The following is a 57,671-nucleotide window of genomic DNA, read 5'->3' as shown; positions in this document are numbered from 1 at the left end:
TTCGGTTTTATACGTCCAGAGGATGGTGGTGAAGATATTTTTGCTCATTATTCAACGATTCAAATGGAAGGATACCGTACATTAAAAGCGGGTCAGGATGTAAATTACGAATTAAACGCAGGGCCAAAAGGTCATCATGCGGCGAGTATTACACCATCAGAATTAGAATCAGATAATTAATATAAAAAATAAGGTTCGATTAAAAACAAAAAACACAGCATTTTGGCTGTGTTTTTTTATGGCTAATAACTTACATTATCGTACTGAGTATTATACCAAGTTTATTAAGATTGTTCCCACTCAGAGCTTAGTAGAATGGGTATTACATATGGTCAATAATACAATCACCAAACTCAGAACAAGTAACCAAAGTAGCATCATCCATTAAGCGCTCAAAATCATAAGTTACTGTTTTTGCGTTAATGGCCCCAGACATGCCTTTTAAAAGTAAATTAGCAGCTTCAGCCCAGCCCATATGACGTAACATCATTTCAGCTGATAAAATTACTGAGCCCGGGTTGACCTTATTCAAGCCTGCATATTTAGGCGCTGTACCATGCGTTGCTTCAAAAATAGCAATATCATCATTTAAGTTAGCCCCAGGCGCTATACCGATACCACCCACTTGTGCCGCTAAAGCATCCGACAAATAATCACCATTTAAGTTTAATGTCGCAATAACACTGTATTCAGCCGGACGTAGCAATATTTGCTGTAACATAGCATCGGCAATAACATCTTTAATGATAATTTCTTTGCCTGTTTTAGGGTTTGTTAAGCTACACCAAGGACCACCGTTAAGTAAATCAGCACCAAATTCTTCACGGGCTAATTCATAGCCCCAATCTTTAAATGCCCCTTCAGTGAATTTCATGATGTTACCTTTATGAACTAAAGTAACCGACTCTCTGTCGTTGTCAATGGCGTATTGAATAGCTTGTCGAACAAGCCTTTGCGTGCCTTCTTTAGATACCGGTTTGATACCGATACCACAATTTTCTTGAAAACGAATTTTGGTGACACCCATTTCTTCGGTCAAAAATTTTATCATTTTCTTCGCTTGCTCAGTACCGGCTTGATATTCAATACCAGCATAAATATCCTCTGAGTTTTCACGGAAAATAACCATATCAACTTCACCTGGTTTTTTAACCGGACTCGGTACCCCCGTAAACCACTGCACTGGTCGTTGACAAACATATAAATCAAGTATTTGTCGCAAAGCAACATTCAAAGAACGCATACCTCCGCCAACCGGTGTTGTTAGTGGACCTTTAATGCCGACTTTATACTCTTTGAACATCGCTAATGTTTCATCCGGCAACCAAGTCTCTGAATCATAAATTTGTGTTGCTTTTTCACCGGCATAGACTTCCATCCAATGAATTTTTTTATCTCCGCCATAAGCTTTTTGTACAGCAGCATCGACAACTTTCATCATAGGCGGCGTAACGTCTACACCAATACCATCACCTTCAATGAAAGGAATAATGGGGTTGTTAGGTACCTTTAATATACCTTGTTCTGAAGTTATTTTAGTGCCAGCACTAGGAATATTTACATGGTTCGACATATGAACTCTCCCAAATTTACTAATAAAAATAGCCGTTTGCTAATTTCTTTCCCCTTAAACTAATAGAAAAAGAGCAATGAAACTAATACTTAAATCATGATAGTCAATATCACTACTATGAATAATTAAAACGCTTGTTTAAATTAATTGCAAATTTTTTATCAGAAATAATGTCCTCAATTATCAATTCATTCACACGTATATAGCGTAGTGTACTAAATTTTAAGTAAAAAAAAGCTAGGCAACAGCCTAGCTTTTTATAATTATTATACCTATGCGCTTAAAGTAAGCTCGACAAAATTGTATTTAATGTCGCACTTGGGCGCATCGCTTTTTCTGCTAAATCAGCATCAGCAAAATAATAACCGTTAATGTCAATACTTGGTCCTTGAGCAGCATTTAATTCTGCAACAATTTTTGCTTCTTGTTTAGTTAATGCTTGGGCAACAGCAACAAAACTTGATTTTAAGCTTTCATCACTCGTTTGCTCTGCAAGCGCTTGTGCCCAGTACATTGCTAAATAAAAGTGAGAGCCACGGTTATCTAGCTCACCAACACGACGTGATGGTGATTTATTTTCTTGTAAAAACTTCGCGGTAGCTTGATCAAGTGTGTCAGCTAAAACTTGTGCCTTGGCATTACCCGTAGTGACACTTAAGTGTTCAAGTGAAGCGGCTAATGCAAGAAATTCACCTAAAGAATCCCAACGTAAGTGGTTTTCTTTTTCGAACTGTTGTACATGCTTAGGCGCTGAACCACCAGCACCGGTTTCAAATAAGCCGCCACCATTCATCAATGGTACAATTGACAGCATTTTTGCACTAGTACCGAGCTCTAGAATTGGAAATAAGTCAGTGAGGTAGTCACGTAAAACGTTACCTGTTACAGAGATAGTGTCTTCACCTTTAGCAACACGTGCTAAAGTAAATTCACAGGCTCTAATCGGCTCCATAATTTGAATATCTAAACCCGTCGTATCATGATCGGCAAGATAAGTATTAACTTTCTTAATCATTTGCGCATCATGACCACGATTTTCATCTAACCAAAATACTGCAGGTGTGTTGCTCGCTTTAGCACGAGTTACCGCTAATTTAACCCAATCTTGAATGGGTGCGTCTTTAGCTTGACACATTCTCCAGATATCACCTTCAGCAACCAAATGCTCAATCAGTGTTTCGCCTTGATCATTAACAACACGTACACTACCTGCATCTGTCATTATAAAGGTTTTATCATGTGAACCATACTCTTCAGCTTTTTGCGCCATTAAACCAACATTAGGTACGGTACCCATAGTTGTTGGATTAAAAGCACCGTTTTCACGACAAAAATCTACAACAGCAGAAAAAACACCTGCGTAGTTACGATCAGGGATCATAAACTTAGTTTCTTTTTGTGTGCCATCTGGTGCCCACATCATACCTGAAGCACGTAATGCCGCAGGCATTGATGCATCGATAATCACATCACTAGGTACATGTAAATTGGTAATACCTTTATCAGAATCTACCATAGCTAATTCAGGGCGTGTTACATATACAGCTTGAATATCGGCTTCAATTTCAGCTTTTTTCTCAGCTGACAAACGACCAATTTTAGCGTAAACATCACCAATACCGTTATCGGCATCAACACCAAGTTGATCAAAGGTAGCACCATGCTTAGCAAAAACATCTTTATAAAACACTTTAACAGCATAACCAAACATCACTGGATCAGAGACTTTCATCATAGTTGCTTTAAGGTGTAACGATAATAAAACGTTTTCAGATTTAGCTTTTTCAGTTTCAGTAGCAAAAAAGTCAACCAGTGCCGCTTTACTCATAACAGATGCATCAATAATTTCTTGATCTAATAACGCTAAATGCTCTTTTAGTAACGTGACATCGCCATTTTCGGCGATATATTCAATTTTAACGTTGGTTGCACCGTTAATGGTGACTGATTTTTCACTACCGTAAAAATCACCTGATTGCATATGTGCAACATGAGATTTCGTTGTTGGAGACCATGCGCCCATTGAATGCGGGTTAGTTCGCGCATATTGCTTAACAGAACCTGGTGCACGACGATCTGAATTACCTTCACGTAATACTGGGTTTACCGCTGAGCCTAACACTTTTGCATAAGTCAATTTAATTGACTCTTCCGCTTCATTTTGTGGTTCTTCTGGGTAATTTGGTAAATTATAACCTTTTGCTTGTAACTCTTTAATTACCGCTTGTAACTGCGGAATAGATGCAGAAATGTTAGGTAACTTAATGATGTTAGCTTCAGGAGTTTTGGCTAATTCGCCTAACTCAGCCAAAGCATCATCCATTCTTTGCTCTGCAGTAAGATATTTCGGAAAATTAGCGATGATTCGACCAGCCAATGAAATATCGCGTGTTTCAACATCAATAGCAGAAGATGCTGTGAACGCTTTAACAATGGGTAAAAAAGAATGCGTAGCTAAAGCTGGCGCTTCATCGGTAATAGTATAAATAATTTTTGATGTATCTGTGGTCATTTAAAATCCTTTGCTGATTTGCCATTAATCGATAAAATGAATAATCATTCATTATATCAATCGGACTAATGCATTGCACATTTAGCAAGCTCAAAGCTTTAGTAACAAATTATTGATGATGAGAATAATGAATCCCCTATCAAAAATATAACGCTGCATAGACTTTGTAAACTTGCTATTTAACACCTTATTCGTCATATAAACAATCGCACTAAATGTATGAAAATATAGCTTACATTTACTCAATTATTGACCCGCTAACCAGGCGCTAAGTTATACAATTAATCAATTCGTTTGATATAGTGTAAATAACTATTCATTTTATCGATAAAAAAAATTTTCGCGCGCATAGTATCGGAATTCAAAGCGTATTAAAATAGGTGAATTAATGCTAGCTCATTTTCCACAAGGCAAAAATCAGTGACAATTAAACAAAATCAATTATTTACAGGTAAAAACAGGCATAAAGCCTCAAAGGTACGACCAGTTAATTTCAAAGCAGAAATAGTACTTTTTAATAAACCCTTTGATGTTTTAAGCCAATTTACTGATGATCAAAATCGACAAACCTTAAAAGATTTTATTGATATAAAAGACGTTTATGCTGCCGGACGCTTAGACCGAGATAGTGAAGGACTCTTACTATTAACTAATGATGGTAAACTACAACATAAATTGGCTAACCCAAGTCAAAAAACCGATAAAACCTATTGGGCACAAGTTGAAGGTACCGCCACCGATATCGCTATTAATGCACTTTGCCAAGGGGTGGAATTAAAAGATGGTTTGACCAAGCCAGCAACAGTTCGCATTATTGATGAACCTAAAGTATGGCCGCGTACTCCACCTATCCGTGAACGTGCAGCAATTCCCACAACTTGGTTAGAAATTACAATTCAAGAAGGCAGAAATCGACAAGTTAGGCGTATGACCGCACATGTTGGACTTCCAACGCTTAGGTTAATTCGTTACCGTATCGGAAAATGGACTATCGATGGAATAGATAATGGTGACTATAAACGGTTAAGTCATGTCTAAAATAACAATTAAACCAAATAACAACATTTCACGAGTATATGATGAAACCCCAACTGAACCACACGGGAGTGAGCAATTCAAACCCAATACCACCGTGGCCGCTATTGTCTGTTATCAAGATAAGTTTTTATTAGTCGAAGAGTTGGAACATGGTGCTACTGTCTATAACCAACCTGCGGGTCATTTAGAAAGCAATGAAAATTTAGTCCATGCAATAGAACGAGAGCTAAAAGAAGAAACTGGGCTCTCGTTATCACCAGAGTATCTCTGCGGCATTTACTATTATTATCGAGCATCAATAAACCTCTACTATTTAAGATTTTGTTTCGTTATTGAACTTGATGACTTTTTACCAACACAACCACAAGATGAGGAAATTATCGCTTGTCACTGGTTAACCTTGGCTGAAATTAAAGCAAAGTCAGTACAATTGCGTAGTCCATTGGTATTAGAATGTATAGAAGATTACCTTAGTGGAAAAAAAATCCCGTTAAGTCACCTAAAATCTAATCTTTAATCTATCATCACGCTAAATGACCATGCTATAATTTTGCGCCTTTTTCCATTGAAATGTAGTTGTAATGACCTCGAGCGAACATGTAAATTTAAACTCAATAGAGCCAAACGAAAAATTACCACAAGATACGAAAGTGATTGTTGGTATGTCGGGTGGTGTTGATTCTTCTGTTTCTGCCTATTTATTACAAGAGCAAGGCTATCAAGTCGAAGGCTTGTTCATGAAAAATTGGGAAGAAGATGACAATGATGAGTACTGTGCCGCAGCTGAAGACTTAGCTGATGCGCAAAATGTTTGTGACAAATTGGGCATTACACTCCATACCATCAACTTTGCCACTGAATACTGGGATAATGTCTTTGAATACTTTCTTGCTGAGTACAAAGCTGGCAGAACACCTAATCCTGATATTATGTGTAATAAGGAAATTAAATTTAAAGCTTTTCTAGAATTTGCTTGTGAAGACTTAGGTGCTGATTACATTGCCACCGGTCATTATGTACAACGTAAGTTTGCCGATGGTAAATGGCAAATGCACCGAGGCTTAGACAGTAATAAAGATCAAAGCTACTTTCTTTATACCCTAAGTCATGAACAAGTGGGTAAAACACTTTTTCCGGTTGGTGATATTGAAAAACCAGCAGTCAGAGCAATTGCTGAAAAAGCCGACTTAGTTACTCATAACAAAAAAGATAGTACCGGTATTTGTTTTATTGGCGAACGCAAATTTAAAGACTTTCTGGGGAAGTATTTACCAGCACAACCGGGCGTTATTGAAACCCCAGAAGGTGAAGCCATTGGTGAACATGATGGTTTGATGTACCACACCTTAGGTCAACGCAAAGGCTTGCGTATTGGTGGCCTTGCTAATGCCGGTGAAGCGCCATGGTATGTGGTTGACAAAGACCTGACGCGTAACGTGTTAATTGTTGGTCAAGGCCATGACCATCCTCGCTTATTTTCTAAGGGTTTAGTAGCAAATCAATTACATTTAGTTGCTCGAGTTGAGCTTACAAGCCCAATAGCTTGTACGGTTAAAACCCGTTATCGACAAGAAGATGTCACTTGTAATTTATCACCCATGGCCAACGGTGAATATTTAGTGATGTTCACCGAGCCGCAAAGCTCAGTTACGCCCGGACAATCAGTGGTGTTTTATCAAGATAATATTTGCCTAGGTGGCGGTATTATCAATTCCCTTATTCGCTAACATAAGGCATACATGAATAATTTAGAAAAACAAACCATTACCATGGCTGCGGTTTGTCAAGCTGCAGCTTTAGTACAAAAAATTGCCCGTACGGGCTCAATAGATGAGTCCGATCTTGCTGTGATGCTAAAGAGTATTATGGTCACTTCGCCTGAGAGTATTTTAGAGGTTTATAGCAATGAACTTGCGCATCTAAAGTTAGGGTTGGAAGCGTTAATCGAACAATTAGGCAGTCAAACCAAAGCAAAAGATCCAGAATTAACCCGTTATGTGGTTAGTTTATTGGGTCTTGAACGTCGCTTAGCGAGTAAGAAAAACCAATTATCACAATTAGGTGAGCGTATTGAACAAAGCCAACGCCAGCTTGCCCATTACGATATTACCAGTGACACCCTTATTGCTAGCTTGGCAAGCATTTACAGTGACTTACTCAGCCCTATTGGCACGCCTATCCAAGTTGCCGGTGAACCGGCTTTACTTAAGCAGCAAGGTAATCAACATAAAATTCGTGCTTTGCTATTAGCCGGTATTCGTTCAAGCGTACTATGGCGACAAGTTGGCGGCAAACGTAGAAATATTTTATTTGGACGCGCAAAAATAGTCGCGTGTGCTCAACAATTACTTAAAGAAATTTAAATATAACTTCAGGAAATTACTATGGAACTTTCAGCATTAACTGCAATATCGCCGGTTGACGGCCGTTACGGCAGTAAAGTTAAATCATTGCGCCCTATTTTCAGCGAATTTGGCTTAATTAAATACCGTGTAACGGTTGAAGTACGTTGGTTACAAAAATTAGCCGCCACTGCCGAAATTAACGAAGTTCCAGCGTTTTCTTCGCAAGCTAATGTTTTATTAGATGCGATAGTTGCTGATTTTTCTGAAGCTGATGCACAAGCAATTAAAGATATTGAAGCAACAACTAACCATGATGTTAAAGCCGTTGAGTACTTTCTAAAGAAAAAAATTGCTGATAATGCCGAGTTAAATGCTATTACCGAGTTCATTCATTTTGCTTGTACCTCTGAAGACATTAACAACCTTTCTCACGGCTTAATGTTATCTGATTGTCGTGAAAAAGTGCTTATGCCAATGATTGATGACATTCTGAACGACATTAAAGCCTTAGCCGTTGAATATCAAAATATCCCTATGATGTGTCGTACTCATGGCCAACCGGCTTCTCCAAGTACGCTTGGTAAAGAAATGGCGAATGTATACATTCGTTTAAAACGTCAACGTGAGCAAATTGCACAAGTTGAAATGTTGGGTAAAATCAATGGCGCTGTTGGTAACTACAATGCACATTTATCTGCATATCCTGAAGTTGACTGGCACAATTTTGCGAATGAGTTCGTCAACTCATTAGGTTTAAGCTTTAACGCATTTACCACGCAAATTGAACCACATGATTATATTGCTGAACTATTTGATGCCATTGCGCGTTTCAACACCATTTTAATTGATTTTGATCGTGATGTTTGGGGCTATATTGCTCTAGGTCACTTTAAACAAAAAACCATTGCTGGTGAAATTGGCTCTTCTACTATGCCACATAAAGTTAACCCAATTGATTTTGAAAATTCTGAAGGTAACTTAGGTATTGCTAATGCCCTATTCACGCATTTAGCACAAAAACTACCTATTTCTCGCTGGCAGCGTGATTTGACTGACTCTACGGTTTTACGTAACTTAGGTGTTGGCTTTGCTCACGCTATGATAGCTTACCAAGCAACACGTAAAGGTATCAGCAAGTTACAAGTTAACGAAGCTAACTTAGCTGCTGAGCTTGACTCAAACTGGGAAGTGCTTGCTGAGCCTATTCAAACCGTTATGCGTCGTTACGGTATCGAGAAGCCATACGAAAAATTAAAAGAGCTAACACGTGGCAAACGTGTTAATGGCGACTCAATGCGTGAGTTCATCATGACTTTGGAATTACCAGAAGCCGCAAAAACGCAACTTTGTGAAATGACACCCGCTTCTTATATTGGTCGCGCGGTATCATTCATTAATGAACTAGACTAGTTATTGGTTAGCAGCTCAGTTTTATAATGCTTAAAAAGGGATCCGTAATGGCTCCCTTTTTTGCTTTTTAACTAAGCGCTAGCTGAATTATAATCACCAACTATTAGTCGTATCGCCAACAAACAAGTTGCCACACGACAAGGCAAAAATATGAATATAGCAACATTAAATTGGGGTGACTTAAGCCCTGAAAAATTTCTTGCACAATATTGGCAAAAAAAACCACTATTAATTAAGCAAGCCTTTAAGAACTTCAAAGATACCATTCCCGCTGACGAGCTTGCAGGTTTAGCGATGGAAGCAGAAATAGAGTCACGTATTGTTAGCGTAAATAACCATGGCAATTGGCAAGTAGATCATGGACCCTTTGAGGATTTTTCTCAATATGGTGAAGCAAACTGGACTTTACTGGTACAAGCAGTAAATAACTGGTCGCGCCCTACTAATGCTTTGTTAACACCATTTGCCTTTATTCCCCGTTGGCGCATTGATGATGTTATGGTGAGCTTTTCAACGCCTAATGGCGGGGTTGGTGCACATTTAGATCAATACGATGTATTTATTATTCAAGGCAGTGGCAAAAGAAGATGGCAGGTTGGCGCACCTAATAATGACTTATCAACCTTACTACCACACCCAGATCTAAAGCAGGTATCGGCATTTGAACCTTTGATTGATGAAATCACGGAAGCGGGTGATTTACTTTATATTCCACCCAATCATCCACACAATGGTGTATCACTAGAGAACTCAGTTAATTTTTCAATTGGTTTTCAAGCACCTTCAAGCCAAGAGTTATGGTCAAGCTTTGCTGATAAGTTGATTGATAATAACCTAGGTGAGCAACGCTTCGGTGACGCTACACGTAAAGTAGCAAGCTCGAGCACATTAATTAGTAATAGCGATCAACAGCAATTAAAAATCTTTATGCTAGAGCAACTAGAAAATACTGAATTGTTTGAGCAGTTTATTGGACAATATCTAACACAAAGTCATCATGCGTTAGAATTGCTGATGCCGGTCAACGATATCGATGAAGAAAAACTTGCTGATATTTTATCTGAACCAGAAATACTCTTTATGCCAGTTTCAGGCCTAAAAGCAGCCATTATTACCGAGTCACAAACAACATTATTCCTAAATGGTGATAGTTTTCCTATAGATAATCAAAGCTTACCTTTAGCTCAGTTGTTAGCCGGGCAAACGCCTTTGACTACTAGCCAAGTAAAAAGTTTCAATAGTTGTTTGAAAAACACGCAATTATTGACTAGTGTTTTAAATAAGGGTTATTGGTATATTGAATAAAATAGATGTCTTACACGGTCAGTCGAGTAAAATGGGAGCAAGCAGCTCCCTTACTTAAAAATATCAGAGAACAGGTTTTTGTTTGTGAATGGCGCATTCCAAAGCATATTGAGTTTGATCGAAAAGATCACTTTGCTTGTCATGTTTTAGCTTGTCATGATAAAACACAAGAGCCAATAGGTACTGGCCGCATTCTCTCTAGTGGTGAAATTAGCCGTATAGCGGTGCTAAAGTTTTGCCGTAAAGATCAGGTAGATAAAGCTATCTTACAAGCGCTTCTTAAAATAGCACGTGAAATGGCTTTAAAAGAAATTTTTATTTATAGCCCTTTAGAAGCTATTGAGTATTTTCGAAAGTTTAATTTTAATAGCTCTGGTGCGGTCTTTATGGAAGCGGGCATGCCAAAACAAAAAATGACTTGCCCGTTAAATGAAGCCGGTGTGGCAAAGTATTATTTAAGCCACTAAATAACCCAATTCAAATTAAATGCTTTTACTTAGCCTCTTGCCAAAGTTCATCTTTATCATAAAGCTGATAAAGACCATCTGCTCGACCAATTAAAAACTCAGCAAACTGCTTTTGTTCTTTATCATCTAAACGCAAAAGATTTTCTGCTTGTAGCTGCCATTTAAAAGAAAAGTGCCTAACCACATCGCGTGCTGACTCGCCTTTGTCTAAAGCAATATGATCTGTTGGTAAGTCACCCGATACCACCCAAACCTTAGTTTTATCCAACAAGTTTATTTTCCATAAAGCCATAACTGGTACTAAATAGCGACTTTCCGTTTCAGCAACACTCTCTGTGACTAAGCCTTTCTCCGCGAGGTATTTAGTTGCTTTGAGGTACTGCTCGCGTATCCATATTTGTTTTTGTTCTTCCGTCATTTCTAGTTTATCAGTCATATTTATGGTCTTTTTGTTAATGATTGTAATGGGATGTTAACAATGGAAAGTTTGTATGAATTAATTCACAGCAAAATTCAAATTTATTTATAGCTTCACTAGCGAAGCCCTGACCTAAATGGTATTGTGCGCAGCGAATTATTACAACCTTAGTTCAAGAATAATTTATCATTGAACTAATTCTAAAATCATTGGAGATTACGATAGTGTCCGTTTTCGATTTAGTAGATTTTGACAACCACGAGCAAGTTGTTTATTGCAGTGACGATGCTTCAGGGCTAAAAGCCATCATCGCGGTGCACAGCACAGCATTAGGTCCAGCAGCTGGCGGATGTCGCTTTTGGGATTATGTAAGTGATGAAGCAGCTTTAAAAGATGTTTTACGTTTATCAAAAGGCATGACTTACAAAAATGCCATGGCGGGTTTAAAGCTAGGTGGTGGTAAAGGCGTAATTATTGGCGATCCTAAAAAGCTAAAATCAGAAGTGCTATTTAAAGCTTTTGGTCAGGCTGTTAATAATTTAAATGGTCGCTATTACACCGCAGAAGATGTCAATATCACCACAGCAGATATGGCCATTGTTAATCAAAGCACAGCCTTTGTTTCTGGTCTTGAAGGAAAAAGTGGCAACCCTGGACCATTTACTGCGTTAGGTACGTTTCTAGGTATTAAAGCTGCTGTTAAATTTAAGCTAAAGAAAGATGACTTATCAGGTATTAAAGTTGCTGTGCAAGGTCTAGGTAGTGTGGGTTATTCTCTTTGTGAAAAACTTCATGCTGCTGGCGCTGAGTTATTCGTCACAGATATTAACCAAGCTACGTTGGATAAAGCCGCAGCTGAGCTTAATGCAACGGTAGTAGGTTTAGACGAAATATATGCTCAAGATGTAGATGTATTCTCACCATGTGCCCTAGGTGCAGCGATTAATGATGATACAATTCCTCAATTAAAAGCAACTATTGTTGCCGGTTGTGCAAATAATCAATTAGCGGAAGCTCGACATGATAAAGTGCTATTAGAAAAAGGCATATTATACGCGCCAGACTACGTAATTAACGCCGGTGGCATTATTAACGTCGCGTTAGAGATTTATCCAGAACCTTATTGTGCTGAAAGTGCAACTAAGCTGGTCGAAAATATCTACAATACCTTAATCACTGTTTTTGAAACAGCCGCAGCTAATAATATGCCTACTGGTTTTATTGCTGACGAAATGGCACGTAATATTATCGCTAAAGGTGCTTAAGCATACGCTTAATGTAACATCACTGACACTTAAGTGATGATATTACCTAATAAAAAAGCACCTAAGGTGTAATGCCGATCAGTTAAGATAACGATCGGTTGACCGATCCAAAAGATCATGCAAAATCCGTAGTTAGGTAACTAACTACGGATTTTTTTGTGAATATTGAACAAGCACTACAGACGACACTTGAAGAAAGTAACCGATACCATACCTTCGAAAAACTATCAGAAATCCTTTCTCCTGAAATCATTGAACAAGGCTTTGAAAAGGCTGGCATTGCTACGGTTCGCAAACGTAGGCTACCACTGGAAGCGGTTTTATGGTCAGTGATTGGTATGGCTTTATTTAGAAAAGAGTCTGTTTGGAATATTGCCACTAAGTTAGACATCATGTTACCTGGCAAGAGTCAGCTTGTTGCTCCCAGTGCTATGGTTCAAGCCAGACAACGCTTAGGCGATGATTCGGTTAAACAAGTCTTCAATAAATCTGCACAAGCAATGTATAAACAACACGAATTTGAAACATGGAATGGTTTGAACCTATTGGCTGTGGACGGTGTGGTCTGGCGAACACCTGACACCCCAGATAATCGTAAAGCATTTTCTTCTGGCAGCAACCAATATGGTGACACAGCCTTTCCACAAATCCGTATGGTCTGCCATATGGAGCTTACCAGTCATCAACTACTCAGTAGTGAGTTTGATAATTACAAAACGAATGAAATGAAGCTAGCTGAGCGTTTGATTGAACGCACACCTGATAACTCTCTTACTATGTTTGATAAAGGATATTATTCACTTGGGATGCTTAATCGTTGGCACCAAACGGGGAGTGATCGACATTGGTTGATCCCAGCAAGACCGGACTTACAGTATGAAATTATCACATCGGTTGGTAAAAATGACCATATCATTGCATTGAAAACAACAAAGCATGCACAAAAGAATTTTCCAGATGTACCTGAAATCATTAACGCCAGATTAATCAGTAAAACAATAAAGGGTAAAAGCTATCGCATATTAACGTCAATGACAGATAGATTGCGGTTTCCTGGCAACGAAATTGTTGAGTTATACTGCCATCGATGGGAGATAGAACTCGGGTTTAGGGAAATAAAACAAACGATGCTTAATAGTGCATACCATTTGAGAAGTAAGCGTCCTGATATGGTTCGCCAGGAGCTATGGGGCGTATTACTCGCCTATAATTTAATACGAAGAATTATGACGATGGCGGCGAAAGAAACAGGTATATGGCCAAATCAGCTGAGTTTCTCGAGTAGTTCGATGGCAGTGGTTCAGTATTTTTCGTCAATATCAATAATGAGCCCCGGTAATATTCCTATGCATTGGGATCATTTACTTAAAACCCTGCTCTTATTCAAACTTCCGACGAGGCGGGAAGATAGAAAATATCCCCGCTGGGTGAAACCCAAACCATCTAAATACCCTCATAAAAAGAAAAATGCCAGTTAGCTTAACTGACTGGCATTAACCTAAGGTGCTTTTTTATTATTAACAATTATCTCTGCACAATTTTTAATCGTATGCCATCAACTATATCGCGTTCAATAACGCTTGAACTGGATGTAGGGTTACTTTGTTATCTAAGCGTTTAATTTGGCTTCGACAAGAATAGCCAGTAACCAATATTTGCTCTGTTGCTAAATTAGCCACTTTATCTTGCCAGCTCATTTGATAAAGTGCTTTAGAATTATCTAAATTAACTTTTTCATGACCATACGTGCCCGCCATCCCACAACAACCAACAGCGACACATGATAGCGATAATCCAAAGTGTTGGAATATACGTTGCCACTGTCCTTCACTACCCGCTAAAGCTGTTTTTTCCGTGCAATGGGCAAAGAGTTTATAATCAATAATATTTTCGCGTTTAGCCGCGTTAGCAACCGTGCTGTTATTTTGATGATCGATAATCGTTATCAACCATTCATGCGCTAACTGCACTTCAAATTCGCCACGATTATCGCCTAGCACTTGCTTATATTCGTCTCTAAAGCATAACGCCAGTGATGCATCTAAACCCACCATAGGCATATTTAATTGATATACTTGATTCAAAAAATCAGCCGTTGACTTCGCGGTTTTAGCAAATTTAGCTAAAAAACCCTTCACATGCTGAGGCTTACCATTGGGCTTAAAAGGTAACAATATAGGTTGAAATCCAAGCTTGCTGACTAATAGCATAAAATCTTCAACCACTTTTGCGTCATAAAATGAAGTAAATGGGTCTTGAACAATTAGCAGTGATTTGGCACGTTCATCACTAGGCATAGCTTTCAGTTGAGATAAATCAAATGTAGAAAATTGATGTACAGTTGTTCTCTGTTCTAATGTCGGAATAGATAATAGCGGTGTATCGACATAACCAATACTTGCCCGTGATAATTTATCGTAGATATTTGATGATAAAACGCCATTAACTATTTTCGGTGCTTTTGCCATGATAGGTGTCATCGACTCAACATTTGCCACCAAGTGATCTTTTAACGGTCTAAAATATCGTGAGTGATAAAGGTTAATAAAACGCGCTCTAAAATCTGGTACATCGACTTTAATCGGGCATTGACTTGCACAAGCTTTACAGGCTAAACAACCTTGCATTGCTTCCATGACTTCATGAGAAAAGTCATCATCTTGCTTAACATTAAATTGACTGTTAAAACGGTTTTTTACTTTATCTAATAAACGTTTAACTGACCAATTTTGTATGTTTTGCTCGAGCGCTAATACATCAACACCTTTAGCCTCTACTAAGCGCAACCACTCGCGCATCAAGCCAGCTCGACCTTTCGGCGAATGTCGGCGGTCACGCGTAACCTTGCTTGAGGGACACATAGGACTGTTTACATCATAATTAAAACATAAACCATTGCCGTTACAATCAAGTGCAGAGTTAAAAGATTTTTTTACCGTTATTGGAATTTGTCGATCATAAAAACCGCGTTTTTTATCATCAACAGAAACTAACTTTTCAGTCGAATGATAAGGTGTACATATTTTTCCAGGATTCATTTTATTAAGAGGGTCAAAAGCGGCTTTAATCTTTCTTAATTCAGTAAATAACGTCGCACCAAAAAATTCTGGGCCATATTCACTGCGATAACCTTTACCGTGTTCCCCCCACATTAAACCGCCATATTTTGCCGTTAGTGCCACCACCTTATCTGAAATTTTTCTTAGCAAAATTTCCTGCTCAGGATCGCACATATCTAATGCTGGGCGAACATGTAAGACACCTGCATCAACATGACCAAACATACCGTAATGCAAACCATGCCCATCAAGTAATGCTCTAAACTCAACAATAAAATCGGCTAAGTTTTCTGGTGGTACTGCCGTATCTTCAGCAAATGCTAACGGCTTTTGACTGCCCTTAGTATTACCCAGTAAACCTACCGCTTTTTTACGCATAGTATACAACTTGCCGATACTCGCTAAATCAGAGGTAACTTGATAACCAATGACGCCGGTTTTATTGGCAATATCTTTATCAAGCTCGGCACATAACGCTGTTACTTGTTTTGCAACACTTGCAACACTATCACCGTTGTATTCCACCATATTGATACCATCCATGGTGGCACCATCAACGTCTTGCAACATATCGCTAACTAATTGCCAAACAATATCTTGCTTGGCTAAATTTAAAACTTTGCTGTCAATGGTTTCAACTGATGTTGCTTTAGCTTCGACTAAACGCGGTGAGTGTCGCAGTGCGGAATCAAAACTGTCATATTTAATATTAATCAGGGTTTTAGCATTAGCAATTGCGGTTAAATTTAACTTTGCTTCACAAACAAAGGCCAATGAGCCCTCAGAGCCAGTAATTATACGGCTTAAGTCAACAATAGATAAATCATCATTAAAAACGTTTTCTAAGTCATAACCAGTCAAAAAGCGATTTAAACGCGGAAATTTTTCCAAGATCAGTGCTCGATTATCATGACAAGAACTTAACACTTGCTGCATTAATTTTGCAACGGTTGTTGTTTGTTTTGCTAATTCTTGTGCTGCCGCCATTGGCATAGGCGATGTTGCGAGTAACTCACCATTTGCTAAGACACTTTCAAGCCCTAAAACATGATCAGAGGTTTTGCCATAAACTAAAGAGCCTTGCCCAGATGCATCGGTGTTGATCATGCCACCTATGGTAGCGCGGTTACTTGTTGATAAATCAGGTGAAAAGAAAAAACCATAAGGCTTTAAATAATCGTTTAATTGATCCTTTATTACCCCTGCTTCAACTCGAACCCAATTTTCTGCAACATTTATCTCTAAGATACGATTCATGTATTTTGATAAATCAACCACAATGCCGGGGGTCAAACTTTGGCCATTAGTACCGGTACCGCCACCTCGCGCGCTAAACTTTATTTCGTTAAATTGCGCTTCACTACCTAAAGTGCTAATAATTTGAATATCTTGTTTACTACGAGGATGCAGCACTAATTGTGGTAGCTGCTGGTAAATACTATTGTCAGTTGCATGTGCTAAACGCGCACCATATTGGAAATTAATATCACCGGTAAAACTTTTTGTCGCCAAAATTTTGGCAAACTCTTGATATAAAGGAGAAACTAACTCTTGAGGGCTTAAGCGAGGTAACATGAATAACAATTCTTTAACAACATAATGTGAGCAATATTATATACCCAAACTACTCCAAGATGCGAGTTTCAGTACGCTTAAGCAAGCATAAATTAACGCTTATTTTTATCCGCTGTTATGCAATTAACATAAAAGCTTTTTACTCAGATATGGTCAATAGAACCCGCTTAGATGACACTTGGCAAAAAATAGACCTAGATTATGTGTTGGGCATAAAAAAGCCTAGGTCGTTTATATCGTTTTGATAATAAAGTCCTAGGCTGCTTTGTTGTTGCAACTAATCTAAATTAGAAATTAATTTTTACCGTGTTGCTCGGCTAAATATAACCACGTTGGTAATACGGTATCAGGATTAAGTGACAGGCTTTCAATGCCCTTCTCAACTAACCATGCGGCAAAATCGGCATGATCAGATGGGCCTTGACCACAAATACCGACATATTTTCCACGCGCTTTACAGGCTTTAATCGCCATTTCTAGTAATATTTTAATCGCTGGGTCACGTTCATCAAATAAATGTGCAACTAAGCCCGAATCACGATCTAAACCTAAGGTTAATTGTGTTAAGTCATTAGAGCCAATTGAAAAACCATCAAAATAGTCAAGGAACTGATCGGCTAATAAAGCATTTGATGGAAGCTCACACATCATAATAACACGCAAGCCATTCTCACCACGTTTCAAGCCATTTTCAGCCAGAATATCAATAACCTGAGATGCTTCATCAAGTGTACGAACAAATGGGATCATGATTTCAACATGGGTCATACCCATATCATTACGCACGCGTTTAATTGCTTCACATTCAAGGGCAAAACAATCTCTGAAATCTTTAGAGATATAGCGTGATGCACCACGATAGCCAATCATTGGGTTTTCTTCTTCCGGCTCAAAGTGTTCACCCCCCACTAAATTGGCATATTCGTTTGATTTGAAATCAGACATACGCACAATAACTTTTTCTGGAGCATAAGCTGCCGCTAATGTAGAAATACCTTCGGTGAGCTTGGCAATATAAAACTCAACTGGACTGTCATAACCGGCAATAATATCGCGAATTTCATCTTGAAGATCAGCGGATTGCTCAGCAAAATTTAATAATGCTTTCGGATGAACGCCGATCATTTTGTTAATAATAAACTCAAGGCGTGCTAAACCAATCCCCGCATGCGGTAAACGCGCAAAAGCAAAGGCGCGATCAGGATTACCGACATTCATCATTATTTTTAAAGGTAAATCAGGCATTGAAGATACCTCAGAAGTCGTCACCGTAAAATCTAGTTTGCCTTGATAGATAAAACCAGTATCACCTTCGGCACAAGAAACAGTCACTTCATCACCGGTGGCAATTTTACTGGTAGCATCACCACAACCAACAACGGCAGGAATACCCATTTCACGGGCAATAATAGCGGCATGACATGTACGGCCACCACGATTAGTAACAATGGCTGATGCACGCTTCATGATAGGCTCCCAATCAGGGTCTGTCATGTCAGTCACTAAGACATCACCGGGTAAAATCTTATCCATTTCCGCTAAGGATGATAAAACTTTTGCTTCACCACTACCAATTTTATGACCAATTGAGCGACCTTCACAAATAACATCGGCTGTTGTTTGTAATTGAAATTGCTCCATCACATTGGCATTTTCACGACTTTTAACTGTTTCTGGGCGTGCTTGAACGATGTAAAGTTTGCCATCTAGGCCATCTTTAGCCCATTCAATGTCCATCGCACGGCCGTAGTGTTTTTCAATCACAACTGCTTGCTTTGCTAACTCTTCCACTTCTTTATCGGTAAGCGAGAAAGTATCAGACTGTGCTTGTTCAATATCGACAATTTCAACTTGCTTACCATGCTCTTGCTTGGTTTCAGGACATTGAGCGTAAATCATTTTAATGGCTTTACTGCCAATATTTCGACGTACAACCGCAGGTTTGCCACTTGCCAAGGTTGGCTTGTGTACATAGAATTCATCTGGGTTTACCGCACCCTGTACGACCATTTCACCTAAACCATAACTAGAGGTAATAAAAACAACATCTTCAAAGCCTGATTCTGTATCAATAGAGAACATCACACCACTAGCAGAAATATCACTACGAACCATACGTTGTATGCCTGCTGAGAGCGCGACGCCACGATGGTCATAACCTTGATGGACGCGATAAGAAATAGCTCGGTCGTTAAATAATGAAGCAAAAACATGCTTAATCGCGATCATCACCGCGTCTAAACCACGGACATTAAGGAAGGTTTCTTGTTGACCAGCAAAAGAAGCGTCTGGCATATCTTCTGCCGTTGCAGATGAACGAACAGCAAATGAAGCGTCATCAGCAAAGCCGCCTGCAAGTTTTGCGTAAGCTTGCTCAATATCTTTTTGCATGTCAGGCAAGAATGGCGTATCAATAACCCACTGACGAATTTTACTACCGCATTCAGCTAAGGCATTAACATCACTAACATCTAAGTTATCTAATAACTGATAAATTTTATCGTTCAGACCACTTTGCTCTAGAAATTCATTAAAAGCAAATGAGGTAGTTGCAAAGCCACCTGGTACTTGCACACCGACATTTGAAAGGTTTGAAATCATTTCACCCAATGATGCATTTTTACCGCCTACGCGATCAACATCATTCATTCCTAAATCTTCATACCAAAGTACGTATTCTTGCACGACAACATCTCCACTGGACACAATAAAATTTAAGAAAACTATTTCAATATTAGTCGCCTAAAGCGAACTAAAAAATATCTTTCTTAAGGCTTTTATCAGACAAGTTTCATTAAACAGTGTATTTCATGCTACAGACATTTTACACTGCTAACTTTGAAACTAAAGCACTATTTATAAGTTTTCATTCAACTACAAAATAAAATAATAGGTTTATCATGCGAGCAGCTTTTTATATTTCTGATGGTACAGCGATCACTTCTGAAGTTTTTGGTCATGCATTATTATCACTTTTCCCGATAGAATTTGAACACGATACGATCTCCTTTGTCGAAACCAAAGAAAAAGCTCTTGAAGCATGTGCGCGCATTAATAAAGCCGCAAAACGCACGGGGGTACCACCGCTAGTGTTTCATACCTTCGTCAATCCTGATATTCGAGAAATCATTGATAGTTGTGACGGTATTATTTATAACTTTCTTGAGCATTTTGTTGCACCGCTTGAAGAAAAACTCGGTATTGAAGCTAAACCTAAAGCCCATAGAACCCACAGTATTCATGAAAATAGCTATGATTACCGAATTGACGCAGTTAATTACTCATTAGCCAATGATGATGGTTCTAATGTCACTAACTATGAACATGCCGATGTAATACTTGTTGGCGTATCACGCTCAGGTAAAACCCCAACATCACTTTATTTAGCACTACAATACGGTATAAAGGCGGCCAATTACCCTTTTACAGATGACGATATGGATGAACTTAAGTTACCGTCATTTTTAAGAATGCATAAAAAGAAAATATTTGGTCTCACCATTGATGCTGAGCGCTTAGTTGATATACGTGACGGTAGAATGGCTAATACAAAATACTCTTCTGCTCGACAATGTCGCATGGAAGTACGGGAAGTTGAAAAGTTATATAAACAAGAGAAAATTCCTTTTCTCAATACCACTAAGCTTTCTGTTGAAGAAATAACCGCAAAAATACTATCGGAAACCGGTCTTCAGCGCTATAAATATTAACTTATAACAAATAAGTTACATAAAAACTTAGAAAGCGGTTCACTTAACTGGCTATATTCGTTATGTTAGCGCGATATTATTATTGCGCTGCACTTAGATATGCAGGCTAACAAGTATTTGATAGCACATGACCATAAAAACTGATGAATTTAGAACCACGTTAATTGAAAACTTAGTTTCTCCTGCTGAACTTGCCCAGCAAATTCCACTTGATGATAAAACCGCTAATTTTATTATCCAAAGCCGCAAAGATATTGAAGCCATTATTAAAGGCGATGATAAACGCTTACTGGTTATTATCGGCCCTTGCTCTATCCATGATACCGAAGCAGCAATTGATTACGCCAAAAAACTAAAAACTTTGCATGAAAAATATGCAGATGAGCTATTGATCGTGATGCGTGTTTACTTTGAAAAGCCACGTACAACCGTCGGTTGGAAAGGCTTAATAAGTGATCCTGATTTAGATAAATCATTCCGTGTGGCTAAGGGATTAAACTTAGCGCGTAACTTGTTGATGGAAATAAATAAATTAGGTTTAGCTGCCGGTACTGAGTTTTTAGATATGGTGACTGGACAATATATTTCTGATTTGATCAGCTGGGGTGCAATTGGTGCTCGTACCACTGAAAGCCAAGTGCACAGAGAGCTTGCTTCAGCCCTTTCATGCCCGGTTGGCTTTAAAAATGGTACCGATGGTAATGTTCAAATCGCGGTTGATGCGATTAAAGCTTCTAGTGTGCCTCATGTGCTTTACTCTCCCGATAAAAGTGGTCAAATGTGTATCTATCAAACACATGGTAACCCTTTTGCTCACGTTATTTTACGTGGCGGGAAAGAGCCAAATTACCACGAAGACGATATAACTGCTACCGGTAAAACCTTAACTAAAGCTGGTATAGTTGAAAAGATTATGATCGACTGCAGTCACGGCAATAGTTATAAAGATCATAATAAACAAATTGACGTTGCTCGTTCACTTGCTGAGCAAATTCAACAAGGTAATCAATCTGTCTTTGGTGTCATGGTTGAAAGTTTTCTGGTCGATGGCAATCAGAAAGTTGTTGAAAAACAACCTTTAGTATACGGCCAAAGTATTACTGATGCTTGTATTAACTTAGATACCAGTGAAGAGATATTAGCTGTTTTAGCGAACGCCGTTAAAACAAGAATCTCATAGTTTATACAAGATAGTAGACGGAACATAATAAGCGTTAAGGCAAAAGAAAAGCCGGTTATCAATTTGATAACCGGCTTTTTAATATCAACTTTTTGAGTTATTGCTTAATAGAAGTTAGCTTTAAACTCAACACCCCAGAAACGAGGTTCGTTAACAAAACCCGTTAAGTTATTAAAGTCGATTGCACCGGTAAGTTGTTCTTCATCGGTAATATTACGACCAAACAATGCCACTTCGTATTCTGCACCATCGGTATACCATTCGTAACCAACACGAACACCACCTTCTAATAATGCATCGCCTTTAAACTCGACAGATTCATATAAGAAAAAGTTAACTTCGCTGCGATAAGACCAATCAGTATATACATACAATTCACCATCACCGATTTCTTTAGTCCAGCGTGCACTGATGTTGCTGATCCACTCAGGTGATTGTGGTAAAGAATTACCATCAATAAGCGCTAAACCATCTGAATTTAATGGGTCAGTTACTGTACAGCCACCGCCACAACCTGGCACAGCAACAGTACTATCTTTTAACTCTGTATGGTTATAACTTACGCTAGCTGCAACAACAAAGTCAGCGGTAACAAAATACTCTGAATCAAGCTCAAAACCATAACCAACAGATTTATCTGCGTTAATTAAACTTGCAACATTACCTGCACCGCCAACCGCCGTTAATTGTTGATCACTGACTTTAAAGTAATAAACTGAGCCATCTATTCGTGCAGTGTTGTCAGCAAATACCGATTTAAAACCCGTTTCAATAGAGTCAACTGTTTCCGAGTCTGCTGTAGTAGAACTTTCAGAGAATAATAAACTACGGCCCTGAATACTCGGCGAACGATAACCACGAGCAATACGCGCATAGATGTTTGTTTCATCGTTAAGAACGTATGACACACTAAAATCACCACTCACCTGTGAATCTTCAACATCATTACTTTCTTTAAAGCTAGGAGCACCAAACGGAGATTGAACTAATTCACCGTCCCATTGACGCTCGTCGTCTGAATAACGTAAACCACCGTTAATACTTAACTTTTCTGATATTTCATAGTCAAGTGAAGCAAAAATTGCCCACGCTGTCGTTTCCATTTTTTGAATGGCCATACCATTGGGAGCGCCATTAGCTAACGTATCGAAACTTAAGTTATTAATGGTTAAGTCTTCATCAAACAAGAAAAAACCAAATTGGTAATCAAAAGCGCCTAAATCGTTACTTGCAATGCGAATCTCTTGTGTTGATTGCGCATGATCAGGCATTCTAGCGCCAGTTTCAGATGTAAAAGGTATAAACCCTGGGCCCATACTTGTTGGATCACAACCTGAAATAGCAGTCACACCACAACCATAACCACCATCGATATCACCTACTGAGAACATTTCAGCTGACTCATGGCCGGTAATAGACGTTAAGGTATAGTCACCAAAATTATATTCAATTTTCAGGCTTGCCCCTTTCATATCAACCGTTTGGTTGTTACGAGAAGCAGCATCATGATAAATAGTTTCACGATCAAAATCGGCAACTAAATCATTAGTGCCTGGCTTGATAATATTAGCTCTAAATACTCGGGCATCGGCTTCGGCATCTCTAAAATGGTAATTAAATAACGCTGAAAAATCGTCATTTGGTTCCCACAATAATTGCAAACGACCCGCTGTTTCGCTGTAGCCGCCTAATTGATCTTTCTGTTCAAAACCTGGGGCTTTGTTGTCAATCCAATCATCACGGTCTTGTTGTAATAAGGCAACTCGCGCTGATACGGTATCAGTTAAACCACCGCCAACAGCAAGACGAAAATCAGTTGAACCAAAACTACCATATGAACCAGAAATGCTGGCATCATAGTCTTGTGTTGGTTTTTTCGATTGTACTTTAACAATACCTGCAGGGGTATTACGACCAAATAATGTCCCTTGAGGGCCACGTAAAACTTCTACGCGTTCTATATCAAACATTGGCATACCTTTAGTTAAGGCATTTTCTAAAACTACATCATCATAGATAAGTGAAACAGGCTGTGATGCTAGTAGATCAAAATCGGTATTACCTAAACCACGAATATAAAAACGTGGAAATGTTCGACCAAAAGAAGATTCAATCAATAGACTTGGAACTTTTGCAGATAAAGACCTTACATCCATACCTGATGAACCTAATACTTCTAATTTTTTCGGTGTTAATGCAGAAACTGAAATAGGCACATCTTTGACATTCTCTGTACGTTTCCGTGCAGTAACTTCGATAACTTCAATGCCAACCACTTTATCAGCATTTTCTTCTGCCATTACTGAGCCTGAAATGCCAGCAATAGAGGCAAAAATTGCCGCATTAACACTAAGTGCAAGCGACGTTTTTTTAAAAACATTCATTAAGTACTCTCCCAAGAACTGTTTATGTTTTGTGTTGAAACTGTTTAACTTCATTAAATTAATGCACATTTATGCCTTACATTAATTTGTTGGTTGTTTTTCTCTTTATAGGTCAAGATCTTTAAGGAAGCTGGTGCCGTAAGGCATTTTTTCCAGTTCAAATAAATCTGCAATAGTTTGACCGATATCTGCGAAGGTATTTCGTTCGCCAATATTAACAGAACGCGCCTGTTTATGAAACGCAACAACGGGTACATATTCTCTTGTATGATCATTACCATGCCAAGTTGGATCACAGCCATGATCAGCGGTTAAGAACAAAACGTCATCGTCATTCATTGCGGCAACAACTTCAGGTAAGCGTTGGTCGAAATTCTCTAATGCTAATGCATAGCCCACCGGGTCACGACGATGTCCGTAATCTTGGTCAAAGTTCACCAAGTTAGTAAATATAAGACTATTATCTTGTGCGCTATTAATATGTGAAATCGTTGCATCCAATAACGCATCTATGCCCGTCGCTTTGGTTTTCTCACTGATACCTTGATGCGCATAGATGTCAGCAATTTTACCGACACTAATGACATGACCGCCCGCTTGCGTAAAAAAGTCTAATACTGTTGGTGCTGGAGGTAAAATAGAATAGTCACGACGATTGCCAGTACGGGTAAAGTCTTCAGGACTTTCACCAATAAAAGGTCTTGCAATAACCCGACCGATATTCATGTCGCCAAGCAATTCTCGTACAGTTTCACAATATTTATAAAGATTATCTAAGCCGAAATGTTCTTCATGAGCAGCAACCTGAAAAACACTATCAGCAGAGGTATAACAAATAGGTAAACCGGTTTTAATGTGCTCTTGGCCAAGCTTATTGATAATATCCGTACCTGAGGCATGGCAATTACCGAGAATACCGTCGAAGCCTGTTGCTTGATTAATTTTTTCAATCAACGACGCTGGGAAAGCATTACCCTGTTTTGGAAAGTAGCCCCAATCAAAAAGTACCGGTACGCCCATCATTTCCCAATGGCCACTTGGTGTATCTTTACCTGTGCTAATTTCAGCAGCATAGCCATAGGCACCTTGCTCTGGTGCTTGATTTACAATCGGAAAACTTGCCTTACCCGCTTCAAATGCCGCTTGTACTAAGCCCATTTTCGCCAAATTAGTTAAATTAATTTCACGTTTTTCATGCTGATAGAAATGTTTTGCCAAATTAGCAAAAGTATTGGCACTGATATCGCCAAAGTCTGCTGCATCAGGTGCGTGGCCAATGCCAAAACCGTCGATTACTAAAACTATTACTCTTGCCATTTTTATATCCTGTATTTATATCAATGCATTTTAACAAATTTTTCAAATTTATCCTCGTTTATAATGATAAATTTCATGACCAAATGGTCAACATGTGGTACTTTACCAAGCAATTAATTATAGACAACTGATATTTTGTAAATATTTAAGGTAGATAAAGTCATTTTGTCTAAATTTTAATGAATTTCAGATTAATTAGTCCATAATATGAGCGCGATAATGTCGCTATAATAATTATCTAACCCTTTTGTTAATCATATTTTTAAGGCTCTCTGTTTTGCAAACCAATAAACCGACGATTATTGCGGTAACCGGTGCTTCTGCATCTGGCAAATCACTTTTTGCGCAAACTATTTATGACGAACTGCTACCTGAACTTGGGGCAAGCGGTATTGTCATTATCAAAGAAGATTCATACTACAAGAGTCAATCCCATCTATCGATGGAAGAACGCATTAAAACCAATTACGATCACCCGAGTGCATTTGAACATAGTTTGTTATCAGAGCATTTAACGCAATTAAGCGCGGGTAATGAAGTCGACATTCCCACTTACTGTTACAAAACCCATACCCGTTTGAATGAGACCCAACATTTATCACCGACACCGATAATTTTGGTTGAAGGCATTCTATTATTTTCGAATAAAGAATTACGCGATAAATTCGATATTAAAATTTATATCGATACTCCGCTCGATATTTGCCTTGTCCGCAGAATTAATCGCGACACAATAGAGCGCTCTCGTAGCGTCGAGTCAATTACCGAACAATATTTAACTACCGTTAGACCTATGTATCACCAATACATTGAACCCAATAAAGCATTCGCTGATATTGTAGTAACGCGTGGTGGTAAGAACAGAATGGCCATTGAGATGTTAAAAGCAAAAATTCGTCAACTAATGCACAGACGTGTTTAGTGCTAATCAAAAATAGAGCTAAATATATAACTAAATCAAGATAATAAAAATAATAACGATAACAAGTAAATTATGAGGTAAATATGGAATTAGGTGCACTTCGAGGTGTCATTGGCATTTTCGCGCTATTAGCATTGGCGTTCTTTCTATCAAAAGATCGCAAAGCAATAAATTGGCGAACCGTAGGGTTTGCATTTTCACTACAAATTTTACTGGGTGCATTTGTACTTTATGTGCCTTTTGGTAAAGATGTATTGGGCTCAGTAACCAATGGTGTTCAACAGGTTATTGACAGTGCACAAGCTGGTATTAACTTCTTATTTGGTGGTTTAGGTACTGATGCCATGTTTGAAAATGGTGTGGGTTTCGTTTTTGCTATCCGAGTTTTACCGGTGATTATTTTCTTTTCATCCCTTATTGCTGTGCTTTATTATTTAGGCATAATGCAGTGGGTTGTGAGGATTATTGGTGGTGGCTTACAAAAGTTATTAAAAACCTCAAAACCTGAGTCCCTATCAGCAACGGCTAATATCTTTGTTGGTCAAACAGAAGCTCCGTTAGTTATTCGTCCTTATATTGCAAAAATGAGTCAATCTGAACTTTTTGCCATTATGGTGGGTGGCTTAGCATCCGTAGCAGGTTCAATACTTGCCGGCTATGCAGGTTTAGGTGTGAAACTTGAGTACTTAATTGCCGCATCATTTATGGCTGCACCAGGTGGCTTGTTAATGGCAAAGTTACTACTACCTGAAACTGAAACAATTAATGATGACTACACTGATGTAGAAATGGAGCAAGGTGACAAGCCTGCTAATGTGATTGACGCTGCCGCTACAGGTGCTGCATCAGGTTTAAAATTGGCAGTTAATGTGGGTGCTATGCTACTCGCTTTTATCGCCATTATCGCTTTACTCAATTCGATGGTGTCCGGCGTGGGTAATTTATTGGGCTATGAAGGCATCACTATCGAATGGATGCTTGGCTACATTTTTGCTCCTTTTGCCTTTCTTATTGGCGTACCTTTTGAAGAAATGTTGCAAGCCGGCAGCTTTATTGGCCAAAAAATTGTCGTCAATGAATTCTTTGCCTATGTCAACTTTGTTGAAATAAAAGATACCTTATCTCCTGCGACACAAGCTATTATCACCTTTGCTTTGTGTGGTTTTGCTAACTTATCTTCAATAGCAATTTTACTGGGCGGTATCGGCTCAATGGCCCCTAATCGTCGCCCTGATATTGCACGTTTGGGTATGAAAGCTATGATGGCTGCAACTATGGCCAACTTAATGAGTGCCGCTATTGCTGGCGTATTTGTTAGCTTGTAACGCAAAGCTCATTCTAACTATCTAAAAGCCTAGTCATCCGCACTGGGCTATTTTTTAAATTTTTTTAAATAGCATTTTTAAATTTACGAGGCATATCATGAGTACCTTAGAAAACTACGCACAACGTGCACTTCATATGATGGACTTAACCAGCTTAACCGACACTGAAAGTGCCGAAGACATCATTCAACTGTGCTCAAATGCTAAATCACCTTGCGGTAATACCGCTGCTATCTGTATTTTTCCGCGTTTCGTACCGCTAGCGAAAAAAACCTTGGCTGCACAAGGTACGCCTGAGATAAAGATTGCTACCGTCACGAACTTTCCTCACGGTAACGATGACATCGATATTGCCGTTGCCGAAACCAAAGCGGCTGTTGCTTACGGCGCTGATGAAGTTGATGTGGTATTCCCTTATAAAGCCTTAATCAATGGTAATGAAGAAGTTGGCTTTGAATTAGTAAAGGCCTGCAAACAAGCCTGTGGAAATAGCGTACAACTAAAAGTTATTATTGAAACGGGTGAACTTAAAACTGATCAACTGATCACCCAAGCCAGTGAAATTTGTATTGCCGCAGGTGCAGATTTCATCAAAACCTCAACCGGTAAAGTGGCGGTAAATGCAACGCCAAAATCTGCTGAATTAATGTTGAAAGTTATTAAAGATAAAAACACTAATATTGGTTTTAAACCCGCTGGTGGTGTTAAAAACGCTGAAGACGCCAAGGTTTATCTTGATTTAGCAAGTGATATCTTAGGCATTGATTGGGCGACTAAAGCCAATTTTAGGTTTGGTGCCAGTAGCCTACTAACAAACTTATTAAACACCTTAGGTGCAACAAATAAAACCGCAGATCCAACAAGCTATTAATCAAAATCAACGGTTTCCAGTAACTATAACTAGGGTATAAAATTAGCGATGGCACAATTATATTTTTATTATTCCACCATGAATGCCGGTAAATCGACCCATTTATTACAGTCTTCATATAACTATCGTGAACGCGGTTTAGAAACGTTGTTGTTTACCGCACATATTGACGATAGGTTTGCTAAAGGTAAAGTATCATCCCGATTGGGTATCGATGCTGATGCACACCTATTTGATGACAACACCAATATTTTTAATGAAGTAACACAACAAGTTAAAGACGGAAAAATCGCTTGTATACTGATTGACGAAGCTCAGTTTTTAACTAAAGAGCAAGTTAGGCAGTTAACTGATATTGTCGATGAATTAAAAATTCCCGTACTGGCTTATGGTATTAGAACAGATTTTCTCGGTGAAACCTTTGGTGGTAGTGCTGCCCTGCTCGCTTGGGCCGATAAATTAGTCGAATTAAAAACCATTTGTCATTGTGGCAAAAAAGCCAACTTTGTTATGCGCTGTGATGAGCATGGCAATGCCGTTAAAGGTGGCGAACAAATCGAAGTCGGCGGTAACGAGCGTTATGAGTCATTATGCCGCAAGCACTTTAAAGCGCTGGTTTGGAATTAGCACTAAATAAATTTAAGTACAACGAGTGAATTTTTAATAACGTGTGATAAATAAAAAAGGAATACTATAATATTCCTTTTTTTGTATCGTACTGTTCACGCCTAGTTATTAAAACCTAAGCTGAAATGGTTTGATAAATAACTGGCGGCTCTTCACTTTGTTGTTCACTAATTGCAAGTGCGCTAAGGTATTGTTGACCGGCATTTAATGCCGAAGTTTTGTCTCTAGCATGGACACGTGCCACAATATCACCACGATTAACCCGGGTGCCTGTTGGTAAAATGCGATCGAAACCAACACTGTGATCTATTTGTTGACCATTAGCAGTTCGTCCACCTTTTAAGCCGACAACGGCCATACCAATATCACGGGTTTGCATACCGTTAATATAGCCATGCTCTTGTGCAAGGACATCAACGATAACATCGCCACGCTGCATTGAACGCCATGGATCTTCCATAAAATCACTTGGCCCACCTAGCGCATGGATCATCTTACCAAAAAGCTCTGCTGCAGCGCCTGAAGCTAAAACGTTATTGATTTTTTTCAATGCTTCATCTTCATTTGCCGCGACTTTTGCACTCACCAGCATAGCTTTAGCGAGTGAAACCACAACCGCATGTAAACGAGGTTCTCGCAAGCTGCCATTTAAATACTTCACCGTTTCAGCCATCTCTAAGGCATTACCTGCTGTAGCGCCAAGCACTTGGTTCATATCTGTAATAATGGCTTGTGTCGGTACACCGGCACCATTTGCAACACTAACGATGCTTTGTGCTAATGCCCTAGCATCATCAATATTTGACATCATAGCGCCATTACCCACTTTGACATCCATAACTAATGAATCAAGTCCTGCGGCTAATTTTTTAGACAAAATAGACGCGGTGATCAACGGAATAGATTCAACCGTTGCGGTAATGTCGCGAATACCATAAAGGCGTTTATCTGCGGGGGCTAAGTTATCGGTTTGAGAAATAATCGCCATACCTAAATCTTTCACGATACGCTTAAATTCACCAATACTGGGTTGCACATTAAAGCCAGCGATACTTTCTAACTTATCAGATGTACCACCGGTATGGCCTAAACCACGACCTGAGATCATAGGTACATAAGCACCACAGGCTGAAACAATGGCTGCTAACATAAAGCTAACTTTGTCACCAACTCCACCCGTTGAATGTTTATCAACCACTGGGCCGTCTAATTCTGGCCAAGATAGCACATCACCTGAATTTTTCATCGCCATGGTAAAATCAATAATTTCACGCGTTTCCATGCCTTTTAGAAAAATAGCCATTGCCATCGAACCTGCTTGAGCATCATTAAAATTTAATGTTACTAAACCATCAACAAAATATTGTATTTGTTCTTGGGAGAGTGAACCACCATTGCGTTTGGTGCGAATTATTTCTTGTGGTAATAACATTAATTTTAATCCTTATTTTTCAAGTAAATCTTTTGGCGTAAAAGCATCAGGTAATAATTCATTAACTGTCCATTGCTTTCTATCGTTGTTATGGTTAACAGCCATCACCAATGCCTCAGGTGCTAAAAACTCAACAATAACTTGTCGACAAGCACCACAAGGCGGTGTTAGCTTTTCTTGATTGGTATAAATAACTATCGCAGAAAACGCTTGCTCGCCTGAAATCACACCTTGTGCTAAACAGTTGCGTTCGGCACAAACTGTTAAACCATAGGAGGCATTTTCAACATTACAGCCTTTGACAATGTTGCCATTAACGGTTAACGCAGCGGCACCAACATGAAAATTACTGTAAGGTGCATATGCTTTTGTGAAACCATCTTTTGCGGCAGTAATAAGCGCTGAGATTTCGTTATCTTCAATATTTGACATTATCAAACCCTTTAACTGACCAAGTGGTCAACTTATTTCTTATCCTAATAAAATAGTCTGTAAAAAGCAACTTAAGAATGATGATTTTCAATACTTTTATTCGGGTAACACTTCAACAAAATGGATGTTACGCATTGAATTTAGAGTAAAAAAAACCGCACTATAAAGTGCGGTTTTAAAAAAGTGTCAGTTTAGATCACTAATTAATCATCTTTGATTAGAAAGTGTATCTAACACCTACTTTAATGTACCAAACTGAATCTTCGCCTTCAATATCATATGAGCTATTATCTGAACCAATTGGTCCAATACTGCTACGACTGTTCGGGCTATAAACGATTTGGCCATCATCATTCCACTCAGCGTTAGCAAATTCTTTATTGAAATCGCCATCTGTTGGGCTATAGACATGACCCCAGTCTTTATTGATTAAGTTAGCTAAGTTTTGTACAGTAAAAGTTAACGTACCTTTATGTCCCTTCATTAAGCCTGGAATATCTTGTTGAATTGATAAATCCATGGTCGTTAACCAAGGACGTTTTGATGAGTTTTTATCAACAAAACCACCAGCATAACCAGCCAAACCTGCAGGGTTCACATAATCAGCCATAAGATCAGCATAAGTCATACCATTCTTATAAGCTACGTTTGGATCATCAGCACCTGATGGGATATAAGGCGTTTTAGCGTTATACTTAGATAAGTAATCTTGATCACCCAAATCACCCTTTCTATATGTACCTAATACCCAACCAAAAGGTCGACCTGAACGACGTTCAAAGAATAAGTTAACACGGGTATTATAGCCTTCGAAGAATTCTTTCGTATAACCTAAAGTTATTTTTAAACTATGCTCTATTTCATAGTTACCTGTACCTAAAGCATCAACATTACGGCCTTCACTATAAACATTATACTTATAGTTAGAAGCTGCTTGTGAACTCGTACCGGTATTACCATCAACAACATCTTGATTAGTATAAGAAATATTCATATCCAAACCGTTTTCCCAACTTTTGTACAAGCTAGTTGAAATAACATTCGAATAACCATCTCTATCAGCATTAGTTAACAAGATATCGTAATTATCTGGGCTAGTTGCATCGAATGGTTCATAAATAATACGACCATCTTTAGTTACTTCACCACTTGGCTGACGATTTAAGTCACGCCATGCTAATGAGTCTTGCTTATCAACATAAATGTATTCACCTGACCAAGTCCAGTTATCACCTAAAAGTTCACTATCGAAGTTATAATCGAAACCAATACTATAACGCCACTCAGATGGTGTTTCAAAGTCAGAATCAATAACGTTAGTTTCACCATCAGGGGTAACATTAGCTAATGAGTCCTTGATATCTTGAGGCACAGCAAGTGAAGTTAAATCGGTATAATCTTGAGTATTCGTTACGTAATTAATACCTGTTTTACTGTAAGAGTTAGATATCCATACATTTGGCTTACCGCCACTGAATAGACCAAAGCCACCACGAACCGTTAGATCATCACTTGCATACCAGGTCATGCCAACACGTGGTAACCAGATATCTGTACCATCAAGATTTTCTTGGTTGCCATAACCGTAACGATCATAGAACTTTGCGTTAAACGAAGGTGTGTCGTCAGAAAAAATTCTTTCGTAACGTAAACCAAATGATACGTCAATATCGGAATTAAATGCCCAGTCATCTTGCACATAAAACGAGTAAGTACCCATCACTAATGACGCAGCAGTATCAGCTTGATTATTAGTCGGTGCATTACCGTAATAAAGCTCAGCGTTACCGGCAGCAAAATCATCAATACTATCAAAAGTCCATGTACCTAGGGTCGCTTCAGCAAACATGTTGAAAATGTCATTTCTTTCATATTGAACACCAAAACCCAATTTATGATCGCCAACTAAGTATTCGGCATCAAAGTTTGCACGCCAAGTTTTAGTTTCTAACGCATTAGCATGACGGTAGTTATCTGGACCAAAATCAATTGCTCTATCAATGCTAACTTTACCATAATCACGTGTTGCCACGCCTGAGATAGATTCAACATCTTTATAAGATACAGCAAATTCTGTCGTTAAATCAGAATTCCAATCAGAATAAAGGTGTAAAGCATAAGAATTCATATTCTGCTGATAGTCATACCAGTTAGTCGAAGTATTTAGCGTACTACTTCCATCAGTAACATTACGAATACTGTTGCTTTCATCTTGATTGAATGTAAACGCAGCACGATGATCATCATTAATATTCCAATCTAGTTTGATTAGAATTTTATCATCGACTTCTTTTGGGTTACCTTCCCAACCACCAATATCAGCAATACCGTATCTTTCACTAGCGATTGCAGCAATTTGATTATATTCATCCAACGTTAAATTGGTTGAAAGTGGTTTACCACTACCTTCTGGACCATAGTCAGAAACAGTAGGTTTTTCAAAACTTTCATAGTTAGCAAAGAAGAACAATTTATCTTCAATCAGTGCTCCACCTAAGTGAGCACCCCAAGTGTCACTTTTAACACCTTCAACTTCATTACCTTTTGAATTGTTGGTATCGTAATCGCCAGCCCAACTATCTGATGTTTTCTCATAGAAAACACCACCATGTAATTCATTAGTACCTGATTTAGTTACCGCATTGATACGCGCACCACTAAAACCACCAAACTTTGCATTATAAGGATTAGTGTCAATTGAAATTTGCTCGATAGCATCTAATGAAATAGGAGAACGTTGAGTAGGATAGCCATTACCATTCAAACCAAAGTCATCATTAAGGCCTACACCATCGACATTTAAGCTATTAAAGCGAGGGTTAGAGCCCGCAACTGAAAAACCATTGTCATTACCACCTAAAGAAGTAGCTAATGGGTTTTGTCTTAAAATGTCTTTTAAATCACGGTTAAATGAAGGTGAGTTTTCAATAGCATCTGAACCAAAGAAACTTGAGCTACCCGCATTACTAGTAAATGATGTTTGACTACCAGTAACCGTAATTGTTTCAATATTTTGTGCTGCGTTTAATTGTTCATTCAAACGCAGAGTTTGTCCTAACAGAAGAAAAATATCGTTTTTGGCCACATCTTGAAACTTATCTGAATCGATAACAATCTGATATGGACCACCAACGCGTAAGCCACCTGCATTGAAGGCACCTGTTTCGTTTGTAACAACTTCAGTAACCGTACCTGAAGGCTGATGGATAAGCATAATCTTAGTGTTAGGCGCAGCTTGACCGTTAGGCCCTACTATTGTACCCCTTACAGAAGACGTAGTATCAGCAGCCATAGCTGATGTTGACAATCCTAGTGCAAGTACAACTGCGCCAGTAATACGTGAGAGACGATGATTTTTCATCATATTATTCCTTGGTAATAGTTAAATTTTGTTATGTAAAATGTTTAATTAATTTTCACTTAGCTAATTTTTAATCTATTTATTATTTTTTTAAGTGTATTTCGGGTGAAATTAAAACAGAGTTTTCTTACATTTTCATTACAAAAATTTACAAAGCTGTTTTCAATTATTAATATTTTTTAAAAAAAATATTAAACAAAACAGAGCAAAGACAATTAATAACATAATTAACAATGAGTTACACATAAGATTTAAACGTAAATCAAAAACACTTATAACGTTAATTATATAAAAGCAAAAAACATATAACAAAAAATCATAAAAACAAACCATCTGGTCAAGATAAAATAAAGTATGATTTTAATGAAGTTTACAAAGGGCTGCGTTAATAAAAATAAATTAACCATCAGAACAGATCATTTATAAATATCGTATTTGCACTATTTATATAGTAGAAAACGTATTAAAACAGTGTCTTAAACAATAAATCAAATTAAACTAGCTAATTTCTAGCAAAAATCCATTGATTTAATGTCGTAACCGCTAGTGTTAACTTGTAAGATCACTTGAAATTTTCAATATGTAAAAGCGCTTTTTTATCATAATGAAATAAGTCCAGTAAAATGTAACATCAATGTAATAGACTAGCGTTAATTAAAGTAGCTAATATAAATAGAAAGGTTATTCATGTGAGCAACAATACCACAAATGAAAAGCAAGGAAGCATTCGGGCAAGAAGTGAAGCTATTATTTTAGCTTCGGCCCAAAAAGAGTTTATCTTGCAAGGATATAAAGGCGCAACAGTTCAATCTATTGCCGACACCGCAGGTCTACCGAAAGCAAATGTACTGTACTACTTCAAAAATAAAGAAAACATTTATCATGCGGTATTACAATTAACCCTAGATACTTGGGATCAAGGTATTGGTGATATAGATAGTAGCGATGGTCCGGTTGTGGCTATTGAAAAATTTATTGCTGCAAAAGTAAAAATGTCTTTTGAGCATCCCCAAGCTTCAAAAATCTATGCCATGGAAATTATTCAAGGTGCACTGCATTTGAAGGAGTTTGCCCGTACTTATTTGCGTCAATGGGTACGAGAAAAAGCAAAATTATTCCAAGTGTGGATTGATAATGGTGAAATGGTCAATGTAGATCCCGTAAAATTGATTTTTCTAATTTGGTCTTCAACGCAACATTATGCTGACTTTGAACAACAAATATTAACCATAATGAATCGTGCTGATTATGAAGAAGACGATATTACCCAAGTTACCGAATTTTTGACGGATTTTATATTGCGCGGTTGCGGTTTAAAATAAGGATTCACCTGTATGAAAATTATAACAAATATATTAACAACAACGTTGTTAATATATTCGGGGATGGTCATGTCAGAAACAAGCGAGCAATCTTCATCAAAGCTACGTATTGCCACTTTTAATGTCAGTATGGAAGCCTTAAATTACTTACCATCAACACCAGATAAAACAGTCGATGTTAAAGGTAATGAACTTGCCTTGGCTCTTGCTCAAGATCATCAGCAAATAAGAAATATTGCTGAAATTATTCAGCGTGTTAATCCCGATATTATTTTATTGAATGAATTCGATGGTAATGATGCAAAGCATCAATCATTAAAACTTTTCTTATCGCAATACTTAGCCAAGAGCCAACAAGGTAACGCCGCGGTAAACTACCCTTATTTTTATCAAGGGCCGGTTAATACTGGTGTTGCTACGGGATATGATTTAAATAACGATGGTAAAATAGGTAAATTGCCTGGCGATGCCTACGGTTATGGTCATTTTTCAGGCCATTTTTCGATGGCACTGTTATCCAAGTATCCGATTGATGTTGATAAAATTAGAACATTTCAATTATTTAAATGGCGTGATATGCCTAACGCGTTGATGCCTGTAGAGCAAAAAACTCAGCGACCTTGGTATAGCGCGCAAGCATGGAATAATTTTCGCTTGTCATCAAAATCTCACTGGGATATTCCGCTTAACGTTAATGGCAATGAGCTACACATATTAGCAAGTCACCCTACTCCGCCAGTTTTCGACGGGCCTGAAGATAGAAACGGCAAAAGAAATTTTGATGAAATACGGTTTTGGACTGATTACTTGACTCCTAGCGCTGCTAGTTATATTTATGACGATAATAATAACTTTGGTGGTTTAGCTAAAGACAAAGCCTTCGTTATTCTAGGTGATTTAAATGCTGATGCTATCGATGGTAATGCGATAAAAACAGGTATCCAGCGTTTAACACATCACCCTCGCATTATCGATCCTAAACCAAGTAGCGACGGTGGTAAAATGCATCGAAAAGACAACCCAAATGCGCAACATCATACCGCATTTTGGGGCATGCGCGCCGACTACGTTTTACCGGCTAAAGCGCAATTGAACGTACTCGACGCGGGTATTTTTTGGCCGCAAGTCAACGAGCCAGAATTTCGCTTAGTTAAAGACCGTGCAGCATCGTCTGATCACCGACTTGTGTGGGTAGATCTGACATTTAAAAATTCACCTAGCAAATAGCAACTTAAGCTTAAGCTTAAAACGAAGCTGAGCGGTTATATTTATCTCAAACATTTAGTGGAAAAAAGATGAAAAAATTCATTCCAACATTATTAACTAGCCTATTGGTCATGTCATGTAGCCAATTACAAGCTGACACGAGTTCTCAAGCAAGTGCTGTTATTGCAGATGCCGCAGCCGTTAATGCGCCAAAAAATATTATTATGATTGTTGGTGACGGTATGGGACCTGCTTATACCAGTGCCTATCGCTATTTTCATGATGACCCTAACACCGATACTATCGAAGAAACGGTATTTGATCGTCACCTCGTTGGCAGTAGCAGCACATACCCTGCGCGTATTTCTGGCTACGTAACTGATTCAGCAGCCGGTGCAACCGCACTTGCTACGGCAACAAAATCTTATAATGGTGCCATTGCTGTCGATGTAAATAAAAACCCTGTTGAATCTGTGCTTGTTTGGGCAAAAAAACAAGGTAAGAAAACTGGCATGGTGGTTACATCACAAATCAACCATGCTACGCCAGCGTCTTATTTGGCACATAACGAAAGTCGTAATAATTACAATGAAATAGCAGACAGCTTCTTAGAATCCGCTGACAATATTGATGTCATGTTAGGTGGTGGCTGGCAGTATTTCCTTCGCAAGGATGTCAACCTTGTCGATGGTTTTAAAAATAAAGGTTTCCAATATATTGATAACTACGGGCAACTCAACCAATTAACACCACAAAAGAAAGTATTGGGCTTATTTGCTGATAAAGGCTTGCCATGGGCGCTTGATGACAGCAATAAACACCGTTTGTCAGCAATGACTAAAGCGGCCATTTCACAGTTAGAAAATGAGCAAGGTTATTTCATGCTCGTTGAAGCAAGCCAAGTTGATTGGGGCGGTCATAGCAATGATATTGCTTCTGCGATGGCTGAAATGGATGATTTAGCAAAAACACTCGAATATTTAGAAGCTTATATTGCGAAAAACCCAAATACTTTAGTGGTGCTAACCGCAGATCACAGTACCGGTGGTTTCACTATTGGTAAAGATGGCGATTACTTATGGCAGCCAGACGTATTGCGCAGCATGATCATGTCGGCAGAGACGATTGGTAAAATCTTAGCAAAAGAGCAAATAATTAAAGCTAACGTTAGTAAAATGCTTAACTTCACCATTACCGATGCTGAATTTCAGGCGCTAAAAGCAGCAAAAGCTAACGCTAAAAAATCGCTTGCTGACTATAATAATGCTAGTGCTGCCGTAAAAAAACAGACCCGTAAGCCAACGATTAAACGTGCCATGCACTTAAGTGTTAACAACCTTATAGATCAACGTTCTATAACAGGTTGGACAACGTTTGGTCACACGGGTGTTGATGTGCCAGTATTTGCGATGGGCAAACAAAAAGAGCTTTTCCAAGGTTTAAGCGATAATACAGAAATTGCAAGTAAGATATTTCAGTTATTAGGCAAAAAATAGACGATAACACGCTCTCTTTTGCCAACTAAACAAAAACGCCGAGTAAGTACATTTACTCGGCGTTTTTATTGATACTTTATAACCCGCTACTTTTCATTATTATCTTGTTCAAGCACCTGATTAAAGCGGGCAAAACCTTGTTCGAGATCGTTAATCAGATCATCAACATTTTCTAAGCCGACATGTAAACGGATCAGCGGAAATTGATATGGCCATTTCGTTGCGCTACGCATATTTTTAACGCTGGAAATGCCTAAAATTAAACTTTCAAACCCGCCCCACGAATAACCCATTTTAAAATGTTCCATACCATCTAATAAGGCAGTTAGCGCGGCTTGGTTACCTTGGTTTAAAACAAAAGAAAACAAACCGTTCGAGCCAGTAAAGTCACGCTTAAAAAATTCATGACCTGGGCACGATGGTAAAGCGGGATGTAAAATCGTTTCAACCTCAGCACGCGTTGCTAGCCAATCGGCTATTTTAAGTGCACTGGTTTGATGTTGCTGCAAACGCACGCTCAAGGTTCTAATACCGCGCATGGCTAAATATAAATCATCCGGCGAAGTACATTGCCCCATAATATAACTACTTTCGCGTAACTGAGGCCAATGTTCTGCGGTTGCCGTTGCTGTGCCTAACATGACGTCTGAATGGCCAACAATATATTTTGTTGCCGCTTGAATTGAGACATCAACACCGTAATCAAACGGTTGAAAATTCACTCCTGCTGACCAAGTATTATCTAACATCACGATACAATCATGACGATGAGCAACCTCAGCAATCGTCGGCACGTCTTGCACTTCCATGGTAATAGAGCCAGGTGATTCTAGAAAAACCAGTCGTGTATTCGGTTTAATGAGTGCTTCAATACCTTTACCGATAAGGGGATCATAGTAAGTTGTTTCAATGCCCAATTTAACCAGTATTTTATCGCAATAATCACGCGTCGGTTCATAGGCGGTATCTACCATTAAAATATGATCGCCTGTTTTAACGAAAGCTAAGATGGCATTGGTTATTGCTGCAGTACCTGATGGATAGAGCGCACAACCTGCTCCGCCCTCAAGCTCGGTCATAGCATCGCTAAAAGCAAACGAAGTGGACGTTCCTCGTCGACCGTAAAACAATACCTGATTAGTTTTATTTGCTGTGGCATGTTTCATTTCTTTGACAGAATTAAAGACTACCGTCGAGGCACGCTCTACCGGTGGATTAACCACACCACGTGTCCATTGGCTTTTACGGCCGGCATTAATGAGTTTCGTTTCTTTTTTCATGTCTAGGTTACATCCCACAGTAAATATTAAATCATGGCTATCTAGCCATCTATAATATATATAACGTGAATTACCTTAAGAAGCACGATTTATTTTGACATATCATAGTCATGATATTTATTGATGGCTAAATTGATGGAAAAATAAGGGAATAATACTGGACATCAAACGTTAGCGATCAAATAAACTCATTTGACTATTGGTGATTTCATCAAAGCTGGTATTAATAAAAGGTAGAATGGCATCGGCAACTGCCATTAACTGTCGGTCGATATACAATTGATAATCTAATGCCGCGCTTTGACAACCTCTAGCTTGCGGGCCATTAATCGTCATCACATATTCAATCCAGCCTTTATTTTGATACTTAAGCGGCTTACCTTGCTGCTGATATATCTCATCAGCTAACCTCGCCGCTCTGACATGGGGTGGAACATTCTTAACGTACAGGTCGAGCTTACGACGTAAACGTTTACGATAATACAGCAAATCATCGTGCTTGCCCGCTAATGTGTCAGCAACCATTTGTTTAATATATTCGGCGACAGGTTGGCGATTAAATACTTTTAAATACAAAGCGCGTTGAAATTGTTTCGCCAGTTCAGTCCAATCGGTACGAACACTCTCTAAACCCTTAAATATCAACTGCTGTTCATCACCTTTTTGCACCAACCCCGCATAACGTTTCTTCGTGCCGACGTCTTGCCCGCGAATGGTCGGCATCAAAAATTGGCTAAAATGAGTTTCAAATTCAATTTCAAGTTCACTAGCGATGGCAAATTGTTCAGTCAAACGTTGTTGCCACATGACGTTAATATCATCTTGTAAGCTTTTGCCAAGTGCCCTACTGTCAGCCGCACTTTTATCATTACCGACATGAACAAATATCGAATCGGTATCGCCATAAATCACTTGATAACCTTTGTCTTGGATCCAAGACTTGGTAATTTTTAATATGCTATGACTTCTTTTGGTGATTGACCCAGATAAACGCGGATCAAAGAAACGACAGCCAGTTGAACCTAAAACGCCGTAAAACGAGTTCATAATAATTTTTATCGCCTGTGATAACGCGGCGTTTTGATCTTGTTTGGCAATGTCGCGCTCTTTCCACAAGCCATTAATAATATCCGGCAGAAAGTGCTGCTCTCTAGAGAAATAAGCACCATCAAAGCCCTCTATCGCTGTTTCTGGCGACTTTAAACCTTCTATCAAGCCCATAGGGTCAATATTAAAACTACGGATAATACTGGGGTATAGGCTTTTAAAATCTAACACTAAAACATTTTGATAAAGTCCCGGTGTTGAATCCATGACAAAACCACCGGGCGATTCAAAACCTTGATCGCCATCGCCCATGTTTGGCGCAACATAACCACTTCTATGCAGCTTTGGCAGATATAAATTAGTAAAGGCGGCCACTGAGCCACCGACGCGATCGATGGCTAAACCGGTTAATTGCGCGCGCAGCATGGCAAATTCTAATAATTGCGTATGCTGAAAAATTAATAACACTAAGCGGCAATCTTCTAAGTTATAAGTGGCGAGCGCAGTTTTATCATGATGAAAATTATCGGTAATTTCTTGCACACGATTATCAACATCAATAACTTTTTTTCCTATACCTAATAAGGTATTAGCGACATTGTCGAGTGAAAAGCTCGGAAAGTTGTAAGTAGCGGTTTTAAGTAAATCGATACCATCAAGCACCACACGGCCTGCTATTTCGATAAACTGTTGTTCGCTAGCTTTATTTTTACGCCAATAAGGCGTTGTACCGTCACGACCAAGCGTAAACTTAACACCATGTAAATCATAGCGTTTTTGTAATAAATCAAAGTCAAAGTTAATAACATTCCAACCGATAATAATATCGGGGTCATGGTCGCTGAACCAAAGTAATAAGTTGGTTAATAATTGTTTTTCATCTGCTTGCCAAACAATGTCGATATCGGTAGTTTTTGCTTGTTCGCGGGTAATTTCTTGTTGATCAGCAATCATCAATACTTGCTGACAATGCTCGCTATATAACCCGATAGAATACAACTCGCCTGACATTGAGCATTCGATATCTAGCGAGACCGTTGTTAAGGTAATATCTTTTTGCAAAGCTTTATCAACGCGTTTACATTTAGCCTGTTCAAAACGACGATATTGATGGCTACCCGTTAAGAGGACGTTAGCTTTTTGGCCGGCAAAGGTAATATCAGCGGTAATAAAACGTTCCATTAAAAAACGATCATCTGGCCTAATATCATCTTCATAACACTTGATGCCCCATTGTTTTAAGACCTCTCGCGCTTGATAAAACTCACGTAAAGTTGAAAAATATAATGCCACTACACTCACTTGATTAAATGCCTTTAAAGCCACCGGCTTTATTTCATCAAGGTAAATGGCTTCTTGGTTTAAAGCGCTTTCAGCTTGTGGCGCCGCCGTTTGTTCAACAAAAAATACCGCGCGTTCATTACTGACAATAAGTTGTACCGGCCCTGCGGGTGTTTTCAACCATAAGCAAACTTCAATATGATTATTGCGGTCTCTAGTACTTCGGGTCAGCAAAAATCCCCGCATGGCAGCAGGCAATTGTTTAGCTTCGGTTAATTGTTGCGGAGAAATTTGCATTAAGGGTTCTAATTGTTGGCGGTAAACTGTTAATATATACAGCAGTGTAAATCATCTATTGTCGATAGGAAACTACAGCGCCGATGTTAAGCGATAAAATTAAGCAAGTTATTAGAAGCTCCTATAAAGCCATAGGTGAAAACCTGACTAACTTTAACCCACGCAAGCAGCAAACATTTTTGATTGCCGAAATCGCTAAAACCCTCGCCGGTGACTACGACAAAGTACGTAAAATTATTACCATTGAAGCCGGCACAGGTACCGGTAAATCATTAGCTTATGCTCTGGGTTCTATTCCATTAGCCTTAAGCCGAAACAAAAAAGTCTGTATCGCTACCGCAACCGTAGCACTGCAAGAGCAACTGGTTGATAAAGATTTACCGTTTTTGAAAAAGCACAGTGGTTTAGATTTTAATTTTACCTTAGCAAAAGGTCGACAACGCTATGTTTGTCGCCAAAAGCTCGCGCTTGCTGTTGCCAATGACGATAGCCCACAAGCCGGTTTTACTTTTGCAGAAAAGCCCCAAGCTAGTGATATTCGCACCTTAAATAATATGCACAAAGCGCTCAATGATAACACTTGGCCAGGCGATATTGATGCTTGGCCAGAGCCGGTAAATCATCATATTTGGCAACAAATACAAGCGGACAAACATAGCTGTTTAAAGCACTTATCAGATCACAGTCATTGCCCTTTTCATAAGGCAAGAGAGACCATGGAAGCGGCTGATGTACTGGTGGTAAATCACAGTTTATTACTGGCTGATTTAGAGCTTGGCGGCGGGAAAATTTTACCGTCTCCAGAAGACACTTTTTACATAATTGATGAAGCTCATCACCTACCAAAGGTAACGCGTGACCACTCTAGCGCCAACTTAACCATTAAGGGAGCCATTGACTGGCTTGGAAAGTTACAAGAAACCGGTGATAAAATCGCAAAATTGGTTAAATCTAATAGTGCAATATCGCCGTCAATAAAACTGGCCGACGATTGCCAAGATATTTTGCTCGATATGCAAAAAGTATTGAGCTTAATCGACAATAATCGCAGCCTATATTTCAATCAATCGGCGAACAGTCATAGTCAATTCCAAGGGCAAAATCAAACCCTACAATACCGTTTTGAAAACGGCATTATTCCTCAAACATTGAAAAATTTAGCTGAAGATTTAACCGATAGTTCAAAGAAGTGTTTAGCGCATTTAAACAAGCTTTATAATTTATTGATGGAGTCGGTTAAAGACGGCGATACCCAGATGTATTTAGCTGAGCCATTATTAGCTGAATCCGGTTTTATGATCCAACGTTTAGAAAATTTTAATGCCTTATGGCAGATGTACGCTAAAACCGATAACGAAAAAGGCGCACCTATGGCGCGTTGGTTAGAGCAAATTGAAGGTAAACGTAGCGACTATCTTATTAGCGGCTCGCCTATCGAAGTGGGCTTTACCTTAGAGGATATGCTGTGGTCTAAATGTGAAGGCGCGGTGTTATGCTCTGCCACCATTTTAGCGCTTAACTCTTTTGATCATTTTCGCCGCCAAGCAGGTTTAAGAAACGATGACGGCAGCCAATATCAAAAAGTCGATTCTCCTTTTGATTACCAAAACAATGCTCAACTGGTTGTGCCGAAAATGCAATATGAACCCAGTGCAGATCAGTTTACCGATGAATTGATTGCCAAATTACCTGAGCAAATTAAACGCGGTAAAGCGACATTGGTGCTTTTTTCGTCCTATTGGCAAATGGATAAAGTGGTTACTGCCCTGCGCGAGAAAACTAAACTCAGTATTTTGGTGCAAGGTGAGCAATCGCGACAAAAAATTATCGAAACCCATAAAGCGCTCTGTGACAAAAAACAAGACAGCATTATTTTTGGTACGCAAAGCTTTTCTGAAGGGCTAGATTTACCCGGTGACTATCTCACCAACGTAATAATCACTAAATTACCTTTTTCAGTGCCATCTTCACCTGTCGAAGAAGCACAAGCTGAATATATTACGGCAAAAGGTGGTAATCCGTTTATGTCTATTTCAGTGCCTGAAACCTCTAAAAAACTCATTCAAGCCACCGGACGTTTACTCAGAAATGAAAAAGATTACGGGGTTATCATCTTAATGGACCGACGTGTGGTCAATAAACGTTACGGCAAAGACCTATTAAACTCCTTGCCGCCATTTAAACGCGTCATTGAATAATTTATAAATCATAGCGAGATAAACATAAACAAATAGCTTTTTGGCCTATTTGCTTAAGATTTTAGAAACCTTAGTGACAGTGCTGACTCGTACTTCTCCTGTTTCATTGCCCGTAAAATTACTATTTGGTGATCAACCATATGGCGTGTAATACCCCGGGAACAAAAAATAACAAAGATAAAATAATATTAATGACTAAATCTTTTCCTACGCCAGACTTGATGAAAACAGCAACAGGTGGCAGTAATATCGCGATAATAATATGGACTAATTTGTTCATCGTTGCTCCCTACATTAATTATTTTTCTTGTCCTTAATTATTAGCACAACGGATAGGGTTTGCTTATTAAAATAATACTTGAGTCTTTATTTATTAAAATGAAGAATTGGGCTGTTGCAGAAAACTATCTTCATCGGCAGTTGATGAACGGCCCAATATTTTATTACGATGCGGGTATCGTCCAAATTTTTTGATGATCTCTAAGTGTTTTATCTCAAACGCCAAACTATTCGCGTTGCCAAGCTTTTCATACAAAGCTAACGCTTGCTGGTGAATAACCATTGATTCACTATGCATAAAAGGTAAGTAAAATAAGCTCCGTTGATTTTCTGCCACTTTCATATCCATGCCTAACGCTATAGCTTCTTGCGCTAACACTAATGCCAATGAATCGCTGGCGAATGATTTAGCCGTATCGCGGTAGATATTACGCGAGAATTGGTCAAGTACAATAATCTCCGCCAAGCGCCCTTTAGGCGTATCTCGCCAGGTAAAAAGTTCGGCTTTATTCGCTGCATTATGCAAGTTGATAAAACGATGCTTAATTTCTTGGTCAAAGGTTAAATCTTTAAGCCACCACTTTTCAGGTAATATTTCATTAAACCAAAAATGCAGTACCTGGTGCGCGGTGATCATAGACATTTTTTCCTTATCATTAAAAGATGAGATAAAGTCAGTGTAGCATTAAGCTCTGCTACACCAGAGCAATTAGACTTTTTAAGACAGTAAATAACCTGAATTCGAGATAAGTAAAACAAAGCAATGGGCAAAGGTATTAGGGGCTGTTGAGCTTTCGAGATTATTTTTGCAGCAAAGATCCCCCTTGCTAAAACAAGAAAAGCCAAGGTGGGAGGCCTTGGCTTTATTAAGCTTTTTTTATCAACGTTATGTTATTTCAATAGCAAGCAATAGCGGTTGGGGACGCCTGCAGCTGGTTAGTTCACCTCCTTACTTTATTAAAACTCGTTAAATAAATAGAAAACCTTATTAACCCAATAGGCTTAAAAACCTAGTAACACGTCTATAAATTAATAATTTTGTGCTGTTTGCGCATTTTCTGACTTAGTTTTATTTGTTGCTACAGCAGTATTTTTTAGTTTAATAACCACTCGACGATCATAAAAGCTGATTTCTTTATCTACCGAGGCAACAACCGGTTGCTGCTCGCCATAAGCAAATAAATTAATTTGCTCTGCCATTACCCCTTGGTCAATCAGTGCGTTTTTAACGGCATTAATACGTGCTAATGAAAGCGCTTGGTTTAACGCTTCACTACCTTGCTTATCGGTATAGCCAGAAAGGTCTAACACTAAATGCGGTGATTGCTTAACAATGCGCGCTAAACTGATAATTTGATCTTGATAATGTGCTTTAATTTCGCTTGAGCCGGTTGAAAACTGTAAGCTCATTAATAAATTTTGTGCTTGCAATAAGCTCGCTGTTTGATAATTCTGCTCTAACGCAAGCAACTCAGCTTGGTAACGCTGCTCTGATGCTGCTATTTCTTCTTTATAACGGGCCAAAGCCATTGTATTGCTTTGCTTTTCTAATAAGTAAGCGGTCGATATGCTTTCAACTTCATCTTCTGCGTTCATATTCTTGGCAATAAGGTTACCCGCTACTCCTGTAACAAATGCGCCAATTGGCCCACCAAAAATGGCCCCAATAACCATACCTGTGCCTAAGCCAATTTCTTCTTTCAGCTGTGCTGCATCTTCTTGCTGAGTTTTTAATTTTGTTGCGCTTTCATAATCATTAGCGAAAACAGGGCTTATGGTTAAGCTTGAAATTAAAGCGGCGCTAATTAACGTTTTTTTCGAAAGATTTTTAACAACATTGTGAGTTGCTTGTGTATTTTTTGCTGTCATTGAATAAGTCATCATCTGAGTACCTCGAGTTAATAATGTGAGTGATATATCTTTACTAACTAATCACTTAATTAGCTTGTTTGTTTTGATGATGCTATTAAACCTTAACAAAACGACCACTTAAGGCCGCAAAAGTGACAATTCGCTGAGCAAATGTGGCAACATTATGGCAATTGCAATAATTAGCAGCTTAAATAGGATTAATTCGATATTATCAAGCTCATATCACCCCCCAAAGGATCAGCAATAATCATGTTAAAACGCATCGCTATCGTCGAAGATGATGCCGCAATCAGAGAAAACTATGCGGACGTTCTACGTTTACAGGGCTACCAAGTGCAAACTTATGCTGATAAAACATCTGCCATGCAAGCTTTTAACCTTCGCTTGCCTAATTTAGCGATTTTAGATATTGGCTTAGCACACGAATACGACGCCGGTTTTGAGCTATGCCAATGGCTACGATCTATGTCGACAACGCTACCGATTATATTTTTAACTGCACGCGATAGTGAAGTTGATACAGTATCTGGCCTGCGCATTGGTGCTGATGATTACCTCACCAAAGATATTAGCTTGCCGCACCTTGCTGCACGTATTGCTGCCCTTTTTCGACGCCAAGATGCACTCGGCAAACCCCAACAAGCTGATCATATGCTCACTATCGGACCATTAACCGTTGATAGTCAACGTATGAGCATTGAATGGCAAGGTCAAAGTGTAGATTTGACCATTACCGAGTTTTGGATGCTATACGCACTGGCTAAGCATCCCGGCCATGTAAAAAATCGTAGCCAATTAATGCAAGATTCCAAAATATATGTTGATGACTCCACCATTACCTCGCATATCAAACGGATACGAAAAAAATTCAGCCATATAGATAGCGAGTTTAATTGTATTGAAACGGTATATGGCATGGGCTATCGCTGGAACCAAAGCCCGGCAGCAATCACACAAGGTCGCTAAGTACAGATGAAAATGAAGTGGCGTTTTGGCTTAAGAAGTAAATTATTTCTATTATCCGGTTTTCTCTTTACCATTCCATGGTTTGGCTATCAGTACGTTTGGGAAATGGAAAAATACCTCAGATATGGCCAAGAACAGACTATTATCGGCACCGCTAGAGCCCTTGCCACTGCGATGCACGAACGTGCTAACTTGTTTAATAACCAAGCGAGCTTTTTACCTAGTGTCGAAAAAGGTAAAGACTTATACAGTTATGGTTTATCTGCCCCCATTCAGCTTGATGGTTTGAATAATGATTGGCCAGATTTCGCCAATAAAGCCCATTTTTATCAGCAAAATAATCAACTTTATCAAAAGCTATCACCCGAGCAATTATCAGTAAACTTCACCGCAGCGGTCGGCACCTATGGTAAGTATTTGTATTTATATTTCGCGGTGATCGACGACAAGGTGATTTATCGTGATAATAATGCCCGTAGTATTACCAATAATGACCATTTAGAATTAGCATTTATTAACCCTGAAGGCATTTTTAGCCGCTTTATTATCAGTAATAAAAATACCGGTTGGATTGACGCCTATCGTATTACTAACCTTGAAAATAACATTCCGGTACCGGCACGACAAATTCAGGGTCATTGGCGTGATACAACACAAGGTTACAATGTAGAAGTACGGGTACCACTGATTGAATTCAACGATAACATCGCCTTTGCTGTTCATGATGTTGATAGTCCATTAGGCACTATTCAAGCTTCTATAGGTTCGGCAGATCCAAGTTCAGCTGAAACCTTAGGGACAATATTAGTGCCCTCACCCGAAATAGAGCGCATTGTTAAAGGCATGAGCTATACCAACTCTAGTATCTGGGTGGTTGATCAACATCACCGGGTATTGGCGACAACAGGCAATATAAAACAGGCTAGCGGTGTTTGGGATAAACGTGTCAACCTCAACAATGAGCGTAGCGACAATGACGATGATAATGTTATTTATAAGGCTTGGCATATCATTGAAAGCAACGTGCTTAAACCGCTTTATGACCGAATGATCAGCCAGCCACCGCGTAATTTTATCGATCAACTCTATGATTCAGAAAACCTTACCGGTAAACATATCGAAAGCGCTTTGACAGGTAAGCCCATGTCACAATGGCGCTTAAGTACCGATCAACAAGCCGTAGTATTATCAGCAGCTTATCCAATATTTATTGATGAACATGTTAAAGGAGCGGTGATTGTTGAAGAAACAACCAATGGTATTCGCACCTTAAGAAATCAAGCACTAGAAAAACTCTTCAGTTCCATTTTGGCCATCATGCTTTTAGGGGCCTTAGCCTTTTTCTTATTTGCTTCACGTATTTCGAACCGCATCAGAACCTTAAGCAATCAAGCAGAAATGGCCATTGATGAACACGGTCGTATTAATGGCAATGTCGACACATCAAATACTAATGATGAAATTGGCGACTTATCACGAAGCTTTTCCACTGCAGTTAACCGCCTTGGTCAATATAATCATTACTTAGAGAATATGTCATCACGCTTATCACATGAATTACGCACTCCAATTGCTGTGGTGCGAACATCACTAGAAACACTCGCGATGCAACAACAAAGTATCAGTAAATTATCCCCAAATGATGACAATTTGACATCGATGATAAATCAGGAACTAACCAATGAAAACCCGTACCTGTCACGTGCTCAGCAAGGTATTGAGCGTTTAAGCTTGATCTTAACCAATATGAACGAAGCCACTCGCATAGAACAAATTCTACAAAACACAGATAAAAGTACATTCGATATTGGCTTAGTGATCAATGGTTGCATGCAGGGCTATCACCTCATTTATCCAGAGATTAATTTTGCTTTTAATGAGATAGCACTCAAAAAGCATTATGTGCTGGGTTCACCAGAGCATATAGCGCAACTATTAGATAAAGTTGTCGCCAATGCGATAGAATTTTCTGAAGATGATAACGTAGTCATTAATTTTGCTCGTGACAGTCAGCAACTTACATTAACTATCAGTAACAATGGTGAACTATTACCCGAACAAATGAATGAACAACTTTTTGACTCTATGGTATCAATCAGGCAAAAGCATAATAACGAGCAGCCTCATCTAGGTTTAGGTTTATATATTGCGCGCTTAATTTGTCAGTTCCATGGTGGGACAATAAAAGCAGTGAACAAGCTAAGCCAACAAGGTGTCGATGTGATAATCAAACTACCTTTGAGTAAATAGAGTTTATCTGGGTCAATTTAAAAAGTGCAATACTAAGATTATTTTTTTACTTTATTTATATTTAAATCAATTAGATGAGTAGCTAAGCACAAATAAACTGAACGATCGTTCAAAAACTAACTTGAACGATCGTTCATACCGCCTTATAGTACACTCATTAGTAAGGGAGTTTTCTCCTTTGCACACATATATAAAGCACTATCAGCTAAGTAAAGCTGGATTAACTATTATTGATTGGAGTAGATAAAATGAAAGAATTTAAATTACATAGCGTCGAGTCAGCACCTGAAAAAAGTAAAGCAATGTTAGCCGGCGCGGTAAAGCAAATGGGCGTTATTCCAAGTTTGTATGCGGTAATGGCTGAATCTCCAGAAATCTTGAAAGCCTACCAAGAGTTACATCAATTATTTACCGCGACTTCTTTCAATGCTGAAGAGCTAACCGTTGTATGGCAAACCATTAATGTTGAACATGAATGTCATTACTGCGTACCAGCACATACCGGTATTGCACATTCGATGAAAGTTGACCCTGCGATAACCGAAGCATTACGTAACCAAGAACCAATGCCAACGGCTAAGTTACAAGCACTTCATGACTTTACTTTGGCGATGGTGCGTGACCGTGGTGCTGTTTCACAAGAGCAAATGATGGCATTTTTTAACGCGGGTTACAGTCAAAAACAAGTATTGGAAGTCATTCTTGGCTTATCTCAAAAAGTCATTAGTAACTATGTCAACCATGTAGCAGATACACCTGTTGACTCAATGTTCAAAGAATTTGTTTGGACAAAGTAATATAAAACGTTAAGGAGTAAATAGTTATTGCCCCACTATTAATACTCATAAGGTAACAACATCATGATGATTTCACTGCTTGGTTTTATGCTGTTGAATATTGCATTAGTCCACTACTTTTATAAGCTAAAGAAGAATCAAACACCTAAGAAGGCTATTTTTCTTATATTTTCGATGCTTATCGGCTCTTTATTGTCGTTATCGGCAATAGCAACAGCATTTACCGAACCGGTATCAAACTTAAACCTCATCGTCGTGGTTATTTTAGCTTTGTTGATATGGTCTACATCGGCAATTTTTAGCTTTTTCCTCGCAACTAAAGCAACGCCAATTGGTGAAATAAAGGTTTCAGTAGGTGAACAAATTTTACCCTTTACAACAGCTAATTTTGATTATGCATCCTTGATGGGAAAAGGTATATTATTGAAGTTTTATCGCGGCTCATGGTGCCCCTATTGCTCAGCAGAATTAATCATGTTTGAACAACTAAAACCCAAACTCGCTGAGTATAATATTGAAATTTTTGCTATCTCAAATGACAGTACGGCTCAACAACAAGCCCATTGTTTACGAGATAATATTTCACATACCTTAATATCAGATGAAGATTTAGCGGTTATTCGTCAATATGGCGTTGAACATCATAAAGCACTTGCTGCCACTGCTGATGACACTATTAATATATTGGGTATTGCAATGCCTTTGCCTTGGAAAATGAAATATCGACCTATGGCTATCCCAACATCTTTGCTTATTGACGAGACAGGAAACATAATTTGGATTGATCAATCAGCAGACTATAGATTACGTGCTAGCGAAGCGGCGCTAATGTCTGCTGTTAAAAACAATTTTTCAATGAAATAATTAAGAGAATAATTTATGAATAATAAAATTAAATTAGACATCATTTCAGATGTTGTCTGCCCTTGGTGTATTGTCGGTTATAACCATTTATCGGCAGCAATTATAGAATTAGGCTTGCAAGATAAAGTGGAAATTGAATGGCAACCATTTGAGCTAAATCCAGATATGCCACCTGAAGGAGAAGAGCTTCGCGCCCATGTGGCAAGAAAGTATGGCTCATCAAAGGCCGATAGTGATCGCGCAAGAGAAAATATCACACAAGCAGGCGCGCAATATGGTTTTAAGTTCAATTATGTCGACGGCATGAAAATAGTTAATACTCTAGATGCTCATATTTTATTGGATTATGCTCACCAATTAGGTTTGCAAACAGCGCTTAAAATGCGCCTTTTCTCAGCCTTCTTTACCGAAAATAAAGATGTATCCGATCGAAACATACTTATTCAAGAAGCGGAAACAGTCGGCATTAGTGCGCAACAATCACAAACCGCATTTGCCGATGAGGAAAACAAAAGTCGAATTAAAGCGAGAATAGCACAGTGGCAAAAAATGGGGGTGAGTGGCGTGCCAACCGTGGTATTCAATCAAACCAGTGCGCTTACAGGTGCTCAACCTCAAGCAACTTTCAAGCAAGTGTTATTGGAACTTGCCGAATCTTTACCTAAATAACTGTACTTCTGAGCCATTCCGCTAACCTGCTTCACTAGATATATTAGCTAAACATGTTAGCCCATAATTGTTCGGGGTCACTGTTCATCCTTGCAAAAATAAGATCTCTAAACGCTACCACACGTGAAGAGATCATTTTTCTATCTGTCCAAACCAGATAAGCCGTCCCTTTTTGACATTCAAGGTCAGGTAAAACAGGTAAAAGTTTAGCTTGCTGAGTTAAATGTTCTAGCGCTACTTTAGGTAACACGCAAATGCCAGCATCAGCTATAGCTGCGCGAATATTAAGCCGTAAGCTATTGATAGTGTATTTCGCTTTAATAGGCACTTTTATCAATTCACCCGCTTCTTTTAATGACCAGTAAGATAAGTTGTTACTTGCCAATAAATGATGATTTATTAATTCTTTAGCATTTCTGGGCTCGCCATAACGCGCTAAATAGCTTGGTGAAGCCGCTAAAGCAAGCTCAGTTTCAAACAAGCGTCTTTGCACTAAATGGGCAGTTCTTGTTGGCACGGTTGCAATAGCTAAATCAATTTTTTCATTAATAAATTCGTCAGTATCTAAAGCAAACTGCACATGAATATTAACCTTTGGATGGGTATTCATAAACTCAATAGCAAGTGGCTGCAAAAAGAAATCGGCAAATGGCTCTGGACAAGAAATTTGAATATCACCGGTCAACTCTCCTTGGCTATTAGATAAACTCGTCCATTGTTGATCAAGCTCGGCAAAAACATGCGCAAACTTGCGATAAACTTCCTCACCAGCATTGGTTAATTGAAAGTTTTTAGCATCACGATGAAGCAGTTTTTCATTTAATTGTGTTTCTAAATGAGCAACCGATCGGGAGACCGTCGGCGCAGATATTCTGGCTTTAATACTAGCAGCAGAAAAACCGCCACATTCAACGGAAAGACAAAACCAATAAAGGTTTGTTATATGCTTGGTATTTATCAATATTATCTCTCTTAATAACTCAGCAAACAGTTTGTTTAATCATACATATTTGTATCTTTAAAGTACATATTTGTAGTTCATTATTATCTATTTTTGAATTCAATGCGAACATTTATAATAGCTTCAATAAATAGCCTAAACGGCTTAATTACTGCACGGAGATACAAATGAAAAAATTTCCAAGAAAATTTCAATATCCCCTCATGGTATCTATGGTACTTCCAACTATGTTGTTCGGTATGTCGGGCATTATGGCTTATCGTAACTTACCTGAAGGGGCTAACTTTTTTAGTGCTTGGGGCACTGCTATTGAACAAATAGTGCCATCTGCTTTGCTATTGTTAGCTGTTGTAGCGCCAACGGTAAGGTTATTCGTGACAAAAGTCTTATTACAACCAGATAAAGCCTAAACAGAATTTTACTTTCATGGCTTGTAAAATTTCAATTAAGAATAACGTTTAAGTACATGGTATGACTAAAAGACTTCATGATAACAAGGTACGCTATTGGCTTTGTAGTGATAGTTTTCAGTTAATTTTTCACTCTATTAATACCAAGTTTATGAAGTTTGTTCTCACTCAGAGCTTAGTAAAATTGGTATAAGATATCTAAGAATTAGCATCTAATAACGCTTATGGTATTTACAATAAAATAAAATGAGACATGAAAAATAGACAAATTGATTGATTGATTGATTGATTGATTGATTGATTGATTGATTGGAAGATTATGACTTATCTGCGATTAAACGCATGCTTTTTAAGATAAAACCACTATTTAAAGTGGCTTTATTAATAAACTAACAACACGCTAATAAAACACTAGAGCGCCTTGTTTAGCTGTAAAGAACGGTATTCAACGATATCTTCAATGCTCAAAACCACCATGTCATGTTTGATAGCAAATTGGCATATTTCAGGTAACCTTGCCATGGTGCCATCTTCATTGGTCAGTTCGCATAAAATTCCTTTCGAATTTAATCCTGCAAGTTTGATCAAATCTAAGGTTCCTTCTGTATGTCCTCTTCTGCCAAGAACACCTTCAGGGTCTGCAAGTAATGGAAATATATGGCCCGGAGTATTAAGATCATTTGCCGTACTATTTTGATCAGCGGCCGCTTTGACCGTTTGCATTCGATCAGCGGCTGAAACACCGGTGGTAACACCTTCTTTCGCTTCAATTGAAACGGTATAAGCTGTTTTATTACGACTGTTATTCACTGATACCATTTGTGGTAGCTTAAGTCGCTTGACATCATTTCCCTCTAATACTAAACAAACGATACCGCTACATTCACGGATCATCATCGCCATTTGTTGTTGAGTAAGATGCTGGGTTGAAAAAATAAGATCACCTTCATTTTCGCGATCTTCATCGTCTACAAGCAGTAGACCTTTACCCGATTGAAGAGCATGTATTGCAGACTCAACCCTTTGAAAGGCTGTGCCAAATTGACTAAGTAGTGACTGACTCATGGTAAAATTCCTCTTAAATTCTCAATGATAAAATTGAGTTACCAGAATCAGGGCGTAAAGAGATACAAAAAATAAATTTTCTGTGAACAAAACGATCCATTTAATGCTCAATTATATCGCGAAAAACGCATAAACTGAGTACTAAAGTAAAAGCTTGTTTTAAACTCTCTCATCCGGACTATGACCGTCGGCTCTGGAGTTACACCAGATCTGCTGACCTCTTTTTGCTAAATAAAACAATAAGAGCGCTCGCGGGCTATCTTAAAATAAATCGGAACTGACTTATGGTTAAGTTACCGCCGGTGGGGAGTTTCGCCCCGCCCTGAGATTAAAACATTATGTATGCGGTTAAATTTCCGCGAGAGAAGTTTACTGACAAATGTGTCAATACACAATTAAATGAGTAAGTTAACAACAAAAATTTTTGAATGAAGGCCTTCCTAGATGAAAGGCTTTAGTGAGATATCAAAATAAACACTTCAGATAAATAGCACTTTTATTCCGATTAAGATCAGTATTATTCCGCCGAGAAGTTCAGCTTTGCTTTCCAAGTAGCTGCCACTTCTAGCGCCAATAATAACACCGAGCCAACTAAACAGAAAAGTAACACAGCCAATAATAAAACTAGCAATAAAGGCATTAACATTTAAAACCGTTAAACTAAAACCTGCGGCCATTGCATCTATGCTTGTTGCAATCGCTAACATTAACATAACGCGATGAGTGACTTTACTGATGTCTTCCTCAATACCTTCTTGAAAAGACTCATAAATCATTTTTATGCCAATAAGTAGTAACAGTACAAAAGCGATTAAGGGCGCGTATGAATCTATCCAACCTAAAACACCGCGTCCGCCAAGGTAACCGATTAAAGGCATAACCCCTTGAAATATCCCAAAGTAAGCAGCAGACATAAAGCCTAACGATACGGTTTTTTTATTGTGTTTTGCGCCCAGACCTATGGAAACAGCAAAAGCATCCATACTTAATGCTATCGCTAAAATAACAACTTCTATCATGGATTATCCTCAACATTAAGCTCTAAAAATTACTTCATGTAACTTTTAAGAATAGTAATCACCTGTTCTATTTCATTTTGCCGTTGTTCTTGGGTAATATCATCTGCGCCTAAATGCTCCCTTAAATGATCCTCTAACACTTCTTTCATCAAGCCGTTTACAGCTCCTTTTAAAGCGGCTACTTGCTGTAAAACTGCCATGCAATCATTAGCCGCTTCTAATGAACTTTCTACAGCAACCGCCTGTCCTTTTATGCGTCTGATTCGGGCTATTAGTTTCTTTTTTCCTGCCTGAGTATGTGACATTACAATATTTCCACTTCAATTATACTAGGGGGGAGTATATACTAAATGTGTTTTTTTCAAAATAAATATTTTTTACTTAAGGAATAAAAGTAGTGAGTAACTCAAATATAAACTGGGACCACTCCCATAATTTCGGCATAGATAATGAAAAGAATACCAGTAAAGTAAAAATCGTTTTTTGGCTTACTAGCATCATTATGGTGCTTGAGATAAGCGCAGGAACATGGTCTGGCTCTATGGCATTACTTGCTGATGGCTGGCACATGGGCACACATTCAGCAGCATTTCTTATTACCATTTTTGCTTATTCATATGCTAAAAAACATGCTAATAATAAGTCCTTTAGTTTTGGCACCGGAAAGGTTAATTATCTTGGTGGTTTTGCTAGTGCTATAGCATTAGCTATTGTTGCCTTAATGATGGTTTTGGAATCTATACAGCGACTAGTTGAGCCACATAACATACAATTTAACGAAGCTATAATCGTGGCTTTTATTGGCCTTGCGGTAAATGTAATTTCCGCCTTTATTTTGCAAGATGAGCACCACCATCACCACGAAGAAAATTCAGACCATCATCATGACCATAACCTAAAAGCTGCTTATCTTCATGTTTTGGCAGACACCTTAACTTCTGTGCTCGCGATCATTGCATTATTAATCGGTAAGTATATCGGCTTGATTTGGCTTGACCCCATTATAGGAATAGTAGGAGCTGTAGTTATTTTTCATTGGTCATTTGGTCTAATTAAAGAATCAAGTACCGTACTTTTAGATAAATCTGTCGATAGCTCAATACTAGATAAAATATCGCTGGCAATGAAAGAGAAAAACACTATTATTAAAGATATCCATATATGGAAAATAGCAAATTCTCACCAAGCTGCCATTCTTTCTGTGTCATCACACGAAGCGTTAGACTTAGATGAGTACAAGCATATCCTCAAGGGATTTCTCCCCAAACTCTCTCATATTTCTATTGAGGTTGTTGACAAATAACGAGTCGTTCAAGCCTTTTACATCGCAAAATATGAATCAGCTGTATTTATACCTTGCAGCATAAATGCAGTTAATCACTTACAGAATATTGTTATGTCTAGGCTTCATAAGCAAAAAAGTAGCGCTAAATAGTAGTAAAACTTACTGTCATAAGAGCGCTTATTCAATACCAATATATTTATGTACTTGCACGGATAAGCGCCAGTTGTTTTCAATACAGGTGGTAATCGCAAGTTCAGTTGCACGTTGTTTTTGGCTGATGGGCTGTAAATAAATTTGTTTATTTTCAACTTGGTGCTGAGCGAGTAATGCTTTTAAGTCAACTACATGTTGTTCAGTTGCCACCGGGTGTTTGATTTCATTTGCGCGTTGCATCGCACTGGCTAAAATTTCATAACCACCACGCATATTCACTTTCGGTGACACCGTAACCCAACATTGTCTTGATACTCTAATTTCAAAAGTGCCGGAGGTTTCAACTTGGCAACTGTAACCTTGGGCTTCAAAATATAAACACAATTCGGTTAAATCCACCATACAAGGTTCGCCACCAGTAATGAC

47 protein-coding genes and 1 riboswitch (2 of these 48 only partly in view) are annotated in these 57,671 nt (G+C 38.6%); of the genes, 27 read left to right on the top strand and 20 right to left on the bottom strand.

Annotation, left to right across the window (positions count from 1 at the left end):
• A protein-coding gene (gene cspD / locus FGD67_RS02410) for a cold shock domain-containing protein CspD (RefSeq protein WP_077285985.1) crosses the window boundary here: on the top strand, nt 1-180 show its 3' portion. It extends 42 nt beyond the left edge of the window; only the last 180 of its 222 coding nucleotides appear in the window; its start codon lies off the left edge, out of view; the stop codon is at nt 178-180.
• 142 nt (nt 181-322) lie between these two features.
• Here cspD and icd read toward each other — a convergent pair whose 3' ends face one another.
• Together icd and FGD67_RS02400 are read right to left on the bottom strand one after the other, a co-directional pair.
• Nucleotides 323-1,573 carry an NADP-dependent isocitrate dehydrogenase gene (gene icd, locus FGD67_RS02405; protein WP_257173534.1) on the bottom strand — a complete coding sequence of 417 codons (1,251 nt, stop codon included), beginning with the start codon at nt 1,571-1,573 and terminating at the stop codon, nt 323-325.
• Nucleotides 1,574-1,853: 280 nt separating this feature from the next.
• Nucleotides 1,854-4,085: an NADP-dependent isocitrate dehydrogenase gene (locus FGD67_RS02400; protein ID WP_257173533.1), complete on the bottom strand. Its 2,232-nt coding sequence runs from the start codon at nt 4,083-4,085 to the stop codon at nt 1,854-1,856.
• Nucleotides 4,086-4,589: 504 nt separating this feature from the next.
• On the opposite strand from FGD67_RS02400, the gene FGD67_RS02395 reads away from it, so the two are divergent.
• From FGD67_RS02395 to FGD67_RS02365, 7 genes are all read left to right on the top strand, one after another.
• Nucleotides 4,590-5,123, top strand: coding sequence for a pseudouridine synthase (locus FGD67_RS02395; protein WP_257175051.1), 534 nt, complete (start codon nt 4,590-4,592; stop codon nt 5,121-5,123).
• Nucleotides 5,116-5,640: an NUDIX hydrolase gene (locus FGD67_RS02390; protein WP_257173532.1), complete on the top strand. Its 525-nt coding sequence runs from the start codon at nt 5,116-5,118 to the stop codon at nt 5,638-5,640. The genes FGD67_RS02395 and FGD67_RS02390 overlap by 8 nt, the downstream gene beginning before the upstream one ends.
• 64 nt (nt 5,641-5,704) lie before the next feature.
• Nucleotides 5,705-6,850, top strand: a complete 1,146-nt coding sequence (gene mnmA / locus FGD67_RS02385; protein ID WP_257173531.1) for a tRNA 2-thiouridine(34) synthase MnmA — start codon at nt 5,705-5,707, stop codon at nt 6,848-6,850.
• A 12-nt stretch (nt 6,851-6,862) separates the two neighbouring features.
• Entirely contained in the window at nt 6,863-7,486 is a 624-nt protein-coding gene (hflD, locus tag FGD67_RS02380) for a high frequency lysogenization protein HflD (protein ID WP_257173530.1), read from the top strand.
• 21 nt (nt 7,487-7,507) lie between these two features.
• Complete coding sequence (purB, locus tag FGD67_RS02375; RefSeq protein WP_257173529.1) at nt 7,508-8,878, top strand: adenylosuccinate lyase; 1,371 nt, start codon at nt 7,508-7,510, stop codon at nt 8,876-8,878.
• A 150-nt stretch (nt 8,879-9,028) separates the two neighbouring features.
• Nucleotides 9,029-10,183: a cupin domain-containing protein gene (locus FGD67_RS02370; protein ID WP_257173528.1), complete on the top strand. Its 1,155-nt coding sequence runs from the start codon at nt 9,029-9,031 to the stop codon at nt 10,181-10,183.
• Nucleotides 10,184-10,188: 5 nt separating this feature from the next.
• The gene (locus FGD67_RS02365; protein WP_257173527.1) at nt 10,189-10,650 is read left to right on the top strand and encodes a GNAT family N-acetyltransferase; all 462 of its coding nucleotides are present in this window, start codon (nt 10,189-10,191) and stop codon (nt 10,648-10,650) included.
• 25 nt (nt 10,651-10,675) lie between these two features.
• On the opposite strand, the gene FGD67_RS02360 is transcribed toward FGD67_RS02365, so the two are convergent.
• Entirely contained in the window at nt 10,676-11,086 is a 411-nt protein-coding gene (locus tag FGD67_RS02360; protein WP_257173526.1) for a DUF4826 family protein, read from the bottom strand.
• 206 nt (nt 11,087-11,292) lie between these two features.
• On the opposite strand from FGD67_RS02360, the gene FGD67_RS02355 reads away from it, so the two are divergent.
• Nucleotides 11,293-12,333: a Glu/Leu/Phe/Val dehydrogenase dimerization domain-containing protein gene (locus tag FGD67_RS02355; protein ID WP_257173525.1), complete on the top strand. Its 1,041-nt coding sequence runs from the start codon at nt 11,293-11,295 to the stop codon at nt 12,331-12,333.
• A 158-nt stretch (nt 12,334-12,491) separates the two neighbouring features.
• Complete coding sequence (locus FGD67_RS02350) at nt 12,492-13,811, top strand: IS4 family transposase (RefSeq protein WP_373567779.1); 1,320 nt, start codon at nt 12,492-12,494, stop codon at nt 13,809-13,811.
• Between the two features lie 81 nt (nt 13,812-13,892).
• Here the strand turns inward: FGD67_RS02350 and FGD67_RS02345 are convergent, their stop codons facing one another.
• Nucleotides 13,893-16,967, bottom strand: coding sequence for an FAD-binding and (Fe-S)-binding domain-containing protein (locus FGD67_RS02345; RefSeq protein ID WP_257173524.1), 3,075 nt, complete (start codon nt 16,965-16,967; stop codon nt 13,893-13,895).
• A gap of 294 nt (nt 16,968-17,261) precedes the next feature.
• On the bottom strand, nt 17,262-19,652 hold the full coding sequence (gene ppsA, locus FGD67_RS02340) for a phosphoenolpyruvate synthase (protein WP_257173523.1): 2,391 nt from the start codon (nt 19,650-19,652) through the stop codon (nt 17,262-17,264).
• A gap of 215 nt (nt 19,653-19,867) precedes the next feature.
• Between ppsA and FGD67_RS02335 the strand changes: the two genes are divergently transcribed.
• Together FGD67_RS02335 and FGD67_RS02330 are read left to right on the top strand one after the other, a co-directional pair.
• The gene (locus tag FGD67_RS02335) at nt 19,868-20,677 is read left to right on the top strand and encodes a pyruvate, water dikinase regulatory protein (protein WP_257173522.1); all 810 of its coding nucleotides are present in this window, start codon (nt 19,868-19,870) and stop codon (nt 20,675-20,677) included.
• A gap of 127 nt (nt 20,678-20,804) precedes the next feature.
• Nucleotides 20,805-21,857: a 3-deoxy-7-phosphoheptulonate synthase gene (locus tag FGD67_RS02330; RefSeq protein WP_257173521.1), complete on the top strand. Its 1,053-nt coding sequence runs from the start codon at nt 20,805-20,807 to the stop codon at nt 21,855-21,857.
• Nucleotides 21,858-21,961: 104 nt separating this feature from the next.
• Here FGD67_RS02330 and FGD67_RS02325 read toward each other — a convergent pair whose 3' ends face one another.
• Nucleotides 21,962-24,241, bottom strand: a complete 2,280-nt coding sequence (locus tag FGD67_RS02325) for a TonB-dependent receptor (protein ID WP_257173520.1) — start codon at nt 24,239-24,241, stop codon at nt 21,962-21,964.
• A gap of 105 nt (nt 24,242-24,346) precedes the next feature.
• Nucleotides 24,347-25,558, bottom strand: a complete 1,212-nt coding sequence (locus FGD67_RS02320; RefSeq protein WP_257173519.1) for a phosphopentomutase — start codon at nt 25,556-25,558, stop codon at nt 24,347-24,349.
• A gap of 277 nt (nt 25,559-25,835) precedes the next feature.
• Between FGD67_RS02320 and udk the strand changes: the two genes are divergently transcribed.
• The 4 genes from udk to FGD67_RS02300 all read left to right on the top strand — a co-directional run bounded on the left by udk (nt 25,836) and on the right by FGD67_RS02300 (nt 29,303).
• Nucleotides 25,836-26,480, top strand: a complete 645-nt coding sequence (udk, locus tag FGD67_RS02315; RefSeq protein ID WP_257173518.1) for a uridine kinase — start codon at nt 25,836-25,838, stop codon at nt 26,478-26,480.
• 83 nt (nt 26,481-26,563) lie between these two features.
• A complete protein-coding gene (locus tag FGD67_RS02310; RefSeq protein ID WP_257173517.1) occupies nt 26,564-27,805 on the top strand; it encodes a NupC/NupG family nucleoside CNT transporter in 1,242 nt (413 codons plus the stop codon).
• A gap of 97 nt (nt 27,806-27,902) precedes the next feature.
• A complete protein-coding gene (gene deoC / locus FGD67_RS02305; protein ID WP_257173516.1) occupies nt 27,903-28,676 on the top strand; it encodes a deoxyribose-phosphate aldolase in 774 nt (257 codons plus the stop codon).
• Between the two features lie 48 nt (nt 28,677-28,724).
• Complete coding sequence (locus FGD67_RS02300) at nt 28,725-29,303, top strand: thymidine kinase (protein ID WP_257173515.1); 579 nt, start codon at nt 28,725-28,727, stop codon at nt 29,301-29,303.
• A gap of 115 nt (nt 29,304-29,418) precedes the next feature.
• On the opposite strand, the gene deoA is transcribed toward FGD67_RS02300, so the two are convergent.
• The 3 genes from deoA to FGD67_RS02285 form a co-directional block, all read right to left on the bottom strand.
• Nucleotides 29,419-30,735 (bottom strand): thymidine phosphorylase, encoded by a 1,317-nt coding sequence (deoA, locus tag FGD67_RS02295; protein ID WP_257173514.1) that lies wholly within the window; start codon nt 30,733-30,735, stop codon nt 29,419-29,421.
• A 12-nt stretch (nt 30,736-30,747) separates the two neighbouring features.
• Complete coding sequence (locus FGD67_RS02290) at nt 30,748-31,167, bottom strand: cytidine deaminase (protein ID WP_257173513.1); 420 nt, start codon at nt 31,165-31,167, stop codon at nt 30,748-30,750.
• A 217-nt stretch (nt 31,168-31,384) separates the two neighbouring features.
• Nucleotides 31,385-34,531, bottom strand: coding sequence for a carboxypeptidase regulatory-like domain-containing protein (locus FGD67_RS02285; protein WP_257173512.1), 3,147 nt, complete (start codon nt 34,529-34,531; stop codon nt 31,385-31,387).
• A 686-nt stretch (nt 34,532-35,217) separates the two neighbouring features.
• Here FGD67_RS02285 and FGD67_RS02280 point away from each other — a divergent pair.
• The 3 genes from FGD67_RS02280 to FGD67_RS02270 all read left to right on the top strand — a co-directional run bounded on the left by FGD67_RS02280 (nt 35,218) and on the right by FGD67_RS02270 (nt 38,552).
• Nucleotides 35,218-35,850 carry a TetR/AcrR family transcriptional regulator gene (locus FGD67_RS02280; RefSeq protein ID WP_257173511.1) on the top strand — a complete coding sequence of 211 codons (633 nt, stop codon included), beginning with the start codon at nt 35,218-35,220 and terminating at the stop codon, nt 35,848-35,850.
• A gap of 12 nt (nt 35,851-35,862) precedes the next feature.
• Nucleotides 35,863-37,077 (top strand): endonuclease/exonuclease/phosphatase family protein, encoded by a 1,215-nt coding sequence (locus FGD67_RS02275; protein WP_257173510.1) that lies wholly within the window; start codon nt 35,863-35,865, stop codon nt 37,075-37,077.
• 68 nt (nt 37,078-37,145) lie between these two features.
• Nucleotides 37,146-38,552, top strand: a complete 1,407-nt coding sequence (locus FGD67_RS02270) for an alkaline phosphatase (protein WP_257173509.1) — start codon at nt 37,146-37,148, stop codon at nt 38,550-38,552.
• A gap of 86 nt (nt 38,553-38,638) precedes the next feature.
• On the opposite strand, the gene FGD67_RS02265 is transcribed toward FGD67_RS02270, so the two are convergent.
• Both FGD67_RS02265 and FGD67_RS02260 read right to left on the bottom strand, forming a co-directional pair.
• Nucleotides 38,639-39,832, bottom strand: a complete 1,194-nt coding sequence (locus FGD67_RS02265) for a cystathionine beta-lyase (protein WP_257173508.1) — start codon at nt 39,830-39,832, stop codon at nt 38,639-38,641.
• A gap of 171 nt (nt 39,833-40,003) precedes the next feature.
• On the bottom strand, nt 40,004-42,457 hold the full coding sequence (locus tag FGD67_RS02260; RefSeq protein WP_257173507.1) for a DNA polymerase II: 2,454 nt from the start codon (nt 42,455-42,457) through the stop codon (nt 40,004-40,006).
• 83 nt (nt 42,458-42,540) lie between these two features.
• Between FGD67_RS02260 and dinG the strand changes: the two genes are divergently transcribed.
• The gene (dinG, locus tag FGD67_RS02255) at nt 42,541-44,655 is read left to right on the top strand and encodes an ATP-dependent DNA helicase DinG (RefSeq protein ID WP_257173506.1); all 2,115 of its coding nucleotides are present in this window, start codon (nt 42,541-42,543) and stop codon (nt 44,653-44,655) included.
• Nucleotides 44,656-44,776: 121 nt separating this feature from the next.
• On the opposite strand, the gene FGD67_RS02250 is transcribed toward dinG, so the two are convergent.
• From FGD67_RS02250 to pdsO, 3 genes are all read right to left on the bottom strand, one after another.
• Nucleotides 44,777-44,935, bottom strand: coding sequence for a YqaE/Pmp3 family membrane protein (locus tag FGD67_RS02250; protein ID WP_257173505.1), 159 nt, complete (start codon nt 44,933-44,935; stop codon nt 44,777-44,779).
• A gap of 93 nt (nt 44,936-45,028) precedes the next feature.
• Nucleotides 45,029-45,571 carry a DUF924 family protein gene (locus FGD67_RS02245; protein ID WP_257175049.1) on the bottom strand — a complete coding sequence of 181 codons (543 nt, stop codon included), beginning with the start codon at nt 45,569-45,571 and terminating at the stop codon, nt 45,029-45,031.
• 392 nt (nt 45,572-45,963) lie between these two features.
• Entirely contained in the window at nt 45,964-46,818 is an 855-nt protein-coding gene (gene pdsO, locus FGD67_RS02240; RefSeq protein WP_257173504.1) for a sortase-associated OmpA-like protein PdsO, read from the bottom strand.
• Nucleotides 46,819-47,055: 237 nt separating this feature from the next.
• Between pdsO and pdsR the strand changes: the two genes are divergently transcribed.
• The 5 genes from pdsR (at nt 47,056) to FGD67_RS02215 (ending at nt 52,352) form a co-directional block, all read left to right on the top strand.
• Nucleotides 47,056-47,772 (top strand): proteobacterial dedicated sortase system response regulator, encoded by a 717-nt coding sequence (gene pdsR, locus FGD67_RS02235; protein ID WP_257173503.1) that lies wholly within the window; start codon nt 47,056-47,058, stop codon nt 47,770-47,772.
• Nucleotides 47,773-47,778: 6 nt separating this feature from the next.
• Nucleotides 47,779-50,022: a proteobacterial dedicated sortase system histidine kinase gene (pdsS, locus tag FGD67_RS02230; protein ID WP_257173502.1), complete on the top strand. Its 2,244-nt coding sequence runs from the start codon at nt 47,779-47,781 to the stop codon at nt 50,020-50,022.
• Between the two features lie 248 nt (nt 50,023-50,270).
• Nucleotides 50,271-50,819 carry a carboxymuconolactone decarboxylase family protein gene (locus tag FGD67_RS02225; RefSeq protein WP_257173501.1) on the top strand — a complete coding sequence of 183 codons (549 nt, stop codon included), beginning with the start codon at nt 50,271-50,273 and terminating at the stop codon, nt 50,817-50,819.
• A 63-nt stretch (nt 50,820-50,882) separates the two neighbouring features.
• Nucleotides 50,883-51,683: a peroxiredoxin family protein gene (locus FGD67_RS02220; protein WP_257173500.1), complete on the top strand. Its 801-nt coding sequence runs from the start codon at nt 50,883-50,885 to the stop codon at nt 51,681-51,683.
• A 15-nt stretch (nt 51,684-51,698) separates the two neighbouring features.
• Nucleotides 51,699-52,352 carry a DsbA family oxidoreductase gene (locus FGD67_RS02215; protein WP_257173499.1) on the top strand — a complete coding sequence of 218 codons (654 nt, stop codon included), beginning with the start codon at nt 51,699-51,701 and terminating at the stop codon, nt 52,350-52,352.
• Nucleotides 52,353-52,395: 43 nt separating this feature from the next.
• Here FGD67_RS02215 and FGD67_RS02210 read toward each other — a convergent pair whose 3' ends face one another.
• Nucleotides 52,396-53,313, bottom strand: coding sequence for a LysR family transcriptional regulator (locus tag FGD67_RS02210; protein ID WP_257173498.1), 918 nt, complete (start codon nt 53,311-53,313; stop codon nt 52,396-52,398).
• A 167-nt stretch (nt 53,314-53,480) separates the two neighbouring features.
• On the opposite strand from FGD67_RS02210, the gene FGD67_RS02205 reads away from it, so the two are divergent.
• Nucleotides 53,481-53,723 (top strand): DUF2798 domain-containing protein, encoded by a 243-nt coding sequence (locus FGD67_RS02205; protein WP_257173497.1) that lies wholly within the window; start codon nt 53,481-53,483, stop codon nt 53,721-53,723.
• A 411-nt stretch (nt 53,724-54,134) separates the two neighbouring features.
• On the opposite strand, the gene ribB is transcribed toward FGD67_RS02205, so the two are convergent.
• From ribB to FGD67_RS02190, 3 genes are all read right to left on the bottom strand, one after another.
• Entirely contained in the window at nt 54,135-54,788 is a 654-nt protein-coding gene (gene ribB / locus FGD67_RS02200; protein ID WP_257173496.1) for a 3,4-dihydroxy-2-butanone-4-phosphate synthase, read from the bottom strand.
• Between the two features lie 157 nt (nt 54,789-54,945).
• A riboswitch (FMN riboswitch) is annotated at nt 54,946-55,122 on the bottom strand.
• Between the two features lie 145 nt (nt 55,123-55,267).
• A complete protein-coding gene (locus tag FGD67_RS02195; protein WP_257173495.1) occupies nt 55,268-55,807 on the bottom strand; it encodes a manganese efflux pump MntP family protein in 540 nt (179 codons plus the stop codon).
• Nucleotides 55,808-55,836: 29 nt separating this feature from the next.
• A complete protein-coding gene (locus FGD67_RS02190) occupies nt 55,837-56,112 on the bottom strand; it encodes a metal/formaldehyde-sensitive transcriptional repressor (protein WP_257173494.1) in 276 nt (91 codons plus the stop codon).
• Between the two features lie 92 nt (nt 56,113-56,204).
• Between FGD67_RS02190 and dmeF the strand changes: the two genes are divergently transcribed.
• Nucleotides 56,205-57,110, top strand: coding sequence for a CDF family Co(II)/Ni(II) efflux transporter DmeF (gene dmeF, locus FGD67_RS02185; protein WP_373567825.1), 906 nt, complete (start codon nt 56,205-56,207; stop codon nt 57,108-57,110).
• A 159-nt stretch (nt 57,111-57,269) separates the two neighbouring features.
• Here dmeF and queE read toward each other — a convergent pair whose 3' ends face one another.
• Nucleotides 57,270-57,671, bottom strand: the 3' portion of a protein-coding gene (gene queE / locus FGD67_RS02180) for a 7-carboxy-7-deazaguanine synthase QueE (protein WP_257173493.1). 273 nt of this gene lie beyond the right edge of the window; only the last 402 of its 675 coding nucleotides appear in the window; its start codon lies off the right edge, out of view — the gene reads right to left on this strand; the stop codon is at nt 57,270-57,272.

Origin of the sequence: Colwellia sp. M166, assembly GCF_024585285.1 — a bacterium.
GTDB lineage: Bacteria > Pseudomonadota > Gammaproteobacteria > Enterobacterales > Alteromonadaceae > Cognaticolwellia.
Note: the sequence above shows the minus strand (reverse complement) of the source record. Positions and strands in the feature narration are given on the sequence as shown.

Excerpts from the sequence above, each read along its gene's own strand:
- icd (WP_257173534.1), bottom strand. The coding sequence starts at position 1,573 with ATGTCGAACCATGTAAATATTCCTAGTGCTGGCACTAAAATAACTTCA.
- FGD67_RS02400 (WP_257173533.1), bottom strand. The coding sequence starts at position 4,085 with ATGACCACAGATACATCAAAAATTATTTATACTATTACCGATGAAGCG.
- FGD67_RS02390 (WP_257173532.1), top strand. The coding sequence starts at position 5,116 with ATGTCTAAAATAACAATTAAACCAAATAACAACATTTCACGAGTATAT.
- mnmA (WP_257173531.1), top strand. The coding sequence starts at position 5,705 with ATGACCTCGAGCGAACATGTAAATTTAAACTCAATAGAGCCAAACGAA.
- hflD (WP_257173530.1), top strand. The coding sequence starts at position 6,863 with ATGAATAATTTAGAAAAACAAACCATTACCATGGCTGCGGTTTGTCAA.
- purB (WP_257173529.1), top strand. The coding sequence starts at position 7,508 with ATGGAACTTTCAGCATTAACTGCAATATCGCCGGTTGACGGCCGTTAC.
- FGD67_RS02370 (WP_257173528.1), top strand. The coding sequence starts at position 9,029 with ATGAATATAGCAACATTAAATTGGGGTGACTTAAGCCCTGAAAAATTT.
- FGD67_RS02365 (WP_257173527.1), top strand. The coding sequence starts at position 10,189 with ATGTCTTACACGGTCAGTCGAGTAAAATGGGAGCAAGCAGCTCCCTTA.
- FGD67_RS02360 (WP_257173526.1), bottom strand. The coding sequence starts at position 11,086 with ATGACTGATAAACTAGAAATGACGGAAGAACAAAAACAAATATGGATA.
- FGD67_RS02345 (WP_257173524.1), bottom strand. The coding sequence starts at position 16,967 with ATGTTACCTCGCTTAAGCCCTCAAGAGTTAGTTTCTCCTTTATATCAA.
- FGD67_RS02335 (WP_257173522.1), top strand. The coding sequence starts at position 19,868 with ATGCGAGCAGCTTTTTATATTTCTGATGGTACAGCGATCACTTCTGAA.
- FGD67_RS02330 (WP_257173521.1), top strand. The coding sequence starts at position 20,805 with ATGACCATAAAAACTGATGAATTTAGAACCACGTTAATTGAAAACTTA.
- FGD67_RS02325 (WP_257173520.1), bottom strand. The coding sequence starts at position 24,241 with ATGAATGTTTTTAAAAAAACGTCGCTTGCACTTAGTGTTAATGCGGCA.
- FGD67_RS02320 (WP_257173519.1), bottom strand. The coding sequence starts at position 25,558 with ATGGCAAGAGTAATAGTTTTAGTAATCGACGGTTTTGGCATTGGCCAC.
- FGD67_RS02310 (WP_257173517.1), top strand. The coding sequence starts at position 26,564 with ATGGAATTAGGTGCACTTCGAGGTGTCATTGGCATTTTCGCGCTATTA.
- deoC (WP_257173516.1), top strand. The coding sequence starts at position 27,903 with ATGAGTACCTTAGAAAACTACGCACAACGTGCACTTCATATGATGGAC.
- FGD67_RS02300 (WP_257173515.1), top strand. The coding sequence starts at position 28,725 with ATGGCACAATTATATTTTTATTATTCCACCATGAATGCCGGTAAATCG.
- deoA (WP_257173514.1), bottom strand. The coding sequence starts at position 30,735 with ATGTTATTACCACAAGAAATAATTCGCACCAAACGCAATGGTGGTTCA.
- FGD67_RS02290 (WP_257173513.1), bottom strand. The coding sequence starts at position 31,167 with ATGTCAAATATTGAAGATAACGAAATCTCAGCGCTTATTACTGCCGCA.
- FGD67_RS02285 (WP_257173512.1), bottom strand. The coding sequence starts at position 34,531 with ATGATGAAAAATCATCGTCTCTCACGTATTACTGGCGCAGTTGTACTT.
- FGD67_RS02275 (WP_257173510.1), top strand. The coding sequence starts at position 35,863 with ATGAAAATTATAACAAATATATTAACAACAACGTTGTTAATATATTCG.
- FGD67_RS02270 (WP_257173509.1), top strand. The coding sequence starts at position 37,146 with ATGAAAAAATTCATTCCAACATTATTAACTAGCCTATTGGTCATGTCA.
- FGD67_RS02265 (WP_257173508.1), bottom strand. The coding sequence starts at position 39,832 with ATGAAAAAAGAAACGAAACTCATTAATGCCGGCCGTAAAAGCCAATGG.
- FGD67_RS02260 (WP_257173507.1), bottom strand. The coding sequence starts at position 42,457 with ATGCAAATTTCTCCGCAACAATTAACCGAAGCTAAACAATTGCCTGCT.
- dinG (WP_257173506.1), top strand. The coding sequence starts at position 42,541 with ATGTTAAGCGATAAAATTAAGCAAGTTATTAGAAGCTCCTATAAAGCC.
- FGD67_RS02250 (WP_257173505.1), bottom strand. The coding sequence starts at position 44,935 with ATGAACAAATTAGTCCATATTATTATCGCGATATTACTGCCACCTGTT.
- FGD67_RS02245 (WP_257175049.1), bottom strand. The coding sequence starts at position 45,571 with ATGATCACCGCGCACCAGGTACTGCATTTTTGGTTTAATGAAATATTA.
- pdsO (WP_257173504.1), bottom strand. The coding sequence starts at position 46,818 with ATGATGACTTATTCAATGACAGCAAAAAATACACAAGCAACTCACAAT.
- pdsR (WP_257173503.1), top strand. The coding sequence starts at position 47,056 with ATGTTAAAACGCATCGCTATCGTCGAAGATGATGCCGCAATCAGAGAA.
- pdsS (WP_257173502.1), top strand. The coding sequence starts at position 47,779 with ATGAAAATGAAGTGGCGTTTTGGCTTAAGAAGTAAATTATTTCTATTA.
- FGD67_RS02225 (WP_257173501.1), top strand. The coding sequence starts at position 50,271 with ATGAAAGAATTTAAATTACATAGCGTCGAGTCAGCACCTGAAAAAAGT.
- FGD67_RS02220 (WP_257173500.1), top strand. The coding sequence starts at position 50,883 with ATGATGATTTCACTGCTTGGTTTTATGCTGTTGAATATTGCATTAGTC.
- FGD67_RS02215 (WP_257173499.1), top strand. The coding sequence starts at position 51,699 with ATGAATAATAAAATTAAATTAGACATCATTTCAGATGTTGTCTGCCCT.
- FGD67_RS02205 (WP_257173497.1), top strand. The coding sequence starts at position 53,481 with ATGAAAAAATTTCCAAGAAAATTTCAATATCCCCTCATGGTATCTATG.
- ribB (WP_257173496.1), bottom strand. The coding sequence starts at position 54,788 with ATGAGTCAGTCACTACTTAGTCAATTTGGCACAGCCTTTCAAAGGGTT.
- FGD67_RS02195 (WP_257173495.1), bottom strand. The coding sequence starts at position 55,807 with ATGATAGAAGTTGTTATTTTAGCGATAGCATTAAGTATGGATGCTTTT.
- FGD67_RS02190 (WP_257173494.1), bottom strand. The coding sequence starts at position 56,112 with ATGTCACATACTCAGGCAGGAAAAAAGAAACTAATAGCCCGAATCAGA.